A 44291-nucleotide genomic window follows, 5' to 3' on the forward strand; every position below is an offset into this window, starting at 1 on the left:
CGGGCCCAAGCTCCCCAGCGGTCTAGGCAACCTAGGTGACAGCGGGCTCACGAACGGAGCGGGTTGGGGCGCTAGCGCCCCAACCCGCAAACCCATCATGCACCAAATTCAAGATACAAGGTGGCAGGCGCCGAAGGCGGCTGACGGAGGGGGTAGTCCTCTACCGGCAGAACGCCTTCCCGCTCAGCTCGAGATGCAGGTGGTCGCGGTGCGCGGCGTTGTAGGCCGGTCCCAGCACCGTACCGAAGCGCTTGCACGCGCTGGCGTGGACGGTCTGGAGGAAGGCGCGGGCCTGGTTGTCGCCGCCGGTCCAGTCGCGCAGCACCGAGATGCGCCGCCCGTCGGCCAGCACGAAGGCCGCGACGTCGATCGCCTCGGCCCGGGCATGGGCGCTCATGCGGTCGGTCCCGGCGACCGTGCGGCAGTTGTAGCTGCCCATGGTCTCGATCCGGACCAGCGGGCTGCCCAGGATCTGCCGCGCCGCGCGATCGACACCATAGCGGGCCCAGGCGGCGAAGGACGAGGCCAGCGGGCAGGCGACCGGGCCGAGGTTGCTGACCGACAGCGGGGCGCTGTCCCCCGCCAGGGCGGACAGGCGAACGGCATTGAGCGCCGAGCAGCCCGCCCCATAGTACTGGTCGGGCAGGGGGGTGAAGTTGGCGCTCGACCGGCCCAGATTGGCGAGGCAGGCCCGGGCTTCCGGGTGGGCGGCATAGACCAGCGGGGTGCGCCGGGGTGCCGCCTTCTGCCGCGCCTCGGGCACGGCTCCGCAGGCGGCCAGCAGGGAGAGGGGCAGCAGGGTGAGGGGGAGCAGGGCCGCACCGCTTCGCATGGTCGCCTTATCGCGCAGGGATCCGGGCCCTGGCAAGATCAGGGCAACACCCTAAGGCGCCGCCTCCACCCCGAGGCCATGGTGATCCCGGGTGGGGCCAGGAGTTCCCTAATAAGAAAATACCCTTATCCGATCCTGGTTGACTTCCCGCCGTTCGCCACTAGAGCGGCCGACGGGCCACGCGGTCCCAACGCCGCGCGAGCTCTCTGCAAGGAGAGTCTACATGACTGCACAACTGCCGGCGCGCAAACCCGCGCGTCCGTTCTTTTCTTCCGGTCCCTGCGCCAAGCCGCCCGGATATGCCCCCGACAAACTGGCTACCGAATCGCTCGGCCGCTCGCATCGCGCCAAGATCGGCAAGACGCGCCTGCAGTACTGCATCGACCTGATGCGCGAAGTGCTCCAGTTGCCCGACACCCACCGCATCGGCATTGTCCCGGGTTCCGATACCGGCGCCTTCGAAATGGCGATGTGGACCATGCTGGGCGCGCGCCCGGTCACCACGCTGGCCTGGGAGAGCTTCGGTGAGGGCTGGGTCACCGACGCGGCCAAGCAGCTCAAGCTCGATCCCACGATCCTGCGCGCCGACTATGGCCAGATCCCTGATCTTTCCGCCGTCGACTGGTCGCACGATGTGCTGTTCACCTGGAACGGCACGACCTCGGGCGTGCGCGTGCCCTCCGCCGATTTCATCCCGGCCGACCGTGAGGGCCTGTCCTTCGCCGACGCGACCAGCGCGGTTTTCGCTTACGATATCGACTGGTCGAAGATCGATGTCGCCACCTTCTCGTGGCAGAAGGTCCTGGGCGGCGAGGGTGGCCACGGCGTGCTGATCCTGGGCCCTCGCGCGGTCGAGCGGCTGGAAAGCTACACTCCGGCCTGGCCGCTGCCCAAGGTGTTCCGCCTGGTCAGCAAGGGCAAGCTCGCCGAAGGCGTGTTCAAGGGCGAGACGATCAACACCCCGTCGATGCTGGCGGTGGAGGACGCGATCTTCGCGCTCGAATGGGCCAAGGGGCTGGGCGGGCTGGAAGGCCTCAAGGCGCGCAGCGACGCCAATGCCGCCGCGCTCGACACCATCGTGGCCGAGCGTTCGTGGCTCTCGCACCTTTGCGCCGATCCGGCGATCCGGTCGAAGACCTCGGTCTGCCTCTCGGTCGAGGGTGCCGATGCCGATTTCATCAAGACCTTTGCGGGCCTGCTGGAAAAGCAGGGCGCGGCTTATGATGTTGCCGGCTATCGCGACGCCCCGCCGGGCCTGCGGATCTGGTGCGGTGCCACGGTGAACGCCGAGGATATCGAAGCACTCGGCCCCTGGCTCGACTGGGCCTACGCCACCGCCAAGGCGGGCTGATTCACAGCGCGGTGATCCGGCGCAGGCCATTCACCGCACCCTCCTCCATCGTCATCCCGGACTTGATCCGGGATCCATCTCTTCCCATGCGGCTCCGTTTTCGAAGGCGCGATGGATCCCGGATCAAGTCCGGGGTGACGCTCTCTCGATTGGATTGGATAGACCCATGACCAAGCCCAAAGTCCTCATTTCCGACAAGATGGACCCCAACGCCGCGCGCATCTTCACCGAGATGGGCTGCGACGTTGATGTGATCACCGGCGAAACCCCCGAGCAGTTGATCGCCCGCATCGGCGAATACGAAGGCCTCGCCATCCGGTCCTCGACCAAGGTGACCAAGGCGATCCTCGATGCCGCCACCAACCTGAAGGTGATCGGCCGCGCCGGGATCGGCGTGGACAATGTCGACATCCCCTATGCCAGCTCGAAGGGCGTGGTGGTGATGAACACCCCGTTCGGCAACTCGATCACCACGGCCGAACATGCCATTGCCATGATGTTCGCGCTGGCCCGCCAGATCCCCGAAGCCAACGCCCAGACCCAGGCGGGCCTGTGGCCGAAGAACGGCTTCATGGGGGTTGAGGTCACCGGCAAGACGCTCGGCCTGATCGGCGCGGGCAACATCGGTTCGATCGTCGCCGCGCGCGCCCAGGGGCTGCGGATGAAGGTGGTGGCCTACGATCCGTTCCTCACCCCCGAACGCGCGATCGAGATGGGGGTCGAGAAAGCCGACCTCGATACCCTGCTGGGCAAGGCGGATTTCATCACCCTGCACACCCCGCTGACCAACGAGACCCGCAACATCCTGAGCCGCGAGAACCTGGCGCGGACCAAGAAGGGCGTGCGGATTGTCAATTGCGCGCGCGGCGGCCTGATCGACGAGGCGGCGCTGAAGGATGCGCTCGACAGCGGGCACGTGGCAGGTGCGGCGCTCGACGTGTTCGAGACCGAGCCGGCCAAGGAATCGCCGCTGTTCGGCACCCCGAACTTCATCTGCACCCCGCACCTGGGCGCCAGCACGACCGAGGCCCAGGTCAACGTGGCGCTGCAGGTGGCCGAACAGATGGCCGATTACCTGGTCAACGGCGGCGTCACCAATGCGCTCAACATGCCCTCGCTCTCGGCCGAGGAAGCGCCGAAGCTCAAGCCCTACATGGCGCTGGCCGAAAAGCTCGGCTCGCTGGTCGGCCAGCTGACCACCGGAGCGATCCCGCGCATCTCGATCCACACCGAAGGCGCCGCGGCCGAGCTCAACTCCAAGCCGATCATCGCCGCCGTGCTCGCCGGGTTCCTGCGGACCCAGTCGGACACGGTCAACATGGTCAACGCGCCGTTCCTGGCCAAGGAGCGCGGGATCGAGGTGCGTGACGTCAAGACCGAGAAGGAGGGCGATTACCACACGCTCATCCGCGTCTCGGTCAAGACCGCCGACGGCGAGCGGTCGGTTGCGGGCACGCTGTTCTCCAACGCCGAACCGCGCCTGGTCGAGCTGTTCGGGATCAAGGTCGAAGCCGAGCTGACCGGCGACATGGTCTATGTCGTCAACGAGGACGCGCCCGGCTTCATCGGCCGGATCGGCACCCTGCTGGGTGAAAATGCCATCAACATCGGCACCTTCAACCTCGGCCGCCGCTCGGCCGGGGGCGAGGCGGTCCTGCTGCTCTCGGTCGACAGCCCGGTTCCGGCCGAGATGGTCGATCAGGCGCGCAACCTGCCAGGGGTCAAGCGGGTCAAGGCGCTGAAGTTCAGCTAAGTCCCACGGCCGTCCGATGTCGCGGGCGCGGGGCCTCGGCTCCGCGCCCGCTGGCGTTCCGCGGGGACGCGGCGCGGTCATCCCCGGCAGATCGTTGCAATCGGGCGATATCCACCAGCCATTCGGGTGCAAACGACGGACACCGCCCGGCCGATTCGAATCGGTGTTGCCTTACGCCAAAGTGGACCCTCCACCGGTCCGTGTCAGCTTTGCCCTGGACCGGGCGCGATCATCTTTGGGGCCTTGGCGTCCGGCGCAAAACACCGCAAATTCAGATGTGTACCGCGAGGGAGCCGGGACATCAGGGCAAATCCGCATTTATCAGGATGTTTCCCTAGTTGGCTCTACGGATTTTCGTATTTCCTTTACGCGATCCTGCTTAGGTCTGGAGGCCGGTTTTGGCGATCCGGCGTAACCATTTGGGCAGAATGGGGGGTACGCGTACATCATGGCGGGAATTTCGAAGCTTGTCCTTGTCGATACCGACTATCGTCGTCGGGCCGCGGTGTCGCACGACCTGGCCGGATCGGACATCCACGTGGAGCCCTTTGACGGGGCCGATGACCTGATCGCCCATTGGCCGAGTGCGGGGGTCCTGCTGATCCACGACAACGGCACGGCGCTGAACCAGGTCGTGGCCTTCATGGCGCGCACCGGCAACTGGCTGCCGTGCATCTGCTATGCCGAGCAGCCCGACCCGCGCCGCGTCGCGCTGACCGTGCTGGCCGGCGCGATCGACTATCTGCCCTGGCCGCTTGCCCAGGCCGAACTGCGCCATGCGCTCGACGAGGCGGCCGAGCGTGCCCGCCTGATGAGCAGCAGCAAGCTGCGCGAGGCGGTGGCCCGCAGTCGGCTCGACCGGCTGACCCGGCGCGAGCGCGAGGTGCTGGAGGCCGTGGCCAGCGGCCTGTCGAACCGCAAGATTGGCGAGGTGCTGGCGATCAGCCCGCGGACCGTGGAAATTCACCGCGCCAACATGCTGTCCAAGCTGGGCGCGAACCACACCGCCGAGGCGATCCGCATCGCGATCGAGGCCTCTCTGCCTGCCAGCTCCGATACCATTGCGGCCTGACCAGGGCCGTCGCTGGTCCGGTCCGGCTCTTGGTAGCTCTCCCCAGTGAGGATGGCGGGAGCACTCGGCAGGAACCGTAGCGAGGCCACTGTCGCAAGCCCCAGTCGGTAAAGCCGTAACACTCCCGCTCCCCACTAGGGAGAACTACTAGGGGGTATCTACGGAGAGTATGGTTACTTTCGCGTTAACGCGCGACTGCCTCGCGATCCGCCGTGCCCACGGTTCGCCGGCCATCCCCGCTGCAAAGGGGCTTCCCACCTTGATCGCCCGCGCGTAAGGCCGCCGCGTCATGACCCAGACCGATCGCGACCTCCTGCCCGAGGGCCTGGAAGACCGTCTTCCCGCCACGGCCGCCGTTGCCGCGCGGGTGACCCGCGCCGTGCTCGATGCGATGGATGGCCATGGCTACAGCCGGGTCCAGACCCCGACCATCGAGTTCGAACGGTCGATGGCCAGCCGGATGGCCGGGGTGCAGCCGCGCCGCATGTTCCGCTTCGTCGATCCCGCCAGCCTGCGCATGATGGCGATCCGCTCCGACATCACCGTGCAGGTCGGGCGCATCGCCGCGACGGGCCTCGCCGCCGCCCCGCGCCCGCTGCGCCTGGCCTATGCCGGGCAGGTCCTCACCATCAAGGGCGACGGGCTCGATCCGGCGCGGGAACGGTTGCAGCTCGGCGCCGAGTTGATCGGTGCGGATAGCCTGGCCGCCGCGGCCGAGATCGTCGCGCTGGCGATCGAGGCGGTCCAGGCGGCCGGGGCGACCGGAGTGTCGGTCGACTTCACCCTGCCCGATCTGGTCGATGCCCTGGCTGCGGAGGCGCTGCCGCTGGCGCCCGAGGTGATCGAGGCGGTCCGGCGCGAGCTGGACGCCAAGGATGCCGGCGGCCTGGTCGCGGCCGGCGGCGCGGCCTACCTTCCCCTGCTCGAGGCGATCGGTCCGTTCGAATCGGCGATCGAGCGTCTGGCCGCCTTCGACAAGGGCGGCGTGCTCACCGGCCGCATCGCCGCGCTCCGGGCCGTTGCCGCGCGGGTCGGCACGGCCGCGCGCATCACGCTTGACCCGTCCGAGCGGCACGGATTCGAATATCAGTCATGGTTCGGCTTCACGCTCTACGCCGACGGGCTGCGTGGTGCGCTGGGGCGCGGCGGCACCTACACGATCCTGGGCCAGGGCGGCGCGGCGGAGCCCGCCACCGGGTTCTCGCTCTATCCCGATCCGCTCATCGACGCGATCGCCGCCTCCGAGCCTGCGCGCGATCTGCTGTTCCTGCCTCTGGGGCACGATACCGAGATCGCCGGCCGCCTGCGCGCGATCGGTTGGCGCACCGTGGCCGCCCTGGATGCGGAAGATGATCCCCGCCGCCTCGGTTGTACGCACCGGCTGGACGGGCAGGAGGCGGTACGGCTGTAGGCCCGGTGCCGGGCCTGGGCGATCACCCGCCGAACATCTGCTTCAACCAGGCATCGGTCACCGGAGTCGCGGCATAGTCCGGGTCGCCCATGCGGCGGTTGATCTCGGCATGGCCCGAGAGGCCGGTGCCGGGAAAGTCCTTGCGTTCCACCCGGGTGCCGGCCTGCCGCAGCGCGGCCTCCAGCGCCTTGTTCTGGGCCACGCCATCCTCGCGCTGGACATGGACCAGCAGGAACGCCGGGGCATTCGGCGCCGCGGCCTGCAGCGTGGGCGAGAGGGCGCGTTGGCGGGCCGGGTCCGATCCGAAGGCCTCAAGATAGGTGTCGTGCATGAAGCGCCCGCCCTCGGCGATCTGGCGGGGCACGTCATAAGCAGCGCCGTCAATCGGGACCACGCCCGTCACGGCGCGGAACGACAGTCCGGCACCGCGCAGGTACTGTTCGTCGGTGCCGACCAGCGCGACCAGGTGGGCCCCGGCGCTGTGGCCCATCAGCACCACGCGGCTGCGATCGATCCCGAGCGGTCCGGCACGGTCCAGCAGGGCCTTCAGCGCGGCGGCGACATCGGCGCCCTGCTGCTCGACCGTGGCGCCGGGCACCAGGCGGTAGTTGATCGAGGCATAGGCATAGCCCGCGGCTGGGTAGTGAACCTGCTTCCACCCGCCCGCGGCATTGTCCTTGCTGCCGCGCTTCCACCCGCCGCCATGGACGAAAACGATCAGCGGAGCTGGGGCCTTGGCGGCACCTGCCGGGCGCTGGGCGGGCCAGAAATCGAGCACCTGCAGCGGATCCGGTCCATAGGTGAGGCTTTGCGGCCGGGCGGCCGGGGGTGCCGTGTTGGCATCGTTCCCGGCCAATCGGCGTTCGGCGATGCGCGCGCGCAGCATCTCGCGCAGCGATCCCTCGCGCGCTTCGGCCCAGGTGGAGCCCAGGCCGACGCCGACCACGGCGAGCCCGGCCAGCATGGAAATGGCGACCTTCCTCATCTCTGTCCTCCCATCCAGAGCCAGCATGATCGGCCGGATCGGCTTAACCGGCGGTGAAAGGCCGGTTCAGCCAACGAAAAGCCGGGCCGGGCGCCTTGACTTGCGGGGCCCAGTGACCCTAGGGCCCGCACCGCACAGCGGGGCCAAGACCGGCCCCACCGGACCATCCGTTTCGCCGAGTCCTGTCGAAGGGCGTCACCGGATCCACCTCTGGCAGGGTGGGGGAGTATAGCCATGGCCAATGTCACCGTGATCGGCGCCCAGTGGGGCGATGAGGGCAAGGGCAAGATCGTCGACTGGCTGGCCAGCCGCGCCGATGCCGTGGTGCGCTTCCAGGGCGGCCACAACGCAGGCCACACCCTGGTGGTCGGGGATCAGACCTACAAGCTCTCGCTGCTGCCCTCGGGCATCGTCACCGGCACGCTGTCGATCGTCGGCAATGGCGTGGTGCTCGATCCCTGGCACCTCAAGGCCGAGATCGAGAAGCTGGAGGGGCAGGGGGTGGAAATCACCACCGAGAACTTCGCGATCGCCGACAACTGCCCGCTGATCCTGCCGCTGCACCGCGATCTGGACGGCCTGCGCGAAACCGCCGCAGGGGCGGGGAAGATCGGAACCACCGGCCGGGGCATCGGCCCGGCCTATGAGGACAAGGTCGGCCGCCGCGCGATCCGCGTCTGCGACCTGGCCCATCTCGACGCGCTGGATGCCCAGCTCGACCGGCTCTGCGCGCACCATGACGCGCTGCGCGCCGGCTTCGGCCAGCCCCCGGTCGATCGCGCCGCCCTGCTGGCCGAACTGCGCGAGATCGCGCCCTTCGTGCTCCAGTACGCCCAGCCGGTATGGAAGCGCCTGAAAAAGGTGCGCAAGGCCGGGGCGCGGATCCTGTTCGAGGGCGCGCAGGGTGTGCTGCTCGATGTCGATCACGGCACCTATCCCTTCGTCACCTCGTCCAACACCGTGTCGGGCACGGCCGCGTCGGGCTCCGGGCTGGGCCCCAATGCCACCGGCTTCGTCCTGGGCATCGTCAAGGCCTATACCACCCGCGTCGGATCGGGGCCGTTTCCGACCGAGCTCGAGGACGAAACGGGGCAGCGTCTGGGCGAACGTGGGCACGAATTCGGCACGGTCACCGGGCGCAAGCGGCGCTGCGGCTGGTTCGATGCCGTGCTGGTCCGCCAGTCCTGCGCGATTTCCGGGGTGACCGGGATCGCGCTGACCAAGCTCGACGTGCTCGACGGGTTCGAGACCGTGAAGATCTGCACCGGCTATCGCCTGCGCGGCAAGATCCTGGACTATTTCCCCAGCCACGCCGCCGACCAGGCCGCGGTCGAGCCGATCTACGAAGAGATGGAAGGCTGGAGCGGCACCACCGCCGGGGCCCGGTCGTGGGCCGACCTCCCCGCCCAGGCGATCAAGTATATCCAGCGCGTGCAGGAACTGATCGAGACTCCGGTGGCGCTGGTTTCGACCAGCCCCGAACGCGAGGACACGATCCTCGTGCGCGACCCGTTCGACGACTGATCCAATCCGGTCCGAAGCGACGGCTTCGGGCTTGACCTGCCCCGTGCTTTGCGCGAGTCCCGTTTTGGGACGCGTTTAGCTCGGGGAAACCGATGTCCGCTCCCGAACCGCCGTCCTCCGCTTACCAGACCGATCCGGCCAGCGCCGTCTCTCTGGCGGTGTTCATCGGTCGCCCGCATCTGCGCGATCAGGTCTGCGAGGACGCGGTGCTGGCGGGCTATCGCGTGACCGAGGTCGGTACGCCGGACAGCTTCGCGGGTCAGGACCGCCCCAGCGCCGCCGCCGTGGTCCTGATCGACGTTCCGGCGCCCAGCACGGCCGTGCTCGCCGCGCTGGCCCGGCAGGATATGGCGGCGCGCGAACGGGGCTGCCAGTTGATCGTGGCGACCAGCCTGGACGCGCTGGAAGCCGTGTTCGATTGTCTGGACCAGTCCCAGCCCCAATTGCTGGTCGATCCCGGCCCGGCCGACCTGGCCCTGGCCCTCGGTCGTGCCCTGGCCCTGTCCGGCCGCGATCGCCTGCGCGATCTGGCCACCGGCGATCGGCAACTGCTGCTGCGTCTGGTGGAGCAGGTCAGCCTGATCGCGGCCCGGCTCGAACGGCTGGAGCAGGATCGTGAGCATGGCCGCGCCGATCGGTTCGAGGCGCCCGCGCTGGCCTTTCGCGGCGCGGACGAGCCGCTGGTGCTCGGCACGGCGCGCTCCCGGCGCGAACGCCTGCCCGATCCGCGCCAGGTGCGCCGCATCCTGCGCCAGCGCCAGCAGCGCGCCGCCTTCCTGGGGGCCGACCTGTTCGCCGATCCGGCGTGGGACATGCTGCTCGATCTCACCGCCGCCCGGGGCGAGGGCAAGCGCGTCTCGGTCACCTCGCTGTGCATCGCGGCGGGCGTTCCCGCCACCACCGCGCTGCGCTGGATCGCGCAGATGACCGAGGTCGGCCTGTTTGTCCGGATCCAGGACCAGACCGACCGCCGCCGCGCGATCATCGACCTGTCCGACAAGGCTGCCGCCGGCATGGCCGCCTATTTCGCCGCGATCGCCACGGAGGGCGGGCTGGTGGTGTGAGGCGGGCGGGAGAACCCGCAAATCCATGCGAAGCGCGGCTCCGATACTGCCGGACCCCTCAGTCGTAGATGCGACTGCCCTTCTTCACCTCTTTGGCGGGCTGGCACGTTTCCCCGGGGACGGGCTTGCCCAACTTCACTGCCCGGGCCAACGCGACACGCGCAAGCTTTTCCAGTTTTGCTATGCTGGTGAGCTTGTTCGCTTCAGATGTGTAAATCTCTTTTGATTCACAATTGGAGACATTCCAAGTATTATCTGTGATTTTTCGCACGCGTACATACCGAATTGTGTCGTAAATGTCTGGAGTTGACTGATCCAATTCGGCGATGACAATAGCTTCGTCATTTTCGGGTGTTGGATATATGACTGGATTTTTGAAGTTTATTTCCCAGAGAATGGCGATGTATTCGCCTCGCGAGCCAACTACAGTGACGATGTCGTAATCCTCACCTTCATCCACCCAAAAGCGCAACGCAGGCGGTGTCGCATGAAGCGGGCCGCAGGCCGCAATCAGCGCTGCCAACGTCAGCCATGACGTTCTCCTCATTGGTGAACGCCCGTGACAATCCAGTGGGTCGGGTCACTCCGTCGATAGCCCCGCCGCAAGGTTGATGAACCCGGAGGGGCCACTTCGAAGTGCAGATGGGTTCCCGTGTGTTGCGCATTGCCGGTATTGCCCATCGTTCCGATCGACTGATCGGCCCGAACCGCGCTGCCGTTCGGGACGATGATGGTATGCAGATGACCATAGCCGTAGTCGCCTGCGTGTCCGGCAAATTCTACGACTCCATCCGCCGCCGCTCTGACCGGATCTCCCAGAGTCCCCGGCAAATCGATCCCCATGTGGGCGCGCCCACGCCGCGTTCGGCGGTCGATCCGATACCGCCCCTCGCGGCTGAACCGTCCGTCGGCATAGGTCTGGCCGTTCGGTCCACGCGCCCCCCTCACCGTCGGAGCGCCGTTGCCTGCGACCGGCCAGACGCGCTGGCGTCCTTCGGATCCGCGCGGAGCCATCACCACGATTTCCGGCCCGTCATACCCCGCTGGGTCCGCCGGGGTGGCCGGCCCGCGCGGCTTGGCGGCACCTTCCGGTCCAGTGGCGCTGCCCTGGCCATAGAACCGCCCGCTGTTTGCCTAGGTGAAACGACCGTCGGCTGGATCGTGCCAAGGGTTGAACTTGAATTCGGGGCTCGTGTCCCCGTTGCCCAGTCGGCCTGTGCGCAGCCAGTAAGCGAACTCCCGCCGCTGCCGCAATGTCTGGAAGGATGCTTGTGCCATCGTCCCTGGCCCTCCGTAGTGGGCCGGAACATCTGAGCAAAACAGTCCTACATGTCAAGACGTGTATCTATCACGAATACACTTCGTTCAGTTTATGATCCGTTTACATGTAGTCGGCGGGGGGCGGTTCCTGGCTGGCCTTGAGCTCGGCGGCGGAGCGCGGGGCGCCCAGCGCGATCCATCCGGCCAGTGCGGCCGCCAGGGCGGCGCAGAGCGCGGCGCGCCACCAGGGGGCGATGGTCGGCGCGGTCACCGGCACGGCATAGCTCCGGCGGCCGGTGATCATCGGCGCGATCAGGTTGTCGCGCTTGATCACGCGGTAATAGGCGATCGCCGCCAGATGCAGCGCAACGAAGGCGAGGATCAGGTTGAAGCCCAGCTCGTGCAGCTCGCGCGCCAGCTCGGCGGTGTCGTAAGAGACAAGGTGGTTGAGCGGGCCGGATTCAACCCCGTCGGTATCCTGGGTGACCAGCCCCAGCGCCACCTGCCCGCCAAGCAGGCCGAGCAGGGCGATCACGCTCCACCCGCCCAGCGGATTGTGGCCCACCACCGGGGCATGGTGCGGATCACGCAGGCCGCGCAGGTATTGGCGCACGCTCGCCGGGCCCTTGATGAACCCGGCAAAGCGTGCGGTCGAGCTGCCGACCAGGCCCCACAGCAGGCGGAACACCAGCAAGGCCAGCGCGATCAGGCCGAGCGTCTTGTGGAGGCCGATCGCCCCGTTCTCCGCGCTCGCCCAGAGCGCGACCAGCAGGACCACGAAGCTCCAGTGGACCAGCCGCACGGGCAGGTCCCACAGGCGCACGGCGGGAAGCGGGGCCGGATCGGTCATCGCGAAGGATCAGGCGCGCGGCTTGCGGAAGCTCTCGTGGCAGTTCTTGCACGATCCGCCGACCGCACCGAAGGCACCCTGCACCGCGGTCATGTCGCCGGTCGCGGTGGCAGCCTGAAAGGCCTTGGTGGCATCGACCAGGCGCTTGTTGGCGGCGGCGAAGTCGGCCGGCTTCTGCCAGATCGCCGGCAGGGCCTCGCTCTTGGGATTGCCTTCCACGCCCGTGCCCTTGGGGAACATGCCCGCCACCTTGGGCGCGGCGGCGGCCAGCACTGCGGCGTTGGCGCGGATGACCGCGATATCGGGGTTGCCCGACTTGAACTGGTCAGCGGTGCCCTTCATCGCCCGGCCCATCGCTTCGAAGTTGTCGTGGCGGGCCTTGTAGATGTTCGGGCCGGCCGCGAAGGCGACGGCGGGAACCAGCAGGGCGGCTATCAGGGCGGTGTGGGCAAGCTTCACGGCATTCCTCCGATGGACGGGATGGCGACGGTCTGTTTCGCCGAAGCCCGCGGCGCGGTCAATGCACGCCTTGTCGCAGCTTGTAGCAGCGCCCGAGGGGGCAGGGCCAGCTCAGGCCGGTTCGGCGGGGTGTGTCGCCCCCGCGGTGACCAGGCGGCACTGTTCAAGGCCGCGGATCTTGCGAAAATCGTCGCATAGCGCGTGGAGGCGCTGCGCTGGCCCCTTCACCACCAGGACCTCCAGCGATCGATCATCGCCCAGGAACACGTGCTGGCTTGAGATGATCTCCGCCATCGCGTCCTGCTGGGTCTGGGCCAGGGCATGCCGGACCCGCCCGGAATCGGTCCGATAGATCAGGGTGATCGTCCCCGCCAGCTCGGTTTCCGGGCGTTCCCGCGCCGAGTGGGCGGCGAGCTCGGCCCGGATCAGCTCCGCGATCATGGCCGACCGGTTCGCCACCGCGCGTTCGGCCACCATCGCATCGAGCTGCCTGAACAGCCGGGCGGGAAGGCTGATGCTGAGCCGGACCAGCGAAGGACCCGAATCGGATGGTGCGGCCATGGCGCGACGAAGCCTTCCTGCGGAGGAGTGTTATGACGAAATTTCAACGTAATATTTGTGCAGTGCAGCGCCGGAAAATTGGGCATCCCGCCGCGCCCTGCCCGAATTTTAGGCACTCCGCCGCGAACGCCTGTACGTATTATGGCGAAATCCCAATCGCCCAGGGTCTGGCACGGTGCTTGCTATGGGGATGAGGCCAGTATGGCACGTCCAAATTCCTGAGGGGGAATTTCATGCACCACACCATCAAGGCGGCCTTGGCCGCGACCGTTCTCTCCGCGACTCTTACGGCTGTCCCGGCCTTCGCCGACGAGGCTTCGCCCGTCACCATCACCGGCAGCGCCACGCTGACCAGCGAGTATCGCCTGCGCGGCATCTCGCAGACCGACCGCGATCTGGCGGTCCAGGCCGGGATCACGGTGTCCCACGCTTCGGGCTTCTACATCGGCACTTGGGGATCGAACCTGTCGGGTGCTGGCACCTTCGGCGGTGACAACATGGAGCTGGACCTGCTGGCCGGCTACACCAAGGCCGTGGGCGGGGTGACGGTTGACGGCGGCCTGATCTACTATGTCTATCCCGGCGCCAACATTCCCGGCACCAGCTTCGACTACTACGAGCTCTATGGCTCGGTGTCGGGCAAGGTCGGCCCCGCCAATGCCAAGGTCGGAGCCTTCTGGGCGCCCAGCCAGAAGGACATCGCGGTGGCACCCAAGGCCAAGGGCCACAACATCTGGGTCTACACCGACTGGGGCCTGCCGGTGTCGGGCACGCCGGTGACGGTCAAGGCGCACCTTGGCTATTCCAGCGGCGACAGCGGCTACACCAAGGGCCTCGACGTCATCGACTACGGGGTCGGCGCCGATTTCGCCTACAAGAACCTGACGCTCAACCTGTCGTACATCGGCACCGATGTCAGCAAGGCGAACAGCCTGCGGTGGGGCAATGGCCGCGCCACCGGGCACGACATCACCAAGGGCGGGCTCGTCGCCACGCTGTCGGCGGCGTTCTGATCCGTCGTCGGGCCGCCCCCTTTCCCCGCCCGGGGCGAGGGGGCGGTCCGGTTCGACCCGCACCGGCCAGTCGCCGCAAACTTTCGCCGCACCCTGCCGCCGCAACCTGTCGTCGCGGTCAGTCTTCGGCGATCATGCTGGCCTCGCGGGTCTCGCGCATGGTCAGGTAAGTCACCAGGCTGACCGCGCACATGGCGGTGACATAGGCATAGAAGCCCTGTTCCCACCCGGCCTGCTTGAAGCGCAACGCCACGTACTCCGCTGTGCCGCCGAACAGGGTGTTGGCCAGGGCGTAGGGGAGCGCCACCCCCAGGGTACGGACATGGGCCGGGAACAGCTCGGCCTTCACCACGGCGTTGATCGCGGTGTAGCCGGTCACGATCACCAGGGCCGTCATCACCAGCAGCCCGGCCACCAGCGGGTCCCGGGTCTGGGCCAGGGTGGAGAAGATCGGCCAGGTGCCGAGCGTGCCCGCCAGGCCGAAGCCGATCATCAACGGTCGCCGGCCGATCCGGTCGGACAGGGCGCCGGCCAGCGGCTGGAGCAGCATGAAGCCCAGCAGGGTGACCGCATTGATCATGCTGGCGGTCTCGCGACTGAAGCCGCTGGTGTTGACCAGGAACTTCTGCATGTAGATCGAATAGGCATAGAAGGCGAGCGTGCCGCCCGCGGTCAGGGCGATCACCAGCAGCGCCTCGCGCGGGTGCTCGCGCAGCAGCAGCAGCAGTCCGGATCGCGGTGTCCCCGCCCGCCGGGCCTCGGCATAGCTGGCGGTCTCGGCCAGTCCGCGCCGGATGCGGAACACCACCAGGGCCAGCAGCGCCCCGATCGCGAAGGGGATGCGCCAGCCCCAGTCATCGAGCTGCGCCTCGCTCAGCAGACCCTGCAGGACGATCAGCAGCAGGATGGCGAGCAGTTGTCCCGAGATCAGCGTGACGTACTGGAACGAGGACCAGAACCCGCGGCTCTCGCGCCCGGCCATCTCCGACAGGTACGTGGCGCTGGCGCCATACTCCCCACCCACCGACAGGCCCTGAAGCAGCCGTGCCAGCAGCAGCAGCAGCGGCGCGCCCAGCCCGATGGCGGCGTAATCCGGGGTAACCGCGATGATCAGCGATCCGGTGCACATCAGCGTGACCGACAGGGTCAGCCCGGCCTTGCGCCCGTGGCGATCAGCATAAACGCCCATGATCCAGGCCCCGATCGGGCGCATCAGGAAGCCCACGGCGAAAACCGCCGCGGCGCCCAGCAACTGGGCGGTGCGGTCCTCAGCCGGGAAGAAGTGCGGGGCGAAGTACAGGGTGAAGGCGGCGTAGACGTACCAGTCGAACCATTCGACCATGTTGCCGATCGATCCGCCGACGATCGAGCGCAGGCGGGCGGCATGGCCCGGGGCGTTCGCGGCAGGGGGCAGGGAAGCGGCGTCGACCATGCGGCAAGATGTCCCGTCCGGAGTGAACGGCCCCAGCCTAGCCGGTTCCCGGGCCGAGTGCATGGAGCATTTTGCGCATGGCGGCGCGCGGGAACGGCAGGTGCGGGGGGTTATCCGGCTGCGCCAAGCCCCGCCCCGCGCCGGGCGGCATCGGCATCCATTGCCGCCTTCACCTCCAGCCGCAGCCCCAGCTTGAAGGCCACCTCGGCCGCGACGAACAGCGGGCCGATGACCAGGCCGGTCAGGTCATCGACGAAGGCCGGCTTGCGCCCCTCGTAATGGTGGCCCAGGAACTGGATCGCCCAGCCCAGCACGAACAGGGCAAGGCCCAGCCCCAGCCAGGCTGCCGTCGGCAGCGCGGCCAGCGCCAGTCCGGCCCAGGCGTTGAGCGCAAGCAGCGCGGTCATCACCGCGCCGAAGCGCAGATCAAGCCGCAGGTAGAACAGCCCGGTGAGGAGCGAGATCAGCATGGCCGGGGTCAGGACCAGACTCTCGCCCAGCGCAAGCGCGGGCCGCGAGGTGAGGATACCGACGGCGAAGACGATCATCGGAATGCCGACCAGATGGGTCGCGATATTGCGGTGATCGCGGTGATAGTCGCCATAGACCGACAGGCGGGACACGAACGCGGACATGCAGCCTCTCCCCTTGCTGACATGGATGTTCATAGCGCAGGCGAGGGGGCTTCGCCAAGGGGCCGTGCCATGGCTGCCGTCAGGCCGGAGATCACGCCAGGTGCCGGGGCGAGATGATCAGGCTCGGCCGGTCTCGCTGGCCAGCAGGGCCGAATCGATCCCCTCGGCCCGCCACGCGGCCTTCCACCGCTGGTCGGGGGCGGGATCGAACAGCACCTCGCCATGGCCGCTCGCGGCGTGCCAGCCGTGATGGCGCAGCTCGCCCTCCAGTTGACCCTGGCCCCAGCCGGTGTAGCCCAGCGCGAACAGCCACTTGCTGGGCCCCCGTCCCTCGGCGATGGCGCGCAGGACGTCGGTGGAGAAGGACAGCGCCCACAGCTTGCCGACGTGGATCGTGCCATGCCCGCCCCAGTCGGTCGAATGCAGCACGAAACCGCGCTGCGGTTCCACCGGGCCGCCGACATGGACCGGCACGTCCGGTGCCTCGCCCGGCGGAACGCCTGCCTCTTCCAGCACTGCGCGGAAACGCAGGCTTTCGTGCTGGCGGCTGACGTCGATCCCCAGCGCGCCCTTCTCGTCGTGCACGCACATGGCGATCACCGCATGGACGAAACGCGGATCGAACATGCCGGGCAGGGCCAGCAGGATGCGTCCGGAAAGGTACTGTGGGGCCGGGCTCATGCCGCCAGACTAGGCGATCCCGCGGCGGAGCGGAACAGCAATCCGCCTCGGCCGGTCCGGCGGCCCCGATACGAATTCTCCGTTGCGTCCGGCCACGCGGTGGCGCAGCAAGGCGGCGCGGCGTGGCGCCATGACATGGCAGCGGCCCGCCTTTGCCGATCGCAAGGGGATGTGCGTGATCCAGGACGTTTCGACCAAGCCGTTCGCCGACCAGAAGCCCGGCACCTCCGGGCTGCGGAAGAAGGTCCGCGTGTTCCAGCAGCCGAACTATGCCGAAAACTTCATCCAGGCGGTGTTCGACGTGGTCACCGGCAAGGAAGGGGCCACGCTGGTGATCGGGGGCGACGGCCGTTTCCTCAACCGCGAGGTGATCCAGGTCGCGATCCGCATGGCGGCGGCCAACGGCTTCGCGCGGGTCCTGGTCGGGCAGGGCGGCATCCTCTCCACCCCCGCGGCCAGCCACGTGATCCGCCGCTATGGCGCGCTCGGCGGGCTGGTACTGTCGGCCAGCCACAATCCCGGCGGCCCGGAAGAGGACTTCGGGATCAAGTACAACATCGCCAACGGCGGTCCGGCACCCGAGGCGGTGACCGAGGCGATCCACGCCCGCACCCTGTCGATCGAAAACTATCGCACCTTCGCGGCACCCGATGTCGACATCGATTCCCCGGGCCTCCGCCAGGTCGGTCCGCTGACGGTCGAGGTGATCGATCCGGTCGCCGACTATGCCGCGCTGATGGAAACCCTGTTCGATTTTTCGGCGATCCGCGCCCTGTTCGCCGGGGGCTTCCGCATGCGCTTCGACGCGATGAGCGCCGTGACCGGACCCTATGCCCACGAGATCCTCGAGCGCCGGCTCGGGGCTCCCGCCGGGACGGTGGTGAACGGCACCCCGCTGCCGGATTTCGGGCATCACCATCCCGATCCCAATCTGGTCCACGCCCGCGACCTCTACGATCTGATGATGGGCCCCGACGCGCCCGATTTCGGCGCCGCGTCGGACGGCGATGGCGATCGCAACCTGATCATCGGCCGCAACCAGTATGTCACGCCGTCGGATTCGCTGGCGGTGCTGGCCGCCAATGCCCATCTGGCGCCCGGCTATGCCCGGGGCCTGGCCGGCATCGCCCGATCGATGCCGACCAGTGCCGCGGCCGATCGGGTCGCCGCCGCCCTCGGCGTGCCGTTGTTCGAGACGCCGACCGGATGGAAGTTCTTCGGCAACCTGCTGGACGCCGGCATGGCCACGATCTGCGGCGAGGAAAGCGCCGGCACCGGATCGGACCATGTGCGCGAGAAGGACGGGCTGTGGGCCGTGCTGCTGTGGCTCAACATCCTGGCCGTGCGCCGCCAGCCGGTGGCGCAGATCCTGGCCGAACACTGGGCCCGCTTTGGCCGGAACTATTACGCCCGGCACGATTACGAGGCGATCCCGACCGATCGTGCCGACGCGCTGATGGCCGCGCTGCGCTCCAGCCTGCCCACCTTGCCCGGACTCGACACCCCGGCCGGCCCGGTCGCCAGTGCGGACGATTTCGCCTACACCGATCCCACCGACGCATCGGTCAGCGCACGCCAGGGTGTGAGGATCGGGTTCGTCGATGGCTCGCGCATCGTGTTCCGGCTGTCGGGAACCGGGACGGAAGGGGCGACGCTGCGCGTCTATCTGGAGCGCTACGTGGCGGCCGATGGCGATCTCTCGCTCGAGACCGCGGTGGCGCTGGCGCCGCTGGTCGCTGCTGCCGAGGCGCTGGCCGGGATCGCCGGGCACACGGGGATGGATCGACCCAGCGTCATCACCTGAACGCGGGCCCTGTCGCCAAGCAAAAGGGGCCGGTCCTGCGACCAGCCCCTTGGCGATACTCTGTGCGTGATGGCGTGCGAAGCTTACATCAGCTTCCAGGTGATCGGCACGGTCAGCGCGGCCGGGCCACCCGGCGGCGGCGGCACCGAGCCGACGCGCGCGGGCAGGGCCAGGGCTTCGCGGTCGAGCGTGCTCGAGCCCGAGGGCGCGACCAGTTCGGTGCGCTCGATCGCGCCGCTGGCGGCCACAAAGATCTTCACCTTCACAGTGCCTTCCTCGCCCCGCATCTGGGCGGTGCGGGGATAGGTCTGCTTCGACGCGATGACCCGGGCAACCTGGCGCTGCCAGTCGGCCGACTGGGCGAACGCCGGGGTGGCGACCGCGGCAGAGGCGGCCAGGGCAAGGACAGCAGTGCGCAGGGACTTCGTGAACATGGGCTTCACCTTCCTGCGTTCGTTGGGGCTGGTTCTAGGGGGCGGCAGTTGATTTCGATTTTAGAACTATGGTGTTCCGAAACCGTCATTTTCTCTCGTAATTGCGCGTAGTTGGAACGGAACGGGGCAGGATCGGCCGGGCTCAGAACTCGGCCCAGTCGCTGTCATCCAGCTTCAGGGCAGCGCTGCCGTCGAACGCCGTCGCCGGTGCGGCGGCCGGGGCCGCCAAGGGCGCGGCGCGGGGCAGCGGCGCGGTGACCGGCGGCGCACTGCGGCTCGGACGATGGGCCTCCACCGCATCGCCCAGGCGGAAGTTGCTGAGCCGTTCGAACAGGAGCTGGGTTTCCTGCGACAGGTTGCGCGTACCTGCCGAGCTTTCCTCGACCATGGCCGCGTTCTGCTGGGTGAACTCGTCCATGGCCGTCACCATTCCGGTGATCTCGCCGATGCCCGCGGCCTGCTTGCCCGCGGCTTCGGCGATTTCCTCGACCAGGCCCGAGACCGAGCTCACCTCGCCGACGATCTGCTTCAGCGCGTCGCCGCTCGATTCCACCAGACTGACGCCGCTGGCGACCTGTCCGGTGCTGGTGGTGATCAGCTCGCGGATGTCGCGGGCGGCGTCGGCGGAACGCTGGGCCAGGGCGCGGACCTCGTTGGCGACGACGGCGAAGCCCTTGCCGGCTTCCCCGGCGCGCGCCGCCTCGACCCCGGCGTTGAGCGCCAGCAGGTTGGTCTGGAAGGCGATCCCGTCGATCAGGTTGACGATCTCGGCCATCTGGCGCGACGAGCCCTCGATGTTGCGCATCGCCACGGCAGCCTGGCGGGCGATGTCCTCGACCTTGCCGGCAATGTCGCGCGCCACCGAAAGGCGGGTGCTGGTCTGGCGGGCATTGTCGGCGGTGATCTTCACCGAGCCGCTGAACTCGTTCAGCGTGCGCGAGGTTTCGGCCAGCGAGGCGGCCTGGTGCTCGGTCCGGCGGGACAGGTCCAGCGATGCCGCAGCGATCTCTTCGGTGCCCAGCTTGATGGTGTTGCAGCCCGAGACGATCTGCAGCAGCACGTCGGTCAGCGCGGCCACCGCGGCGTTGTAATCGGTGTGGAGCTTGCCCAGCGCACCGGCCCCGTTCTCGGGCACGCGGTGAGTCAGGTTGCCCGCGGCAAGGGCGGCCAGACCGCCGCCGATCGCGTCGATCGTGACCTGCACCTCGCGGGCGCGTTCCTGTTCGGCCAGGGCGCGGCGGTGGTCGGCGGCGAACAGGTCCTTGAACCCGTCGAGCGCGCGGGCCAGGCTGCCGATCTCGTCGCTGCGCTGGGCACCCGGCACCACCACATCGAGATCGCCGTCGATCACCCGGCTGACCGCATCGCTCATCCGCCGGATCGGACGGGCCACGCTGTGCATCAGGAAGACCAGCAGCACGATGGCCAGGACCAGCGAGGCGCCCATCACCGCCAGGGTAACGGTCCGCGAATGCTCGAAGATTGCGTCGGCGTCCTTCGAAACGGCCGCCGCGCCCTTCTGGTTGATGTCGATCAGGGTGAGGACGCTGTCCTCGACCGCATAGAACTGGTCGAGCGCCTCGCCGTCATAGGCGGCCAGGGCCTCCGGATCGCCGGTTTCGTTCTGCGCGATGATCCGGTCCGAGGTTGCCGCATAGGTCTGCCAGCTCGCGGCGAAGGCTTCGAAGGCCTTGCGCTGTTCGGGCGTGACAATGTGCGACTTGTAGTCGGCGATCGCGCTTTCCACCACGGCGCGGGCGTTGCGCACCAGCTTGGTCGTGCGGGCGCGCGCCTCGGGGCTGGCGGCTTCGAGGTTCTCACCTTCCTTGATGCGGTATTGCGACAGGTAGGTGTGGATGTCGCCGAGCGATTGCGAACCGGGCAGCCAGGTGCTGCGCAGGTCATGCGAAATGTCGTTGACCGCACCGATCCGCTGAATTGCGAATACGCCCAGCCCCGAAATCGCGGCGAGCATCACCGCAAAGGCGACGATAAAGCGCGTGGCAATCTTCTGGCGAAACATCGAAGGCTCCCAATGGATGACGGAGCCTGTCTAGCGACGCTTTTCCGACAAAGACTGAGCGTGGCCTTACGCAACAGCCCTAGATTTGGGTTACCGGCGAACCGAATGCTTTCCCCCTTCGCAGGGGTTGCACGACCCGGCGTGACCCTGCGTCAGCCCGGCCATGGCGGGTTGCCCGGCAATCATGCCGATGATTAACTCTTTCGGCCCGGGCCATGGGCCACCCGGCCAGAAGCAGGTTTGCGCCGCCAATGCGAAAAGGCTGCGAACCCGAGGTTCGCAGCCCTTCGCGATTGGCCGGTCAGGTGTCTGGCGGTCAGGCCGCGGCCGAGCGCCGCGCCAGTTCGCATTGCGACCAGATGTCGCTCAGCGCCTCGATCAACCGGTCGATGTCGCCATCGGTGTGGACCGGCGACGGGGTGATGCGCAGCCGCTCGGTGCCGCGCGGCACCGTCGGGTAGTTGATCGGCTGGACGTAGATGCCGTGGTTATCGAGCAGCCAGTCGCTGATCCGCTTGGCCTTCTTGGCGTCTCCGACCATCACCGGGATGATGTGGCTGGGATTGGGCAGGTGCGGAATGCCGATCCCGTCGAGCCGACGGCGCACCGTGGCGACGCGCTCGCGCTGCCGGGCCCGCTCGAACTCGCTGTTCTTGAGGTGCTGGATGCTGGCCGTGGCACCCGCGGCGATCGCCGGCGGAAGGGCCGTGGTAAAGATGAAGCCGCTGGCGAAGGTCCGGATGAAATCGCACAGCGCGGCCGAGGCTGCGATGTAGCCGCCCATCACGCCGATCGCCTTGCCCAGCGTGCCCTCGATCACGGTGATCCGGTCCATCAGGCCTTCGCGCTCGGCCACGCCGCCACCGCGCGGCCCGTACAGGCCGACCGCGTGCACCTCGTCGATGTAGCTCATCGCCCCGTGCTTTTCGCAGACGTCGAGAATCTCCGCGATCGGCGCGATGTCGCCGTCCATCGAATAGACGCTCTCGAAAGCGACCAGCTTGGGCACGTCGGGGCCGTAGGCGGCCAGCAGCTCGTCGAGATGGGCGGGATCGTTGTGGCGCCACACCTTGCAGGTCGCCCGCGAATGGCGGATGCCCTCGATCATCGAGGCGTGGTTGAGCGCATCGGAGAACACCACGCAGCCCGGCATCTTGGCGGCCAGTGTGCCCAGGGCCGCCCAGTTGGAGACATAGCCGCTGGTGAACAGCAGCGCGGCTTCCTTGCCGTGCAGGTCGGCCAGCTCGCGCTCGAGCAGGACGTGATGATGGTTCGTGCCCGAAATGTTGCGCGTGCCACCGGCACCGGCGCCGCAGTCGTCGAGCACTTCGTGCATCGCCTGCAGGACCTCGGGGTGCTGGCCCATGCCCAGATAGTCGTTCGAGCACCACACGGTGACCTGTTCGGTGCGGTCGTCGACATAGCGCGTCGCGTTGGGGAACTTGCCGCAGCGCCGCTCGATCTCGGTGAAAATGCGGTAGCGTCCCTCGTCGCGGACCGTATCGAGTTCACCCCGGAAATAGGCTTCGTAATCCATGCTCGTCGGTCCTCTCGTCGATCCGTATCCAGTGTTCAGTCATCGCGGGTCGGTCATTGACCCAGATCAGTTTGTCCCGCTCGTCGCCCGCCGGGTCGGCAGGGCCCAGCCCCACAGCATGCCGTCGCGGAAGGGCAGGGCGAGAAACAGGTGTTCGAGTGCGCCCAGCGTGGCGAGCGCGAAGAGCAGGCTGGCGGCCGCCGCCTCGGCGCTGCCCGAAGGCGCGGCCAGCGCCAGCGACCCCAGCCACCCGGCCAGGGCAACGCACCCGGCAATCGCCAGGTACAGCTCTGCGCCCAGCCGGCGCGGTCCGAAATAGGACTTCAGGTAACCCAGTTGCGGCGGCAGGATGTCGGTGCTCAGGTTGGGCACGCCCAGGAAGATCGCCAGCTTAGTGCTCAGCCGCATGCCCAGCAGCAGGGTGAAGGCCATCGCCCCCACCTGGTTGGGCGCATCGCGGCTCATCCAGATCAGGCCGAGCGCGCTCAGCGCCAGACCGATCTCGTGCCAGGCCATGGCGGCCACGGCGTAATAGAACCGGGCCAGTCCGCGCGCCCCCGGCGGGCAGGATTCGCGGCGCGGCCCGGTGACAATGCCCGTCAGGAAGCTGATCTCGTGCCAGGCCCAGATCAGGATCGCGCCGGCCAGCGACACATAGGCCCCGGTGAGCGTGGCGCGGTGCATCGACCAGCCGACCAGCACGATCCCGCCGATCGCCGCGATCGCGGCCAGCAGCAGGCTGCGCGGGAAGGTCCGGCGCTCACGGTTATCAAGCCACGCTACCAGCCCGGTCGCGAAGAACCAGGTCATGATCGTGACCGCGACCGGCAGGATATGGCCGGTCCAGCTTACCACGCGGGCTGCAGCCGGATCTTGGCGGGCAGTTCGTTGCGGCGCGGGCGCAGCAGGTACATGCGGGCGAAGCTCAGCCCCGCACCGACCAGTCCGCTGGCCCGGAGCAGTGCCCCGCCCAGCCCGCCCCGCTGCTTGCCGGCATCGATCCGGCGGCTGGCGGCGAGCAGCCGGTCCATCGACCGGCGGAACCGCGGATCGTCGGTGTCGAGCTCGACCGGGAAGACCTGGCGGCTGATCTGGCTGCAGATCGAGAACACGCGATAGTCATAGTCGGTGGGGTTGAGCCCCAGCGCGGCGTGGAACACCGGGCGGGCGTGGTCGCGCACGTACATCGTCGCATAGACCGCCAGCAGGAAGAAGCGCACCCACAGCTTGTTGAAGCCGGTCAGCAGCTTGGGATCGGCGCGCAGCAGCAGGGCGAAGGCCTCGCCGTGGCGGAACTCGTCGTTGCACCACGATTCGAACCACTGGAAGATCGGGTGGAAGCGCAGCTCGGGATGGGCGGCGAGCTGGCGGTAGATCGCGATATACCGCGCATAGCCGATCTTCTCGGACAGGTAGACCGAATAGAAGATGAACTTCGGCTTGAAGTAATGGTACTTCTTGGCCTTGGTCAGGAAGCCCAGATCGATCCCGATCCCGGCGTCCTTCAGGGCTTCGTTGATGAAGCCGGCATGGCGGCTCTCGTCGCGGGCGAGCAGCTTGAAGAGCTGCTTCATGTCGGGGTTCTTGGTCCGCCGTGCCATCTCGGCATAGAGGATGCAGCCCGAGAATTCCGAGGTCAGCGAGCTGACCAGGAAATCGATGAACTCGGCCTTCAGCGCCGGTTCGAGCTGCTCGATGATGCCGTCGAAGCGGACATCGCGCTTGAAGTGGAGCTTGTTGGGATCGCTGACCATCTCGGCGATCATGGCATCCCACTCCTCGCGCACCGACGAGACGTCGATCGCGTCGAGCGCGGCGAAGTCGGTGGTGTAGAACCGCGGGCTCAGCACGGTTTCGTGCTGGACCATGGCGTGAACGTCGGGCTTGTCACCGGGGACAGGGGCCGCGTCGGGAGTGCGGATGGCGGTATGGGCGTTCATGTCAGGCTCCCGGGGTTGAAGCTCACTTCGTAGAGTTCGGTCAGGCCGAGGTAGGCGATCAGGCGGGTCCAGCCGCGCAGCAGGGGGCCGGCGCGCTCGACCGTGGCGACGCGCTGGAACTCCGCGCTTTCGCCGAAGCGCACGCGGATCGGATCGCCCTGGACCCGGACGCGATCACCCGGCTCCATGGCGAGGCCGCCGGCCAGTTCCACATGGGCAAAAAAATCGGCTTCGCTCTGCTCCACCGCGACGCGGCAGGGCACTTCGAAGGCCCGTGAACGGATCATGGCGGCCCGGATCATCGCGGTGCGGATCACGCGTGCGGCCCCGTTGCCAGGAACCGGGCGAAGGCCGCGCGGTTGGTGGCGCCGAACGAGCCGAGCTCGATCGCGCGACCGGTGGCCGGATCGCGCAGGGTCAGCGAACCGTTGCTCCAGCGGGTCAACTCGAACGGAGCGGCGGCGCCGATCCCGTGCATCTTGCGCTCGCGCGCCATGCCCCGCATCACCCCGCGGACGAAGCCGCCGCCGTCGTTTTCGCCGATCAGCACGCCCAGGGTACGGCCGGTGTCGACATCCGTGACCACCACGGCGCCGTCGGCCCGATCGGAGAAGGTCAGGCGGCGCACCTCGCCGGCGGTCACGCCGGTGCGGGCCCGCTCGACCGCCGGGACGGCTTCCCGGTCGAGCACGCCGACCCGGACCAGCCCGGTCAGGGTCAGCGACAGGGCAACCAGCGCCCCGGCCAGGGCCAGGGCCGGGCGCGGGATCGTGTTGGCGTGGCTGTGCCCATGGCCATTGTGGGCCGGTGCGGTGCGGGCGGGTGCGGTGTTCATGCGGGAACTCCGTGGAAGGCGGGCTCGGCTGAAGGCTGCACCGCCGCCGGTGCGGGGGTGGTGCGGGTCGTCACACCCTCCGGCGCGGCTGCGGCACAGGCCTTGGCCAGGGCTTCGGCCAGCGCTGCGGCACCGGGCAGGGCGCGCAGCATCGGCTGCGGCTGGGCCAGGCGAAAAGGCCGGACATGGGGCCACAGCATGGCATAGCCCAGGCGGTGCCGACCGGTCAGGGTCAGGGCGATATCGCCGTGATCACCCCCCCGCGCGCGCAGATCGGCGGCGCCGATCAGCCCGAGCGGCAGGTTGATGCACTTGTTGAGGGCAATGCCGACGCGCAGCACCACGCGGCGGTTGGTCAGGGTATAGACCGTGGTGCGGGCGACCAGCACAGCGAACAGCGCGAGCAGTCCCTGTGTGGCGACACCCGCCACGGCGATGACCACGGTCCCGAGCGCGTTCCCCCCCGCCAGGGCCAGCAGGGCCAGGGCAGCGAAGTAGATCGCCAGCGGGCGCGTGAACAGCGCGGTGCGGGCGAAGGTGCGCCAGTCCGGGGAGGCCTGCCACAGGATCTGTTCGCCGGGCGGCAGATCCCCGGGCAGCCCCCGGATCGGTTCGTGGTCGTACTCGGTCATACCAGCGGCTCCAGCCGGTCGGCGTTGGCGTAGAGATAGCCGGTGCCGAAGTAGGCCACGACGCGCTCTTCCTCGTAGCGGGTGATCTGCCCAGCATCGGCGGGGAAGGGCGCATTGGCGAAGTCAGCGGCGTTGATCGCGCTGATGATCACCGCGTTCTTGCGGACCACGGCCATCGGCATCGGGGCCAGCACGGTGCGGCTGCCGGTGTCGATCGCGAGGTAGCGCACCATGTGCTCGGCCCGGTCGACCCACAGGTCGGTGACCGTGCCGGCCTTCGCCCCGTCGGCGCCATAGACCGGCAGGCCGCGCGGGTCGGTGCTGGCCTTGGCCACGCTGATTTCGGGGACGACGCCCATCGGCACGATCCGCGGCAGCCCGTGGGCGTCCTGGTCGGCCCAGGGGGCGCGGTTGGCGTAGGAGCCCGGGCCAACCCCGGCGGCGAACACGTCACCTTCGGGAGAGTAGGGCGCCCCGCCGAAGTTCTCGCGGCGCTTGGCGGCGATCTGCACCGGCTCGCGGCCCTCGGTCGCGGCGCGCGGCACGGTCACCGAACCGCGGTCGAAGGGCAGCTTGAACGTCTTGGGCGCGGCAGCCGAAAGGGGGCCGCCGCCGGGCAGCAGCTTGCCGGTCAGCGCGTCCTCGAGCGGGTAGCCTTCGCGGCGGTCTTCGCGGCGAAGCCAGAAGCATAGGGCGATGAAGAAGCCGATGAAGGCGATCATCGCGATCTGTGCGGCATCAATCGTGCCGACAATGTTGCCGTGATTCATGGCTGTGTTCCTTCCGGGGTGATCATGTCGGAAACTCGGTGAGGCCGAAGCGACGTGCCCCGGCATCGGTGGTGGAGGTGCGATCCTGCGCGGCGAGCTGCCCGACCAGCGGCCCGAGCACGACCAGCGTGGCGAGCAGCAGGGCAATCTCGATGGCGTAGATGGTGCCGTAGCCGGTCGCGCGGTGGGCCAGCGTGGCGCCGAGCTCGTCGGCGACGGCAAGATTGGAGACGGTGTCGCGCAGCACCCCGCCGAAGGCGATGGCCAGGCCAGCGGCGGTGGTCTGCACGGCGCCCCAGGCGCCGAGCGCGAGGCCGGCCGTGTCGCTGGTGGCCAGTGACATCGAGGCGGTCAGGGTGCCGACCGAGAACAGTCCGGCCCCGGCGCCGATCCCCAGTGCCCCCAGGCCCAGGGCCCCGGCGCTGTCGAGCGGGGCGGCGAAGATCACCAGCAGGAACGAGGCGATCCCGATCACCACGCCGTATCCGGCGATCCGCAGGCTGTCGAGGCCGCGGCCGAGCCAGCGGGCCGACAGCGCGAAACCGGCCATGGCGCCGAGCGCCCAGGCGCCCGACAGGCTGGTCGTGGCGCCGACGGACAGCCGCAGGACCTCGCCGCCATAGGGTTCGAGCAGGGCATCCTGCATCGCGAAGGCGGCGGCGCCGAGGCCGACCGTGGTCAGCATGCGCAGCGTCAGCGGCTGGCGGGCAAAGCGCGCCCAGACCACCGCGAAAGGCTCGCGCGGGGTCTCGGCGGCGGCGACCGAGCGGCTGCGCGCCTCCTGCTTCCACAGCGCGACCAGGTTCAGCACGAAGGTCAGGACCGCGGCGGCCTGGATCACCTGGACCAGCCGGGTCGGCGTGAAGTGGGCGAGCAGCCCGCCGATCACCAGCGCGCAGACCATCATCCCGGCCAGCAGCGACAGGTAGAGCAGGGCGACCGCGCGGGGGCGGCGGTCTGCCGGGACCAGATCTCCGGCCAGGGCCAGGCCCGCCGTCTGGGTGGTGTGCATCCCGGTGCCGGCGAGCAGGAAGGCTAGCGCACTGGCGCTGACCCCCAGCGCGAACAGCTTGGGATCGCGCATCAGCAGCAGGGCGAACGGCATGATCGCCAGCCCGCCGAACTGCATCAGCGTGCCGAACCAGATATAGGGCACGCGCCGCCAGCCCAGCACGGACCGGTGCACGTCCGACCGGTGGCCGATCAGTGCCCGGAACGGTGCGACCAGCAGCGGGATCGCGATCATCAGCGAGACCAGCCAGGCCGGAATGTGCAGTTCGACGATCATCACCCGGTTGAGCGTGCCGTTGAGCAGCACCATCATCATCCCGACGCTGACCTGGAACAGCGACAGCCGCAGCAGCCGCGACAGGGGCAGTTCGGCGCTCGCCGCGTCGGCAAAGGGCAGCCAGGTGGTGGCCACCCGGCTCCATTTGCTGGACAAAGGCGCGCGCTTGGCCATCAGCGGCGCACCAGTTCCATACCGTGCGAGATGTAGAACCCGCTGGTCACCCGTCCGCTGCGGCCGATCTGCCAGCCGTCCAGCCGGGACAGGCGATCGCGCAGGGCCTCCTCGGCGATCGGCACGATCGCGGGCGAGCGGTCCGAGCGCGGAAAGGCCTTGCCGACCACGTGCATCGCCCCGAGCAGGCGGGTGTGCGGGGCGAAGGTGAAGACGATCGATCCGGTGCAGCGCGCCGCCAGACCGCTCAGCGCCCAGACCATGTCGTCGAGGTTGTAGTGGATCAGCGAATCCATCGCCACGGCATGGTCGAAGGTGCCCAGCGCGGGATCGAGCATATCGCCGACGTGCCAGGCGATCTCGCCATGGCCCAGGAACGAGGGCGCCCGCTCCCGCGCGATGTCGACCAGGCCGCCGGCCACGTCGATGGCGGTCACTGCGGCGCCACGGCGCGCGGCCTCCACGCTGAGGCTGCCCGTGCCGCAGCCGGCATCGAGCACGGCGGTGCGGCGCAGGTCGGCCGGCAGCCAGTCCAGCAACTGCTCGCGCATGGCATCGCGCCCGGCGCGCACCGTGGCGCGGATGCCGCTGACCTTGGCGGTCGAGGTCAGGTCGATCCAGGCCTTGCGCGCGGTGCCGTCGAAGTAGGCGGCGAGCCGTTCACGCTGGTCATCGTAACGGGTGGCCGCCGCCGGGCGGGCCGAAGCCGGATGGGAAGGCGCGTGCGTGGCCATCATTCGTACCCCAGGAAGTCGAAGATATCGCGGTCCTTCATCGGGTGCGCCTCGATCGGGTCGACCCCGGCCCACAGCATCTGCGCCAGCCGCAGGTATTCCTCCTGGGCGGCGATCACTTCGGGCGAGGGGTCCATCTCGAACAGGGTGCACTTCTTCAGCCGGCTGCGGCGGATCGCATCGAGATCGCGGAAGTGGGCCAGGCGCTTCATGCCGATGGCATGGCTGAAGCGGTCGATCTCGTCGGTCGCGGCCGACCGGTTGGCGATCACGCCCGCCAGGCGCACGTTGTAGTTCTTGGCCTTGGCGCCGATCGCGGCGACGATCCGGTTCATCGCGAAGATCGAATCGAAATCGTTCGCGGCCACCACCAGCGCGCGTTCGGCATGCTGGAGCGGCGCGGCGAAACCGCCGCAGACCACGTCGCCCAGCACGTCGAAGATCACCACGTCGGTATCGTCGAGCAGGTGGTGCTGCTTGAGCAGCTTGACCGTCTGGCCCACGACGTAACCCCCGCAGCCTGTGCCGGCCGGCGGCCCGCCGGCCTCGACGCACATCACGCCGTTGTAGCCTTCGAACATGTAGTCTTCGGGGCGCAGCTCCTCGGAGTGGAACTCGACCGATTCCAGCACGTCGATCACCGTGGGCATCAGCTTCTTGGTGAGGGTGAAGGTGGAATCGTGCTTGGGATCGCAGCCGATCTGCAGCACCCGGTGGCCCAGCTTGGAGAAGGCGGCCGACAGGTTGGACGAGGTGGTCGACTTGCCGATCCCGCCCTTGCCGTAGACCGCGAAGACCTTGGCCGTGCCGATGCGGTCGCGCGGGTCGAGCGCGACCTGCACGGATCCGTCGCCGTCGGGCTGGCTGAAGCGGGCGCGGGGATCGATAAGGTTCATGGTTCAGTCCTCATTCCGCCGCGAACACGCCCTCGAGGCGGTCCTCCAGCTCGTCGCTGGCGACCCGCAGGGCCTCCAGGGTTTCGTCGTCGGGTTCCCACAGGCGCCGTTCGCAGGCCTCGAGCAGGCGGTTCACCACCCGCGCCGAGCTGTTTGGGTTCAGGGCCGAGAGGCGTTCGCGCATGGCCGGATCGAGCACGAAGGTCTCGCTGATGCGCTGGTAGACCCAGGGCGCGACCTGGCCGGTCGTGGCCGACCAGCCCATCGTCGTGGTGACGTGCTGCTCGATCGAGCGGACGCCTTCGAAGCCGTGCTGCAGCATGCCCTCGAACCACTTGGGGTTCAGGGTGCGGGTGCGGGTTTCCAGGTCGATCTGCTCGGCCAGGGTGCGGACCTTGGCCTCGCCCTTGGTGGCATCGACGATGTAGACCGGGGCCTCGCTGCCCTTGGCGCGGGCGATCGAGCGGCTGACTCCGCCCAGGCCGTCGACGTACTGATCGAGATCGGTGATCCCGACTTCCACGCTTTCCAGGTTCTGGTAGACGAAATCGACGCCGCTCAGCGCGCTCTGCAGCAGCTCGCGGCGCTGCACCGGCGGGCCCTTCACGCCATAGGCATAGCCCTTGCGCGTCTCGAAGGCATTGGCCAGCTCGTCCGGATCGGCCCAGACGCCGCCATCGATCAACTGATTGACATTGGCGCCATAGGAGCCCTCGGCGTTCGAGAAGACCCGCAGGGCCGCGGTTTCCAGGTCGCAGCCATGGGCGGCCTGGTGGGCCAGCGCATGCTTGCGCACGAAGTTGCGGTCGAGCGGTTCGTCGGCCTGGGCGGCGAGCAGCGCCGCCTCGGCCAGCATGCGGGTCTGCAGTGGCAGGAGATCGCGGAAAATGCCCGAGAGGGTGACGATCACGTCGATCCGCGGGCGCCCCAGTTCGTCGAGCGGGATCAGTTCGGCCCCGACCACCCGGCCATAGGAGTCGATCCGCGGCCGCGCGCCCAGCAGGTCCATCGCCTGGGCAATCTGCATGCCCTCGCTCTTCATGTTGTCGGTGCCCCACAGCACCATGGCGAGGCTCTCGGGGAAGCGCTCGCCCGACTCCTGGTGGCGCGCCAGCACGCGCTCGGCCTGGCTGCGGCCCTGGGCGCAGGCGAAGCGGCTGGGCAGGGCGAAGGGATCGAAGCCGTGGATGTTGCGGCCCGTGGGCAGGACGGCCGGATTGGTCAGCACGTCGCCGCCCGGGGCCGGGCGGACATAGCCGCCGTCCAGGGCATGGATCAGCGAGCCGATCTCGTCGCAGGCGTCCAGGGCGGCTTCCACCGCGGCGCGGTCGGTCGCCGGATCAGCCTCGATCATGGCGTCGACCAGTTCGGTCCGGGCGGGACCCTGCGGCGCGCTGCCCAGGACGTGCAGTCCGTGCGGGATCAGGGCCTGTTCCAGCTCGTAAAGCGTGGGACCCAGCGCGGCGATATCGTCCACCACCAGGTCGACCGCCTCGGCCTGGTCATGGATCATGATCTCAAGCTCGGCCCGCTCGGCGGCGTCCTGGGTGGTGCGCCAGCGTTCGAAGCTGGCCTTGAGCTCGGAGAGGCCGCGATAGAGCCCGGCCTTGGCCAGCGACGGGGTCAGGTAGCTGATCAGGGTCGCGCCCGAGCGACGCTTGGCCAGCACCCCCTCGGAGGGGTTGTTGGAGGCGTAGAGGTAGAAATTGGGCAGATCGCCGATCAGCCGCTCCGGCCAGCACCGCGCGCTCGGCCCGGCCTGCTTGCCCGGCATGAACTCCAGCGCGCCGTGCGTGCCGAAGTGGATCACGGCATGGGCGCCGAAGTCCTCGCGGATGTAGCGATAGAACGCGGCGAAGGCGTGAGTCGGGGCGAAATCGCCGTCGAACAGCAGCCGCATCGGATCGCCCTCGTAGCCGAAGGTCGGCTGGACGCCGATGAACACGTTGCCGAAATGCGCGCCAAGCACCTGGATGTGCGAACCGTCGGACTGGATCCGTCCGGGGGCCGGGCCCCACTGCGCCTCGATTTCCTTCAGGAAGGGTTCGCGCCGCACGTGATCGTCCGCGCAGATCCGTGCGGCAACATTGGCCTCGGTGCCGAAGCGCTCGGCATTGCCCTTGAGGATCGCCTCGCGCAGGGCATCGACGCTGTCCGGCACGTCGACCGCATAGCCCGCCGCGGCCAGCCGGCCGAGCGTGGCGTGGAGCGATTCGAACACGGCCAGGAAGGCGGCCGATCCGGTGGCCCCGGCATTGGGCGGGAAGTTGAAGATGGTGATCGCCAGCTTGCGCCCGGCCCGCTCGGCGCGGCGCATGGCGACCAGTTTGCCGACCTTGGCAGCGAGAGCCTCGGCGCGATCGGGACAAGCGCGCATCGGGTTGACCGGGGCATTGGCCGGGCCTTCGCGGGTGAACACGCAGCTCCGGGCGCAGCCGGTGCAGGGCTGGCCCAGCCCGTCCGAGCGCCCGCCGTAGACCGTCGGGACGATCGATCCGTCCAGTTCCGGGATCGAGACCATGATGGTCGATTCGATCGGCAGCAGGCCCTGGCGGCCTGCGCCCCAGGTTTCGAGCGACTGGAATTCCAGCGCATGGGCGGCAACATAGGGTACGTCGAGCCGGGCCAGCATCGCCTCGGCGGCGCGCGCATCGTTGTAGGCCGGGCCGCCGACCAGCGAGAAACCGGTCAGCGAGACGACGATGTCCACGGTCGGCTGCCCGTCGCGGAGGAAGAACCGTTCGATCGCCGGGCGCGAATCGAGGCCATTGGCGAAGGCCGGGATCACCCGCAGCCCGGCCGCCTCGAATGCGGCGATCACGCCGTCATAGTGGCCGGCGTCCTTGCTGATCAGGTAGGACCGCAGCAGCAGCAGGCCCACGGTGCCCCGCTCACCCTTGCGCGCGGGGGGCAGCAGCTTCAGGCTTTCCGACAGCTTCTGTTCGGTGCGCGGATGATAGACGCCGATTTCCGGATATTCGCGCGGCGGTGCGGCGGCGGTCATGCCGCGGCGGGTCAGGCGGTCACCCCCCGCATAGCGGTCGATCAGGGCGCGCACCATGGCGACCACGTTCTCGTCCGATCCGGACAGCCAGTACTGCAGGGTCAGGAAATAGGCGCGCACATCCTGCGCGGTGCCCGGCACGAAGCGCAGGATCTTGGGCAGGCGGCGCAGCATCTTCATCTGCCCCGCGCCCGAATTGGTGCCGGGCTTGCTCGATCCGCGCAGCTTCTTGAGCAGGGCCAGCGGCCCCTTGGCCGGCGCGTCCATGCGGTAGCCGCCCATGCGCGTCATCCGCACGACCTCGCCCGCCGACATCAGGCAGACCATCGCGTCGCACGCTTCGCGGCGGGCCTCGAGCGCGGGCAGGACGGCACGGATGTGCTCATCCAGGAACAGCATCGTGGCGATCACGATGTCGGCCTGGGCGATCGCCCCGAGCGCGGCGTCGAGCGCGCCCGGCGAGCGGTCCCAGTCGGTCGCCGCGTGCAGCGAAAGCACGATGTTGGCTTCGCCCAGCTCCACCGTGGCTCGCTCGACCGCACCCTTGAGGTGGTTGTCGAGCGTCACGATGACGACGCGAACCGGCGCGATCCGTCCGGGAGGGACGGGCCGGGAGGGGGAGGCGGGACTACTGCGCATAGTAGGCCTTCGCGTCATAAAGGGTGGCCAGGTCGATCTCGCGGCGGCCTTGCAGCACGGCGAAACCTTCGGTGTTGCGCCGGGCCTTGCCCCGGACGAAGAACGGGATCTTGCGCAGCTCACGCTCGGCATCGGCGGTCCAGGTGACCGCGGCGGTGTCCGTGGCGGGAACCTCGATCGTCAGGGCATCGGCGATCGCCCCGGCCAGCGCCTCGGCCGGCTCGTCCTGCGGGGCCGGGTGGGCCGCCGGGGTCGCCACGCCGCCGTGCAGGTGCGACGGGCCGGCCGCGTCCGAGAACTCGAAATCGTCCCGGAACATGGTGAGCAGGTGCTCTTCCAGCCCCATCACCAGCGGATGGATCCAGGTGTCGAAGATCACGTTCGCGCCCTCGAAGCCCATCTGCGGGCTGTGGCGGGCGGGGAAATCCTGGACATGGACCGGCGACGAGATCACCGCGCAGGGAATCCCGAAGCGCTTGGCGATGTGCCGTTCCATCTGGGTGCCCAGCACCAGCTCGGGCGAGGCGGCGCGGATCGCGTCCTCCACCGCCAGGTGATCGTCGGTGATCAGCGGCTCGACCCCGTGGCGGGCGGCGGCGGCGCGCATTTCACGCGCGAACTCGCGGTTGTAGCAGCCCAGCCCGCAGACGGTGAAGCCCAGCTCCTCGGCGGCCATCCGCGCGGCGGCGATGGCATGGGTGGCATCGCCGAAGATGAAGACCCGCTTGCCGGTGAGGTAGGTCGAATCGACCGAGCGGCTCCACCACGGCAGGCGCGATCCGGCATCGGCGAGCGCGGGGGCGGGATCGACTCCGGCCAGGGCTGCCACTTCGGCGATGAACTCGCGGGTGGCGCCCACGCCGATCGGCACGGTGCGAACGACCGGCTGGCCGAACTCGCGCGAGAGCCATTGGGCGGCAGGTTCGCCGGTCTCGGGGTAGAGCACGATGTTGAAATCCGCCACGCCGATCCGGACCAGATCGGCCGGGCGGGCCCCGAGCGGGGCGACGCAATGGACATCGATCCCCAGCACGTCGAGCAGGCGGCGCACCTCGGCCACGTCGTCGCGGTGGCGGAACCCCAGCGCGCAGGGGCCCAGCAGGTTGACCAGTGGGCGGCGGCCCTCACGCGGGGCGGGCCGCAGCGAGCGGTCGGCCAGATGGCGGACCATCCGGTAGAAGGTCTCGGCCGTCCCCCAGGCTTCCTTGCGCTGGTAGCTCGGCAGTTCGAGCGGGATCACCGGGCAGGCCAGGTCCAGCGCTTCGGCCAGACCCGCCGGATCGTCCTGGATCAGCTCGGCCGTGCAGGAGGCGCCGACCAGCAGGGCCTCGGGCGCGAACCGCTCGGTCGCCTCGCGGATCGCCGCCTGCAGCAGCTCGGCGGTGTCCTTGCCCAGATCGCGCGCCTGGAAGGTGGTGTAGGTGACCGGCGGGCGCTTGCCGCGCCGTTCGATCATCGTGAACAGGAGGTCGGCATAGGTATCGCCCTGGGGGGCGTGGAGCACGAAATGCACGCCCTCCATCGCGGTGGCGACCCGCATGGCCCCGACGTGGGGCGGTCCTTCATAGGTCCAGACGGCGAGCTGCATGGGCTATACCTTCAACAGATCGCGCCGCCGCAGCGGCCGGGCGAACAGGTCGGCAAGGTCGCCGGCCTGTTCGAACCCGTGGATGGGGGAGAAGACCAGCTCGATCGCCCACTTGGTGGACAGGCCCTCGGCCTCGAGCGGGTTGGCGAGGCCGAGTCCGCAGACCGTCAGGTCGGGGCGGTCGGCACGGACCCGGTCGAGCTGCCGGTCGAGGTGCTGGCCCTCACTGATCCGCGTGCCGGCCGGCAGCAGGGCCAGCTCGCGCGCGGTGAGATCGCGGTGGAGATAGGGCGTGCCCACCTCGACGGGGATCATGTCCAGTTCGTTGGACAGGAACCGGGCGAGGGGAACCTCCAGTTGCGAGTCGGGGAGGAAGGTGATGCGCTTGCCGGCCAGCCGTTCGTGCCGATGGGCGATCGCCCGCTTGGCGCGCTCGCGGCCCGGCGCGACCACCGCATTGAAGTGCATCCGGTCGATCCCGAAGGACAGGGCAGCCGCCAGCAGCCAGTCGGTGGTGCCCTCGGCCCCGAAGGGGAACAGCGCGTCGAGCCGCTTGGCGCCGCGATCCTCGAGCGCCCGGCAGGTGTCGCCCAGGAAGGGCTGGGCCAGCAGGAAGCGGGTCTGCGGGCCGATGGCGGGCAGGTTGGCGACGGTGCGGGCCGGCAGGCACCCGGCGACCGGGATGCCCAACTCGGCGAAGAGGCGCAGGAACTGGTCCTCGACGATGTCCGGCAGGGCGCCGACGATCACCAGCGACGGGGCGGCATCCGCGGCTGCGGCCGGCATTTCCGGAACCAGCGTGGCCAGGCAGGCATCCTCGCCCTCGGTGAAGGTCGTCTCGATGCCGCTGCCCGAATAGTTCAGGACCCGGGTGCGTCCGCCGAGGGCCACGTCCAGCCGCTGGGCGGCCTTGCCGAGATCGAGCTTGATCACCTCCGACGGGCAGGAGCCGACCAGGAACAGGGTGCGGATGTCGGGCCGACGGTCCAGCAGCTGGCGGACGATGCGGTCCAGCTCGTCCTGGCAATCGGCCATGCCGGCCAGGTCGCGCTCCTCGATGATGGCGGTGGCAAAGCGCGGTTCGGCGAAGATCATCACCCCCGCGGCCGATTGCAGCAGGTGCGCGCAGGTGCGCGAACCGACCACCAGGAAGAAGGCATCCTGGATCTTGCGGTGCAGCCAGATGATCCCGGTCAGGCCGCAGAACACCTCGCGCTGGCCGCGCTCGCGCAGCACTTCGGGGGCGGGGGTGGCGCAGCCCGGGGCGGACCGGGGTGGGGCAAGGCCGATGTCGCCGGTCATCCGGCAGGTGCCGCCAGGACGGATTGTCCCGGATTGGGATGGCCCGGATCCGGATAGGTGGACCCGTCGGCCGGCTTGTCTGCCTGGGCCCTCTCTGTCCGGGCTTGATCCTCCCGCGCCATGTCGAGTCGCGCGGCGCGCAGCTTGAGCAGAAACTGGCCGGCATTGATCAGGTAGGCGGCGTAGCCGGCGAGGGCCACCAGCATGCGCTGCTCGAAGGTGCCGATCGGGCCGAACAGCATGGCCAGGTAGGCCGTGTGCAGCGCCAGCACGAGCATCGAGAAGACGTCTTCCCAGAAGAACGCCGGGACGAACAGCCAGCGCCCGAAGACAACCTTCTCCCAGATCGCTCCGGTGATCATGATAGTGTACAAAGTCAGGGTCTTGGCCACCACCGACAGGTCGGCAGCGGCGGTCCCTTGGCCGGTCCGCAGGCTGTACAGCACCAGGCCCAGGCTGATCAGGAACACCAGGAATTGGATGGGGGCGAGCAGGCCCTGGACCAGGGTCCAGCGGGTCGAGTCGCGGCGGCGCCGTTCCTCCGGCGTATAGAGCGGCGCCCGTACGCTTCGGCGTCCGGTGTGGCCGGGGCTGGCAACTGCGGAACCGGGGTTCCACGTGCCTGACCTGATTGCTTCCCCTCGCATGTATGCCCACCTTGGCCGTTCAGGCTGGAGACTACGCCTCGGGTTGGAGAAGTGTCAATCTTTCTTGACGACAAATAAAAGTGACAAATACCCGTTTGTCAGGGGTCCGGAAAAGGCGTAGGGTTCAGGTCCCGAACAGAGTCGATAGAGATCGATACGACGGTCCGGGATGGCGCAAGCTGCGCCGCTCCAGACCGGGAGGGTCTGCACATGGCGACTGTATATGGTGCGGGCACGGCAAAACGGTCAGGCCGGAGTGGGCGCGGCCAGCGCGGAGCCTCCGGGCGGGCGAACGCGGGACGATCATCCCGGGACCCTGCCAGGGGTTCCCCCCCGTCGACGCTCAACTCCCTCATCAACGACCAGATCATTCCCCGCCTGCTCCAGGCTCACGCGCTGGAAGGCAGTGCCCCGCGGCTCGAGGCCGTGCGCACGCTTGATCCCGGCGAGGCGGCGCAGTTCGCCTCGCTGCCGCTGGTGCTGGAGGCGGACGAGCTGCTGACCGTGGTGGAACGGTTCCTGGCGCGCGGGGTTTCTGTGGAAACCGTGCTGGTTGACCTGCTCGCGCCGTCGGCGCGGCAGCTGGGGCAGCACTGGGAAGACGATGACTGCGATTTCCTCGACGTGACCATGGGCTTGTGGCGCATCCAAGAGGTCATGCGTGAAATTACCTTGAGCTTTCCGCCGCATAGCGACTGGGAAGCGGCTCCCCGTGCGGCGTTGTTCGCCCCGATGCCCGGCGACAACCACAGTCTGGGCGCCCTGATGGTCGAAGAGGTGTTCGCCCGGGCGGGCTGGCAGACTGAAGCCTTGACGGAAACTAAGCGTCAGAAATTGTTGCAATTAGTGGGTGACAGGCACTTCGACCTGGTCGGCTTGACCGTCAGTTGCGATTGCCCTAACGGCGCCCTCTCCGATCTCGTGGCGGCGTTGCGCGTGGTGTCCCGAAATCCGAATGTGAAGATTCTCATTGGGGGGCGAATGATCAACGCGGACCCGGGTCTGGTCGAAGTGGTCGGAGCTGACGGCAGCGCGACGGACGCGCGGGCCGCGCTCGCGTTGGCAGAGAGGATCGTCAAGGCTCCCGCCAGCCTTCGCCGGCTTGGCGCGTAAGTCTGTCGCCCTGATGCCGCCCCGAAAGATCAGCATCGAAGACAAGGTGCCGTTCGCGCACCCCGACGCCAATCTGCGCGCGCTCGACATCGGGATGGCGGCAAAGCTGGCGATGATCGCCGGTGACGTGGTTCTGGTGCTCGATGCCTCGGGCCGGATCGTCGACTATACCGCCGACCCGCGCGACTATCCCGACGCGGCGCAATGGCTGGGGCGCGATTGGCTTGACACCGTTTCGGTCGAAAGCCGGGCCAAGGTCATGGAAATGCTGGCGGGCGCGCGCAAGGGCGCGACCCAGCACTGGCGCGAGGTGAACCAGCTCGGCAGCGACAACGACGTGCCGATGCGTTTCGTCGTGTTCACGCTGGGCGATGGCGCGGGCAGCCTGGCGATCGGCCGCGATCTGCGCGAGGCGGCGGCGCTGCAGCAGCGGTTGCTGCAGGCGCAGCAGTCGCTCGAGCGGGATTATCTGCGGCTGCGCCAGCTTGAGGCGCGCTATCGGCTGCTGCTGGAACAGTCGCCCGAGCCGGTGCTGATCATCGATGCCGATACGTTCCGTGTGCGCGAGGCCAACCAGGCCGCGCACGAGGCGCTGCGCAGCCGGCCGGGTGGTCTGCAGGGCGGGCGGTTCCCGGGTTTCTTCGCCAAGGGCGTGCGGGAGCAACTGATCGCCTACCTGGGCTCGGCCATGGTCTCGCACGCGCTGCAGCCGATCGAGGTGGAACCCGCGGAGGGTGGGGAAAGCGTCCTGATCACCGCCAGCGGCTTTCGCGAGCGCGGCAGCCAGTACCTGATGATCCGGCTGTCGTCCGCCGGCCGGGTGGCCCACCAGAGCGCCGGCGCGACCGCCAAGGTGATCGAGGTCATGCCCGACGCCTTCGTGCTGACCGATTCGCGCATGATCATCCGCGAGGCCAATTCGGCCTTCGTCGAACTGGTCGCCGCAGCCAGTGCCGATCAGCTCCGCGGTCGGCTGCTGGGCGATTTCGTCGGCCGGCCGGGGATCGATCTGGAACTGATCGAAAGCCAGTTGGCCAAGCACGAGACGGCGCGCAACGTCGCCACCGTGGTCGGCGCCCATGATGGTTTCGATGGCGAGCCGGTCGAGCTGTCGGCGGTGCGCACCGGGGACGATCAGGTCTGCTACGGCTTCGTGATCCGCCCGATTGGCCGGCGCCTGCGGGATCTGCCGCCGATGGGTGATACGCCGCGATCGGTCGAACAGTTGACCGAACTGGTCGGTCGCATGTCGCTGCGCGACATTGTCCGCGAGTCGACCGATCTGATCGAGCGGCTCTGTATCGAGGCGGCGCTGGAATACACCTCGAATAACCGCGCCTCGGCCGCGGAGATTCTCGGTCTGAGCCGTCAGAGTCTCTATTCCAAGCTGCACCGTTATGGCCTTGCCAATTCAATAGACGCCGATGATTGACACATAAAGTGTCGAATTAATTTGACGGTCATCAAGCCCGATCCTAGGCTTCGGGCATGGCGCGATCGGTTGTCTTTCCTGCGATTTCGCCGCCCCCGGCGGTTCGCGACGTTATCACGCTGCTGAAGCCGATCACCTGGTTCCCGCCGATGTGGGCGCTGCTCTGCGGCGTGGTCTCGTCCGGCGTCCCGGTGGCTTCCCGCTGGACCTTCCTGCTCGCCGGCGTGGCCCTGACCGGGCCGCTGGTCTGTGGCACCAGCCAGGCCGTCAACGACTGGTTCGACCGCCATGTCGATGCGATCAACGAACCCGACCGGCCGATTCCCTCCGGCCGTATCGCCGGGCGGTGGGGTCTGGCGATCGCAGTCATCTGGACCCTGCTGTCGCTGCTGGTGGCGGCGCTGACCGGGCCCTGGGTCCTGGCGGCCACGGTGCTCGGCCTGGCCTGTGCCTGGGCCTACAGCGCGCCGCCGTTCCGCTTCAAGACCAGCGGCTGGATCGGTCCCGCGGTCGTGGCGCTCACTTACGAGGGGCTGAGCTGGTTCACCGGCGCGGCGGTCATGGCCGGGTCGCTTCCGGCCCCGCGCATCATCGCCGTCCTGGCGCTCTACAGCGCCGGCGCGCATGGCATCATGACCCTCAACGATTTCAAGGCGGTCACCGGCGATCGCCTGACCGGCCTGCGCTCGCTGCCGGTCGTGCTGGGCGAACGGCCCGCGGCCATACTGGCCAGCGCGGTCATGGCGATCCCACAGGTCGTGGTCGTCGCCTTGCTGTTCGCCTGGGGCCATCGTCTGGCCGGCGGGATCGTGTCGGGCCTGCTGCTCGCGCAGCTCGCGCTGATGCCGCGACTCGTCTCCAATCCGGCCCGGCACGCGCCGTGGTACAACGCCACCGGCGTTTCGCTGTACGTGCTCGGCATGATGGCCAGCGCGCTGGCCCTGGGCGGCACGCTGTGACCGCCCGCGCCGCCAGCGGGCCGGCCGCCTATGGCTGGCTGGGGATCGTCCGGCTCGGCCTGGTCCAGGCCGCGATCGGCGCGGTCACCATGCTCGCCACCTCGCTGCTCAACCGCTTGATGGTGCTGGAGTATGGCCTGGCTGCCGGGGTTCCGGCGGGTCTGGTGGCCTGGCACTATGCGGTCCAGTTCTCGCGCGCGCTGTGGGGCCATGGGTCCGATCTCGGCCGTCGCCGTACCCCCTGGGTGATCGCCGGGATGGCGGTGCTGGGCACTGGTGCGATGCTGGCGGTCCATGGCGTCACCCGGCTCGACGAGGCGCGCTGGCCCGCCCTGCTGGAGCTGGTCCTCGGCTTCACCCTGATCGGGGCAGGCGTCGGCGCGGCGGGCACGTCGGTCCTGGCCATGCTGGCCAGCGGCGTCGCGCCGCAACGCCGGGCGGCCGCGGCGGCCACCACCTGGATCATGATGATCTTCGGCATCGTCGTCGCGGCGGGGACCGCCGGCGCCCTGCTCGACCCGTTCACCGAAGCGCGCCTGCTGCGGGTCGCCGGGGGCGTGGTCGGCGCTGCCTTCGGGCTGACCCTGATCGCCACCTTCCGGCTTGAACCGGCGACCGCCCCGGTCGCGCGGGCCGCCGCCACGGCGGGGCCGGCCCCCTCGCTGCGCGAAGCCCTGGCCGAGATCTTCGCCGACCCCGAGGCCAGCCGCTTCACCCTGTTCATTTTCGTCTCGATGCTGGCCTATGCGATGCAGGATCTGATCCTCGAGCCGTTCAGCGGGCTGGTCTTCGGGATGACCCCGGGCGAATCCACCAGGCTGTCCGGGCTGCAGAACGGCGGCGTGCTGGTCGGGATGATCCTGACCGGGCTGGGCGGCAGCGCCTTCCGCGGGCGCTTGCCGGTCGAGCTGCGGGTCTGGACCATGCTCGGCTGTGTCGGTTCGGCCCTGGCGCTGGCCGGGCTGGCCGTTGCGGCCCGGGTCGGTCCGGGCTGGCCGCTGGCGGTCAACATCGTCCTGCTCGGCCTGTGCAACGGGGCCTTCGCGGTCTCGGCCATCGGCTCGATGATGGGCCTGGCCGGCGCGGGTGAGCGCACCGGCGAAGGCGTGCGCATGGGGGTCTGGGGCACGGCCCAGGCCATCGCCTTCGGGCTGGGCGGGCTGCTCGGCGCGCTCGGGGTCGATTGGGCCCGCACCGCCCTGGGTGATCCCGCCAGCGGGTTCGGCCTGGTCTTCATGGCCGAAGCCGCCCTCTTTCTTGCTGCCGCGTTGCTGGCCCTGTTCAGTCGCGCCGCTCCCCGTTCCACCCCCAGCCTGAGGTCAGCCGGCACATGAACCAGCTCCGTTCCGCGCAATCGCGCCGTGAAGCCGATGGCATCGATTACGATGTGGTCGTCGTCGGGGGAGGACCTTGCGGGGCCACGGCCGCCTGGGACCTGGCGCGCAGCGGCTGCAAGGTGCTGCTGCTCGATCGGGCCGGTCGGATCAAGCCCTGCGGCGGCGCCGTACCGCCCCGCCTGCTCGAAGAGTTCGAGGTGCCGCAGAGCCTGCTGGTCGCCCGGGCCCGCGCGGCGCGGATGGTCGCGCCCTCCAGCCGTGTGGTCGACATGCCGGTCGGCGAGATCGGCTATGTCGGCATGGTCGATCGCGATGTCTTTGACGAATGGCTGCGCGCGCGTGCCGCGCGCTGCGGGGCGGATCGGCGCACGGGCACCTTCGAACGGGTCGAACATGATGGGCTGCCCGGGGCCGTGGTGTGCTACAGCACCGCCCGCGGTGGCGCGCTCGAACGGATCCGCACCCGCCTGGTGATCGGTGCCGATGGCGCGCGCTCGGGCGTGGCGCGGGGCAACATCCCCGGGGCCGAACGCAACCCCTGCGTGTTCGCCTATCACGAGGTCGTGAAGTCACCCAGCGCCACCGAGCAGGGTTTTGACGGGTCGCGCTGCGACGTGATTTACCAGGGGCGGCTCTCGCCCGATTTCTATGGCTGGGTCTTCCCCCATGGCGAAACCGCCTCGATCGGTGTCGGCAGCGCTCACAAGGGTTTCTCGCTGCGCGGTGCGGTGCAGACCATGCGCGACGAGATGGGGCTCGACGGCTGCGAGACGATCCGCCGCGAAGGCGCGCCGATCCCGCTCAAGCCGCTCAAGCGCTGGGACAACGGGCGTGACGTGCTGGTGGCGGGCGATGCCGCGGGCGTGGTCGCGCCGGCTTCGGGTGAGGGCATCTACTATGCCATGGTCTGCGGCCGGATCGCGGCCGAGACCGCCCTGGCCTTCGTCGCCTCGGGCAATCCGGCGGTGCTGCGCCGGGCCCGCAAGGATTTCCTGCGCCTGCACGGGCGGGTGTTCTGGATCCTCGGGATCATGCAGTACTTCTGGTACTCCAGCGACAAGCGGCGTGAACGCTTCGTGGCGATGTGCGCCGATCGGGACGTGCAGCAGTTGACCTGGCAAGCCTACATGAACAAGCGGCTGGTGCGGGCCAAGCCGATGGCGCACCTGCGCATCTTCCTGAAGGACTGTGCCCACCTGCTCGGCCTGGGCCAGGTTGGCAGCCGGGCCGGACCGCAGGAAGTCCCGCGGTGAGCCGCGCCTGGGCCCTGCCGGTGGTCGTCGCCATGCTCGCGGCCACCGTGGTGGCCGTGCTTGGCGGCACGATCACCGATCTCGGGCCCTGGTACGAAAGCCTGAACAAGCCGGCGTTCACCCCGCCGCGGCCGATCTTTCCGATCGCCTGGACGACGATCTTCGCGCTCGCGGCCCTGGCGGGGGTCTCGGCCTGGCGCGCCGCACCCAACGTGCGGATCTCGGACACGGTGATTGGCCTCTTCGCGCTCAACGGCTTCCTCAACGTGCTGTGGAGCCTCCTGTTCTTCCGGCTGCAGCGGCCGGACTGGGCTTTCGTCGAACTGCTGCTGCTGTGGCTGTCGATCGCCGGGCTGATCGTCTACTGCCTGCGCCTGTCCCGCACCGCTGCGCTGCTGCTGGTGCCCTATCTGGCCTGGGTCAGTGCGGCCGGGACGCTCAACTGGTTCGTGGTCCAGCTCAACGCGCCGTTCGGTTGACGCCGTGGCGGCCATGAACGCCCTCTTCGCCTCTGGCCATGCCGCCGATGTGATCCTGCTGGCCCTGGTGCTTGAGCTGTTGTGGCTGCGGGCACGGGGCTGGACGCTGGGCACCCTGGTGCCGATGCTGCTGCCCGCCGCGTTGATCGTCCTGGGCCTGCGCGCCGCGCTGACCGGGGCCGCCTGGCCGTGGATCGCCCTGCCGCTGGCCCTGTCGTTCCCGGCGCACCTGATCGATCTGGCCGGGCGGAAAAAGGAATAGCGTCATGGCCTCGGCCGATTTCCCCGCCACCTTCGCCGCCCTGCGCGATCTGATGCTGACGGCGGCGCCGGATCAGCTCGTCGTGACCGACCAGCCCGGCGATCTGGTTCTCCACACCCGCACGGTCGATCCCAGGACCGGCAAACCGGTGTGGTTCGGCGCGGTGACCCTGCGCAAGGGTTATGTCGCCTATCATCTGTGCGGATTCCGAGGTCATCGCGCGCACCATTCCGATTTGATCGCGCGCGGGAATCCGAGGTGATGGCGCGCAGCGTTCCGAGAATTGTCCGCGCAGCATTCCGAAATGATCGCGCGCAGTTTGAGGT

At 68.7% G+C, this 44291-nt stretch carries 42 protein-coding genes; 16 read left to right on the forward strand and 26 right to left on the reverse strand.

The window, feature by feature from the left end:
* Positions 1-160: 160 nt before the first annotated feature.
* The gene (locus H7F49_RS14415) at positions 161-832 is read right to left on the reverse strand and encodes an extensin family protein (protein WP_185684278.1); all 672 of its coding nucleotides are present in this window, start codon (positions 830-832) and stop codon (positions 161-163) included.
* 223 nt (positions 833-1055) lie between these two features.
* Here H7F49_RS14415 and H7F49_RS14420 point away from each other — a divergent pair, with 223 nt between their 5' ends.
* The 4 genes from H7F49_RS14420 to H7F49_RS14435 all read left to right on the forward strand — a co-directional run bounded on the left by H7F49_RS14420 (position 1056) and on the right by H7F49_RS14435 (position 6419).
* On the forward strand, positions 1056-2183 hold the full coding sequence (locus H7F49_RS14420) for a phosphoserine transaminase (protein WP_185684279.1): 1128 nt from the start codon (positions 1056-1058) through the stop codon (positions 2181-2183).
* A gap of 166 nt (positions 2184-2349) precedes the next feature.
* Positions 2350-3936 (forward strand): phosphoglycerate dehydrogenase, encoded by a 1587-nt coding sequence (gene serA, locus H7F49_RS14425; protein WP_185684280.1) that lies wholly within the window; start codon positions 2350-2352, stop codon positions 3934-3936.
* A gap of 448 nt (positions 3937-4384) precedes the next feature.
* Positions 4385-5008 carry a response regulator transcription factor gene (locus tag H7F49_RS14430; protein WP_185684281.1) on the forward strand — a complete coding sequence of 208 codons (624 nt, stop codon included), beginning with the start codon at positions 4385-4387 and terminating at the stop codon, positions 5006-5008.
* 289 nt (positions 5009-5297) lie between these two features.
* Positions 5298-6419, forward strand: a complete 1122-nt coding sequence (locus H7F49_RS14435; protein WP_185684282.1) for an ATP phosphoribosyltransferase regulatory subunit — start codon at positions 5298-5300, stop codon at positions 6417-6419.
* 22 nt (positions 6420-6441) lie between these two features.
* On the opposite strand, the gene H7F49_RS14440 is transcribed toward H7F49_RS14435, so the two are convergent.
* On the reverse strand, positions 6442-7305 hold the full coding sequence (locus tag H7F49_RS14440; RefSeq protein ID WP_407940316.1) for an alpha/beta hydrolase: 864 nt from the start codon (positions 7303-7305) through the stop codon (positions 6442-6444).
* Between the two features lie 333 nt (positions 7306-7638).
* Here H7F49_RS14440 and H7F49_RS14445 point away from each other — a divergent pair, with 333 nt between their 5' ends.
* On the forward strand, positions 7639-8928 hold the full coding sequence (locus H7F49_RS14445) for an adenylosuccinate synthase (protein WP_185684284.1): 1290 nt from the start codon (positions 7639-7641) through the stop codon (positions 8926-8928).
* A gap of 92 nt (positions 8929-9020) precedes the next feature.
* Positions 9021-9992 carry a helix-turn-helix domain-containing protein gene (locus H7F49_RS14450; protein WP_185684285.1) on the forward strand — a complete coding sequence of 324 codons (972 nt, stop codon included), beginning with the start codon at positions 9021-9023 and terminating at the stop codon, positions 9990-9992.
* 58 nt (positions 9993-10050) lie between these two features.
* Here H7F49_RS14450 and H7F49_RS14455 read toward each other — a convergent pair whose 3' ends face one another.
* From H7F49_RS14455 to H7F49_RS14475, 5 genes are all read right to left on the reverse strand, one after another.
* Positions 10051-10539 carry a hypothetical protein gene (locus tag H7F49_RS14455; protein WP_185684286.1) on the reverse strand — a complete coding sequence of 163 codons (489 nt, stop codon included), beginning with the start codon at positions 10537-10539 and terminating at the stop codon, positions 10051-10053.
* Positions 10536-10835, reverse strand: a complete 300-nt coding sequence (locus tag H7F49_RS14460) for a M23 family metallopeptidase (RefSeq protein WP_185684287.1) — start codon at positions 10833-10835, stop codon at positions 10536-10538. The genes H7F49_RS14455 and H7F49_RS14460 overlap by 4 nt, the downstream gene beginning before the upstream one ends.
* Positions 10836-11373: 538 nt before the next feature.
* Positions 11374-12102, reverse strand: a complete 729-nt coding sequence (locus H7F49_RS14465) for a cytochrome b/b6 domain-containing protein (protein ID WP_185684288.1) — start codon at positions 12100-12102, stop codon at positions 11374-11376.
* Positions 12103-12111: 9 nt separating this feature from the next.
* Positions 12112-12561: a c-type cytochrome gene (locus H7F49_RS14470; RefSeq protein WP_185684289.1), complete on the reverse strand. Its 450-nt coding sequence runs from the start codon at positions 12559-12561 to the stop codon at positions 12112-12114.
* A 111-nt stretch (positions 12562-12672) separates the two neighbouring features.
* Positions 12673-13122, reverse strand: coding sequence for a CopG family ribbon-helix-helix protein (locus tag H7F49_RS14475; RefSeq protein ID WP_185684290.1), 450 nt, complete (start codon positions 13120-13122; stop codon positions 12673-12675).
* Positions 13123-13355: 233 nt separating this feature from the next.
* Here H7F49_RS14475 and H7F49_RS14480 point away from each other — a divergent pair, with 233 nt between their 5' ends.
* Positions 13356-14135 carry a TorF family putative porin gene (locus H7F49_RS14480; RefSeq protein WP_185684291.1) on the forward strand — a complete coding sequence of 260 codons (780 nt, stop codon included), beginning with the start codon at positions 13356-13358 and terminating at the stop codon, positions 14133-14135.
* Between the two features lie 118 nt (positions 14136-14253).
* On the opposite strand, the gene H7F49_RS14485 is transcribed toward H7F49_RS14480, so the two are convergent.
* The 3 genes from H7F49_RS14485 to H7F49_RS14495 form a co-directional block, all read right to left on the reverse strand.
* Positions 14254-15567 carry an MFS transporter gene (locus H7F49_RS14485; RefSeq protein ID WP_185684292.1) on the reverse strand — a complete coding sequence of 438 codons (1314 nt, stop codon included), beginning with the start codon at positions 15565-15567 and terminating at the stop codon, positions 14254-14256.
* A gap of 110 nt (positions 15568-15677) precedes the next feature.
* Positions 15678-16202 carry an Mpo1 family 2-hydroxy fatty acid dioxygenase gene (locus H7F49_RS14490; protein ID WP_185684293.1) on the reverse strand — a complete coding sequence of 175 codons (525 nt, stop codon included), beginning with the start codon at positions 16200-16202 and terminating at the stop codon, positions 15678-15680.
* Positions 16203-16319: 117 nt separating this feature from the next.
* Positions 16320-16883, reverse strand: coding sequence for a YqgE/AlgH family protein (locus tag H7F49_RS14495; RefSeq protein ID WP_185684294.1), 564 nt, complete (start codon positions 16881-16883; stop codon positions 16320-16322).
* 175 nt (positions 16884-17058) lie between these two features.
* On the opposite strand from H7F49_RS14495, the gene H7F49_RS14500 reads away from it, so the two are divergent.
* Complete coding sequence (locus tag H7F49_RS14500; RefSeq protein WP_185684314.1) at positions 17059-18687, forward strand: alpha-D-glucose phosphate-specific phosphoglucomutase; 1629 nt, start codon at positions 17059-17061, stop codon at positions 18685-18687.
* A gap of 83 nt (positions 18688-18770) precedes the next feature.
* On the opposite strand, the gene H7F49_RS14505 is transcribed toward H7F49_RS14500, so the two are convergent.
* The 16 genes from H7F49_RS14505 to bchF form a co-directional block, all read right to left on the reverse strand.
* Entirely contained in the window at positions 18771-19121 is a 351-nt protein-coding gene (locus H7F49_RS14505; RefSeq protein ID WP_185684295.1) for a TonB family protein, read from the reverse strand.
* Positions 19122-19263: 142 nt separating this feature from the next.
* The gene (locus tag H7F49_RS14510; protein WP_185684296.1) at positions 19264-21144 is read right to left on the reverse strand and encodes a methyl-accepting chemotaxis protein; all 1881 of its coding nucleotides are present in this window, start codon (positions 21142-21144) and stop codon (positions 19264-19266) included.
* A gap of 316 nt (positions 21145-21460) precedes the next feature.
* A complete protein-coding gene (hemA, locus tag H7F49_RS14515) occupies positions 21461-22681 on the reverse strand; it encodes a 5-aminolevulinate synthase (protein ID WP_185684297.1) in 1221 nt (406 codons plus the stop codon).
* Positions 22682-22747: 66 nt separating this feature from the next.
* Complete coding sequence (puhE, locus tag H7F49_RS14520) at positions 22748-23536, reverse strand: putative photosynthetic complex assembly protein PuhE (RefSeq protein ID WP_185684298.1); 789 nt, start codon at positions 23534-23536, stop codon at positions 22748-22750.
* Entirely contained in the window at positions 23530-24621 is a 1092-nt protein-coding gene (gene acsF, locus H7F49_RS14525) for a magnesium-protoporphyrin IX monomethyl ester (oxidative) cyclase (protein ID WP_185684299.1), read from the reverse strand. Before acsF ends, puhE begins: the two co-directional genes overlap by 7 nt.
* Positions 24618-24938, reverse strand: coding sequence for a hypothetical protein (locus H7F49_RS14530; RefSeq protein ID WP_328806772.1), 321 nt, complete (start codon positions 24936-24938; stop codon positions 24618-24620). Before H7F49_RS14530 ends, acsF begins: the two co-directional genes overlap by 4 nt.
* Positions 24935-25456: a photosynthetic complex assembly protein PuhC gene (gene puhC, locus H7F49_RS14535; protein ID WP_185684300.1), complete on the reverse strand. Its 522-nt coding sequence runs from the start codon at positions 25454-25456 to the stop codon at positions 24935-24937. The genes H7F49_RS14530 and puhC overlap by 4 nt, the downstream gene beginning before the upstream one ends.
* A complete protein-coding gene (puhB, locus tag H7F49_RS14540; RefSeq protein ID WP_185684301.1) occupies positions 25453-26088 on the reverse strand; it encodes a photosynthetic complex putative assembly protein PuhB in 636 nt (211 codons plus the stop codon). The genes puhC and puhB overlap by 4 nt, the downstream gene beginning before the upstream one ends.
* The gene (gene puhA / locus H7F49_RS14545) at positions 26085-26858 is read right to left on the reverse strand and encodes a photosynthetic reaction center subunit H (RefSeq protein WP_185684302.1); all 774 of its coding nucleotides are present in this window, start codon (positions 26856-26858) and stop codon (positions 26085-26087) included. Before puhA ends, puhB begins: the two co-directional genes overlap by 4 nt.
* Positions 26859-26880: 22 nt before the next feature.
* The gene (locus H7F49_RS14550; RefSeq protein ID WP_328806773.1) at positions 26881-28281 is read right to left on the reverse strand and encodes a BCD family MFS transporter; all 1401 of its coding nucleotides are present in this window, start codon (positions 28279-28281) and stop codon (positions 26881-26883) included.
* A gap of 38 nt (positions 28282-28319) precedes the next feature.
* Positions 28320-29054, reverse strand: a complete 735-nt coding sequence (bchM, locus tag H7F49_RS14555) for a magnesium protoporphyrin IX methyltransferase (protein WP_185684316.1) — start codon at positions 29052-29054, stop codon at positions 28320-28322.
* Positions 29054-29950 carry a ferredoxin:protochlorophyllide reductase (ATP-dependent) iron-sulfur ATP-binding protein gene (gene bchL, locus H7F49_RS14560; RefSeq protein ID WP_185684304.1) on the reverse strand — a complete coding sequence of 299 codons (897 nt, stop codon included), beginning with the start codon at positions 29948-29950 and terminating at the stop codon, positions 29054-29056. The genes bchM and bchL overlap by 1 nt, the downstream gene beginning before the upstream one ends.
* A 10-nt stretch (positions 29951-29960) precedes the next feature.
* The gene (locus H7F49_RS14565) at positions 29961-33593 is read right to left on the reverse strand and encodes a magnesium chelatase subunit H (protein WP_185684305.1); all 3633 of its coding nucleotides are present in this window, start codon (positions 33591-33593) and stop codon (positions 29961-29963) included.
* Positions 33583-35181: a ferredoxin:protochlorophyllide reductase (ATP-dependent) subunit B gene (gene bchB, locus H7F49_RS14570; RefSeq protein ID WP_185684306.1), complete on the reverse strand. Its 1599-nt coding sequence runs from the start codon at positions 35179-35181 to the stop codon at positions 33583-33585. Before bchB ends, H7F49_RS14565 begins: the two co-directional genes overlap by 11 nt.
* A gap of 3 nt (positions 35182-35184) precedes the next feature.
* A complete protein-coding gene (locus tag H7F49_RS14575) occupies positions 35185-36483 on the reverse strand; it encodes a ferredoxin:protochlorophyllide reductase (ATP-dependent) subunit N (protein ID WP_185684307.1) in 1299 nt (432 codons plus the stop codon).
* Positions 36480-37130 (reverse strand): 2-vinyl bacteriochlorophyllide hydratase, encoded by a 651-nt coding sequence (bchF, locus tag H7F49_RS14580; protein WP_185684308.1) that lies wholly within the window; start codon positions 37128-37130, stop codon positions 36480-36482. The genes H7F49_RS14575 and bchF overlap by 4 nt, the downstream gene beginning before the upstream one ends.
* A 426-nt stretch (positions 37131-37556) precedes the next feature.
* On the opposite strand from bchF, the gene H7F49_RS14585 reads away from it, so the two are divergent.
* Genes H7F49_RS14585 through H7F49_RS14620 form a run of 8 tightly spaced genes read left to right on the forward strand, consistent with a single transcriptional unit; the run spans position 37557 to position 44227 of the window.
* On the forward strand, positions 37557-38243 hold the full coding sequence (locus tag H7F49_RS14585) for a cobalamin B12-binding domain-containing protein (RefSeq protein WP_328806775.1): 687 nt from the start codon (positions 37557-37559) through the stop codon (positions 38241-38243).
* A 13-nt stretch (positions 38244-38256) separates the two neighbouring features.
* Positions 38257-39675 (forward strand): transcriptional regulator PpsR, encoded by a 1419-nt coding sequence (gene ppsR, locus H7F49_RS14590; RefSeq protein ID WP_185684309.1) that lies wholly within the window; start codon positions 38257-38259, stop codon positions 39673-39675.
* Positions 39676-39731: 56 nt separating this feature from the next.
* Positions 39732-40634 (forward strand): chlorophyll synthase ChlG, encoded by a 903-nt coding sequence (gene chlG / locus H7F49_RS14595; protein ID WP_185684310.1) that lies wholly within the window; start codon positions 39732-39734, stop codon positions 40632-40634.
* Positions 40631-41968 carry a BCD family MFS transporter gene (locus H7F49_RS14600; RefSeq protein WP_328806776.1) on the forward strand — a complete coding sequence of 446 codons (1338 nt, stop codon included), beginning with the start codon at positions 40631-40633 and terminating at the stop codon, positions 41966-41968. The genes chlG and H7F49_RS14600 overlap by 4 nt, the downstream gene beginning before the upstream one ends.
* Positions 41965-43224 carry a geranylgeranyl diphosphate reductase gene (locus H7F49_RS14605; protein ID WP_185684311.1) on the forward strand — a complete coding sequence of 420 codons (1260 nt, stop codon included), beginning with the start codon at positions 41965-41967 and terminating at the stop codon, positions 43222-43224. The genes H7F49_RS14600 and H7F49_RS14605 overlap by 4 nt, the downstream gene beginning before the upstream one ends.
* Positions 43221-43703, forward strand: a complete 483-nt coding sequence (locus H7F49_RS14610; RefSeq protein WP_328806778.1) for a TspO/MBR family protein — start codon at positions 43221-43223, stop codon at positions 43701-43703. The genes H7F49_RS14605 and H7F49_RS14610 overlap by 4 nt, the downstream gene beginning before the upstream one ends.
* Positions 43704-43716: 13 nt before the next feature.
* Complete coding sequence (locus H7F49_RS14615; protein WP_185684312.1) at positions 43717-43965, forward strand: hypothetical protein; 249 nt, start codon at positions 43717-43719, stop codon at positions 43963-43965.
* 4 nt (positions 43966-43969) lie between these two features.
* A complete protein-coding gene (locus H7F49_RS14620; protein WP_185684313.1) occupies positions 43970-44227 on the forward strand; it encodes a hypothetical protein in 258 nt (85 codons plus the stop codon).
* Positions 44228-44291: the final 64 nt, after the last annotated feature.

This window comes from Novosphingobium aerophilum, assembly GCF_014230305.1.
In the GTDB taxonomy this organism is placed as follows: domain Bacteria; phylum Pseudomonadota; class Alphaproteobacteria; order Sphingomonadales; family Sphingomonadaceae; genus Novosphingobium; species Novosphingobium aerophilum.

What these genes read in the sequence shown, in the direction of transcription:
- H7F49_RS14490 (WP_185684293.1), bottom strand. Translation starts at nt 16,202, where the DNA reads ATGTCCGCGTTCGTGTCCCGCCTGTCGGTCTATGGCGACTATCACCGC.
- H7F49_RS14440 (WP_407940316.1), bottom strand. Translation starts at nt 7,305, where the DNA reads ATGCTGCGCGCGCGCATCGCCGAACGCCGATTGGCCGGGAACGATGCC.
- H7F49_RS14565 (WP_185684305.1), bottom strand. Translation starts at nt 33,593, where the DNA reads ATGCGCAGTAGTCCCGCCTCCCCCTCCCGGCCCGTCCCTCCCGGACGG.
- H7F49_RS14460 (WP_185684287.1), bottom strand. Translation starts at nt 10,835, where the DNA reads ATGGGGATCGATTTGCCGGGGACTCTGGGAGATCCGGTCAGAGCGGCG.
- serA (WP_185684280.1), top strand. Translation starts at nt 2,350, where the DNA reads ATGACCAAGCCCAAAGTCCTCATTTCCGACAAGATGGACCCCAACGCC.
- H7F49_RS14435 (WP_185684282.1), top strand. Translation starts at nt 5,298, where the DNA reads ATGACCCAGACCGATCGCGACCTCCTGCCCGAGGGCCTGGAAGACCGT.
- hemA (WP_185684297.1), bottom strand. Translation starts at nt 22,681, where the DNA reads ATGGATTACGAAGCCTATTTCCGGGGTGAACTCGATACGGTCCGCGAC.
- acsF (WP_185684299.1), bottom strand. Translation starts at nt 24,621, where the DNA reads ATGAACGCCCATACCGCCATCCGCACTCCCGACGCGGCCCCTGTCCCC.
- H7F49_RS14455 (WP_185684286.1), bottom strand. Translation starts at nt 10,539, where the DNA reads ATGAGGAGAACGTCATGGCTGACGTTGGCAGCGCTGATTGCGGCCTGC.
- puhC (WP_185684300.1), bottom strand. Translation starts at nt 25,456, where the DNA reads ATGAACACCGCACCCGCCCGCACCGCACCGGCCCACAATGGCCATGGG.
- H7F49_RS14485 (WP_185684292.1), bottom strand. Translation starts at nt 15,567, where the DNA reads ATGGTCGACGCCGCTTCCCTGCCCCCTGCCGCGAACGCCCCGGGCCAT.
- H7F49_RS14510 (WP_185684296.1), bottom strand. Translation starts at nt 21,144, where the DNA reads ATGTTTCGCCAGAAGATTGCCACGCGCTTTATCGTCGCCTTTGCGGTG.
- puhA (WP_185684302.1), bottom strand. Translation starts at nt 26,858, where the DNA reads ATGAATCACGGCAACATTGTCGGCACGATTGATGCCGCACAGATCGCG.
- bchF (WP_185684308.1), bottom strand. Translation starts at nt 37,130, where the DNA reads ATGCGAGGGGAAGCAATCAGGTCAGGCACGTGGAACCCCGGTTCCGCA.
- H7F49_RS14420 (WP_185684279.1), top strand. Translation starts at nt 1,056, where the DNA reads ATGACTGCACAACTGCCGGCGCGCAAACCCGCGCGTCCGTTCTTTTCT.
- H7F49_RS14480 (WP_185684291.1), top strand. Translation starts at nt 13,356, where the DNA reads ATGCACCACACCATCAAGGCGGCCTTGGCCGCGACCGTTCTCTCCGCG.
- H7F49_RS14605 (WP_185684311.1), top strand. Translation starts at nt 41,965, where the DNA reads ATGAACCAGCTCCGTTCCGCGCAATCGCGCCGTGAAGCCGATGGCATC.
- chlG (WP_185684310.1), top strand. Translation starts at nt 39,732, where the DNA reads ATGGCGCGATCGGTTGTCTTTCCTGCGATTTCGCCGCCCCCGGCGGTT.
- H7F49_RS14430 (WP_185684281.1), top strand. Translation starts at nt 4,385, where the DNA reads ATGGCGGGAATTTCGAAGCTTGTCCTTGTCGATACCGACTATCGTCGT.
- H7F49_RS14615 (WP_185684312.1), top strand. Translation starts at nt 43,717, where the DNA reads ATGAACGCCCTCTTCGCCTCTGGCCATGCCGCCGATGTGATCCTGCTG.
- bchB (WP_185684306.1), bottom strand. Translation starts at nt 35,181, where the DNA reads ATGCAGCTCGCCGTCTGGACCTATGAAGGACCGCCCCACGTCGGGGCC.
- ppsR (WP_185684309.1), top strand. Translation starts at nt 38,257, where the DNA reads ATGCCGCCCCGAAAGATCAGCATCGAAGACAAGGTGCCGTTCGCGCAC.
- H7F49_RS14495 (WP_185684294.1), bottom strand. Translation starts at nt 16,883, where the DNA reads ATGAGCCCGGCCCCACAGTACCTTTCCGGACGCATCCTGCTGGCCCTG.
- puhB (WP_185684301.1), bottom strand. Translation starts at nt 26,088, where the DNA reads ATGACCGAGTACGACCACGAACCGATCCGGGGGCTGCCCGGGGATCTG.
- H7F49_RS14475 (WP_185684290.1), bottom strand. Translation starts at nt 13,122, where the DNA reads ATGGCCGCACCATCCGATTCGGGTCCTTCGCTGGTCCGGCTCAGCATC.
- H7F49_RS14575 (WP_185684307.1), bottom strand. Translation starts at nt 36,483, where the DNA reads ATGACCGGCGACATCGGCCTTGCCCCACCCCGGTCCGCCCCGGGCTGC.
- H7F49_RS14445 (WP_185684284.1), top strand. Translation starts at nt 7,639, where the DNA reads ATGGCCAATGTCACCGTGATCGGCGCCCAGTGGGGCGATGAGGGCAAG.
- H7F49_RS14415 (WP_185684278.1), bottom strand. Translation starts at nt 832, where the DNA reads ATGCGAAGCGGTGCGGCCCTGCTCCCCCTCACCCTGCTGCCCCTCTCC.
- H7F49_RS14450 (WP_185684285.1), top strand. Translation starts at nt 9,021, where the DNA reads ATGTCCGCTCCCGAACCGCCGTCCTCCGCTTACCAGACCGATCCGGCC.
- bchL (WP_185684304.1), bottom strand. Translation starts at nt 29,950, where the DNA reads ATGAACCTTATCGATCCCCGCGCCCGCTTCAGCCAGCCCGACGGCGAC.
- H7F49_RS14465 (WP_185684288.1), bottom strand. Translation starts at nt 12,102, where the DNA reads ATGACCGATCCGGCCCCGCTTCCCGCCGTGCGCCTGTGGGACCTGCCC.
- H7F49_RS14620 (WP_185684313.1), top strand. Translation starts at nt 43,970, where the DNA reads ATGGCCTCGGCCGATTTCCCCGCCACCTTCGCCGCCCTGCGCGATCTG.
- bchM (WP_185684316.1), bottom strand. Translation starts at nt 29,054, where the DNA reads ATGGCCACGCACGCGCCTTCCCATCCGGCTTCGGCCCGCCCGGCGGCG.
- H7F49_RS14505 (WP_185684295.1), bottom strand. Translation starts at nt 19,121, where the DNA reads ATGTTCACGAAGTCCCTGCGCACTGCTGTCCTTGCCCTGGCCGCCTCT.